Genomic DNA, 57,671 nt, shown 5'->3' with positions numbered 1-57,671 from the left:
CCATACACACATTCATTGAGTTATCTTTGTAGTTCTGTACCGTCATATAAACTGAAGTATCGTTTGGATCACTCAATAAATACTGTGTTGCCGCACTGATATCAATTTGTTGGACTTCTTTACCTGTTTGCTTGGTATTGACTAAATTGTTTTTAGCCGCGTTTTTAGCTTCATCACTGAGCTTATGGTAGCGCGCTTCCATTGCTTTTATAGATGCACGCGCATGGCCTGGACCTTCAATTTCAGGGATGATCTGAATATGGCGATCTTTAGCAAACTTTAACAGTTCAACAAATTCGCTTCGAGTAAGATAGCCGTTACCTGAGCCAGATTTAAATGGCCCAGTACCAAGCTGCGTTAATAAACATTCGCGCTCTTGTAAATCAAAACAGCGATAGCCACCAATATCTGTTAATTCAGGTAAGCCAGGGATCTCTAATCGCCAGCCTTCGTCTTCTGAAAAGTGCCAGTGTAGCTTATTCATTTTATAGCGAGCCATTTGTTCAACAAGTTTGAACATTGCCTCTTTACCGTGGTAGTTACGGCCATTATCGTAGTGCATACCACGCCAGCCATATCGAGGGCTATCTTCAAGCTCTAACTGTGGCACTTCAATAGCGCCTTTGCTGTTGGCAGGGATTAAATTAAGTAAACTTTGCATGGCGTAGAATACACCTGCATTATCACTGCCGACGATATCAATACGGTCGTCGTCAATTTCGAGGGTATAGCTTTCGCTTTTACCATCCGCAAGATTTGGGTTTACAGTAAGGCTGATCAGCTTTTCTTTATTCGCTTTAATATGATCAGGCTGTGCTTTAAGTGTTAAACCATAGTCATCTTGCAGGTCTTGCATGAAAACCATAACTTCACTTTTTAACTGCCCTTGAAAACGAATTTGCCAGCTGTTATCAAGCTTGGCCACACCACGATTAAATTCAATGTTTTGCGGTTTTGGAATAATACGCTTAAGCGCATCTTCTTTTGATACTTTAATAATCGCGGCCTGATTACGCTCATAACGTACTTGTGGTGTGATCAATACAGTGCGATCTTTAGGGTCGTTGTAACGACGCAGCTGATTTTCGCGCTCAAACGGAGCAACAAATTGACTCATATCTTCGCTATCGGTGTTGGCAAAAATAGCGGGGTTATTGTCACCTGAAACAAAAAATGCACGAGGCATAAAGTCGGTATAAGCGACTATCCACACTTGGGCATCAAACTCGATATCTAAGCTTTTACCTGCGGCTAAACCTTTAAAGTCTTTGGTTGGTACAATACGGTGTAAGTCACCATTTACGTGTTCAATGTTTAAACCAACAACATGCTCGGTATTAATTTTACGAACAGAGTGAATATAAAGCTGCCAATCACTTTCACCAGCAGGAAGTGCAACATCTGATTGGTTATTTAGGGTAATTTTGCCTAAAAACCCTGAATCTTTATTTTGAAAGTTGTCGACAACCGCAAATGTTAGTGTGGTTTGTTTTGCAAAATTATTGACCTCACTTTGTGATAATTGCGCTTGCGCCAGAAGCGGCATAGCAGCGATTAAACCTGCCAAAGCGTGCTTTTTAAAATCCATTACTCTCTCCTCGTTTATACCCTAAGACTACGCATTTCCCCCCGCATAATCTCTTATTATTATTTATTTACTCCTCCCCATCATATAAAAACTAAAATGACAGCGCTATCATTAATTGAAATAAAAGCTATCAGCTAAAAACTAAAAACCGTACTTGTGTTTAGTCAAGTACGGTTTTTAGTTATATCTAAAATTGACGGCTTAAAGCTTCTGGCTTTATATTTTCATACACACATATTTTTCTTCTAGGTATTCGTCTAGTCCTTGGTGGCCGCCTTCTCGCCCGAGGCCTGATTGTTTTACACCGCCAAAAGGAGCAACGGGGTTTGAGAGCAGCCCTTCATTAATACCTACCATGCCGTACTCTAATGCTTCACTCACGCGGTAGATTTGTTTTATATCTTGGCTATAAAAATAAGCAGCAAGGCCGTATGGTACGTCGTTAGCCAGAGCGAGAACTTCGGCTTCTTCATCAAAAGCAATAATGCTAACTACTGGACCAAATACTTCTTGATGGTAAATGTCCATTTCAGGGGTAACCCCAGTTAAAATAACGGGTGCTTGAAAGTTACCACCTAATTCTTTGACATCATTTATTTGAGTTGCGCCTTTTTGTTTAGCATCGTTGAGCAGCTCTTGAACTTTTTGTTTGGCTTTAGCATAAATCAACGGGCCAATATCGCTATCGTCTTCAAAACCATTAGCAACTTTTAACAAACCTACTTTTTCATTTAACTTTTTAACGACTTCACCTAACACGCTGCGCTGCACAAAAATGCGGTTTGCAGCCACACAGGTTTGCCCTGCGTTTCTAAATTTAGCGCCCATTAAACCGGTAACGGCTTCATCTAAATCAGCATTATCAAAAATAATAAACGGCGCATTACCACCAAGCTCCATCGATGTACGCTTAATTGTGGAAGCGCATTGCGATAGTAATTGCTTACCTACACCGGTTGAACCGGTAAACGTGAACTTACGAACAAGCTCAGATTCTGTTAACAATTCACCAACCATTTTCGCGTTCTCAGATACCAATACATTAAATGCCCCTTTTTCAAAACCTGCCTGATCAGCTAAATAAGCCAGTGCAAGCGCACAAAGCGGGGTATGTTCTGATGGTTTTAATACAAAACTACAGCCTGCGGCATAAGCTGGGGCTACTTTACGAGTCACCATGGCTATAGGGAAGTTCCAAGGTGTAATACCGGCCACAACTCCAATTGGTTGCTTAAAGCTAGTTAAGCGGTGTTGATTGTCTGTTGGTGGGATCACATCGCCATAACTACGTTTAGCTTGCTCGGCAAACCATTTAATAAAGCCAGCACCATATTCTACTTCACCGAGAGATTCTTTGGTGGCTTACCCTGCTCTTTGGTCATCAACTCGGCAAGGGTTTGTTTGTGCTCTATAACTAGCTCGTACCAACGCATTAATACTTCACTACGCGATGTAGCATTAGTCGCTTTTAATTTTACAAATGCGCCTTTTGCAGCAGCAATGGCGTTCTTAACACCTTGCTCGTCAATATCACTGACTTCTACGATACTTTTTTTCGGTAGCAGGATCATCTACGCTAAATCGCGAATCGGTTTTATAAAACTCACCGTTTATAAACGAGTCTGAAAAAATAAGATCACTCAAAATACACCTCCGAAATAGGGTTGAACCTGTAGCAGCGGATTTATTCCGCGTCAGTAGCAGCGGATTTACTCCGCGTCAGTAGCAGCAGATTTACTCCGCGTTCAACATAAAAACGCGATAAAAAAAACGCGACGTAAAGTCGCTGCTACGAACAAAAACACCGCGTTCACATTGAGCGCGGTGTTTTCTTTAAAGCTTATAGCTCTTATCTTACAGCTACACTTTAAATCAATGCTCTTCATTAACGATATTGAGATTGTACTTAGGTATTTCAACCACAAGATCTTCATCTTTAATGATTGCTTGGCAGCCAAGGCGTGACTCAGACTCTAAGCCCCACGCTTTATCTAGCATGTCATCTTCTAGTTCGTCACTTTCATCAAGTGAATCAAAACCTTCGCGAATTACTAAGTGGCAAGTAGTACAGGCACATGATTTTTCACAGGCGTGTGGAATACTAATACCGTTTTTTAAAGCAACATCTAAAACTGTTTCACCTGTTGGTGCTTCGATTGCGGCGCCGTCAGGACATAATTCCGGATGGGGAAGAAAAATAATTTGTGGCATTCTAACCTCTTTAAACGTTGTCTACTGACTGCCCTTGCAGTGCTTTTTTTAATCGATGCATCCATTCTACGCTCAGCGAATACGCTACTGGCGTTATCTACTTTTTCAATGGCTGCTTTTATATCACTTGGCTCAACGGCTGACTCTCTAACTGCTGCAAGCGCTGTAATTTCTGCTTTTAGGTTACTCAGTTCAGCTTCATCAAGCAATTGACTATCTGTAGCCAGAGATGCTTCAAGCGCTTCAATTACACGTAACGCTTCTACTTGCTGCTCTTTGAGCATACGCGCTTGCATATCGTCTTTCGCGTTTGTCATTGACTCTTTAAGCATGTTTGCAACTTGGTCGTCTGATAAACCAAATGACGGTTTTACCTGAATATCAGCTTGTACACCAGTCGACTTTTCCATGGCTGACACACTCAATAAGCCATCGGCATCAACTTTAAAGGTGACGCGAATATGCGCAGCACCAGCGGCCATAGCTGGAATACCTTTTAAGCTAAATTTAGCTAATGAACGGCAGTCATCAACAAGCTCGCGCTCGCCTTGCAGTACATGCAATGACATAGCTGTTTGGCCATCTTTAAAAGTGGTAAATTCTTGTGCCCGTGCAACAGGGATTGTGGTGTTACGCGGAATGATTTTCTCAACCAAACCACCCATGGTCTCAAGACCGAGCGACAACGGTAGTACATCGAGTAATAGCATGTCTGAGTCAGGCTTATTGCCTACCAGCACGTCGGCTTGCAATGCTGCACCTAAGGCAACAACGCGATCAGGGTCAATCGATGTTAATGGCTCTTTATTAAAGAACTCAGCTACTTGATTACGTACAATCGGCATCCGGGTCGAGCCGCCTACCATCACCACTTGCAATACTTCGTCATTTTCAATGCCAGCATCTTTTACTGCACGACGACATGAACGCAGTGTTTTTTTCACTAGCGTCATTGCCAGCTCTTCAAATTTTTCGCGGGTGACTTCAACCATGTATTTTTCATCGTCAAATTCAAGGCCAACGTTCACTTTTGCATATTGGCTCAATGCCTCTTTACACGCTTTGGCTTTATTGATGAATAAACGAAGTACCGAAGGCGATAAGTTCATTACGCCGGTTTCACGCTTAAAGTGATCCACTAATAATGAGTCAAAGTCATCGCCACCTAGGCTTGAATCACCACCAGTTGCTAATACTTCAAATACACCTTGGTTTAAACGCAGGATAGAGATATCAAACGTGCCACCACCCAAGTCATAAACAGCAATAATGCCCTCTTGACCCGAGTCTAAACCGTAAGCAACAGCCGCTGCCGTTGGCTCGTTTAATAGGCGCAGTACATTGATACCGGCAAGCTCTGCTGCATCTTTCGTGCTTTGGCGTTGTGCGTCATCAAAATAAGCAGGTACTGTGATCACGGCACCTAAAATATCTTGTCCTGCAAAGCTTTCTTCTGCACGTTGTTTAAGTGCTTTCAAAATATCGCTTGAAGCAGTGATAGGACTGATATTGCCCGCAGCTGTGCTGATTGCTAAGGCACCATCATGCTGACAAAAGTCATAAGGCAATTGGCCGTAGCTTTGCTGTATTTCTGTTTGAGTTTTACCTAAAAAGCGTTTTACAGAGATAAGCGTATTTGCAGGGTCTTGAGTTGCCGCTTGCACTGCTTGCTCGCCCACAGTAACGCTATCAGCTTGATAACGAACTACTGACGGTAACATAGCTGCACCACTAACATCGGTTAATGTGCGTGCTTCGCCGCTTTGAACAGTTGCTACTAATGAGTTGGTTGTGCCAAGGTCGATACCTATGGCTAACTTATGTTCATGTGGTGCCGCGCTCTGCCCCGGCTCAGCAATTTGCAATAATGCCATAATGCTCTTTTAACTCGCTTTGACTTACTATTATGAGTAAGTTAAAAAATTAATCGTCGAATAAACTATCTTCAATACGTTCTAGTTCATCACGTAATTTATAAACAAACTTAAGCTTACGAATGTTATCTGCCGCTAGCTGCCATTGCTGTTCATCTTTACTTGCTAGTTGCTCTGCAAGCTGTGCGCTGTATTGGCTATCGAGTTGTTTTATTTGCTGTTCAAACTGCGCAATCGCTGCATCGGGGTCTTGGCTAGAGCTTAACTCTTCAAGCTCTTCGCGTAGTTCCATTTGCTGCATTAAGAATAGCGGATCTTGCAAGGTTTGCTGTTCAGCACGAATATCAACACCGAGCTCACTTAGCATATATTCGGCACGTTTTACCGGGTGCTTAAGTGTTTGTAGTGCATCGTTAATTTCAGCAGCATTCTGCACTGCTAATAATTTGTCGCGGCTGCTGCTATTTGCGTGGCGATCAGGGTGAACGGCCCGCTGTAGCTCTAGGTAGTTTTTATTGACTGTTGCCAAATCAATTTGGTAATCAACGGGTATTGCAAACAACTCAAAATAGCGCATTATCAAACCATATAAATTTCAGATAGAACAAAGCCCTACAGGTGCAGGGCTTAAGAATACAATTGCAATGAGCGATTAAACTGTGAAGCTTTCGCCACAACCACACTCATCAGCTTGATTCGGGTTAATGAACTTAAACCCTTCATTCAAACCTTCTTTAGTGTAATCAAGCTCTGTACCATCAATGTATACTAAGCTTTTAGCATCAACGATTACTTTTACCCCTTGGGATTCAAATACTTCGTCACCTTCAGATAAATCGTCGACAAACTCAAGAACATAAGCAAGACCTGAACAGCCCGTCGTTTTAATGCCAACGCGCAGGCCTAGGCCTTTACCGCGATTTGCTAAAAATGATTCTACACGGTTTGCAGCCGCGTCTGTCAATGTCACTGCCATGGTTATCTCTTACTTCGCTTGTTTACTTTTGTAATCAGCAATTGCTGCTTGGATTGCGTCTTCCGCTAAAATCGAACAGTGAATTTTCACTGGCGGTAACTCAAGCTCTGCACTGATATCAGTATTTTTGATCGTTGCAGCTTCATCTAATGTTTTGCCTTTCACCCACTCTGTTACAAGTGATGAAGACGCAATAGCACTACCACAACCATATGTTTTAAATTTAGCATCTTCGATAACACCGGTATCAGACACTTTAATTTGCAGCTTCATTACGTCACCACATGCTGGTGCGCCAACCATACCGGTTGCTACTGATGGATCGTTTTTGTCTAAAACACCTACGTTACGTGGGTTTTCAACATGATCAATTACTTTATCACTATACGCCATAATACTATCCTCACTACCTGCTAGTGGGTGTGCCCATCAATTAATGATGTGCCCACTCAACTGAATCTAAATCAACACCTTCTTGATGCATTTCCCATAAAGGAGACATCTCACGTAAACGACCGATAGAGTTTTTCATTAAATTGACGGTATAATCAATCTCTTCTTCGGTGGTAAAGCGGCCAATGCTGAAACGAATTGAGCTATGTGCTAATTCGTCATTGCGGCCAAGCGCACGTAATACATAAGAAGGCTCTAAGCTTGCTGATGTACAGGCAGAACCTGATGATACAGCAATATCTTTAACAGCCATTAATAACGATTCACCTTCAACAAAGTTGAAGCTGATGTTAACAATTCCTGGTACTGATTGGTCTTGTGCGCCATTGAAGTACACTTCGTCCATATCAGCCATAATGCCATCAATTAAACGCTTACGTAGCGCACTGATGTGAGCATGATCTTTTTCAAAATCTTGTTTTGCAATTCTAAATGCAGCACCCATACCAACAAGCTGGTGAGTTGCAAGCGTACCAGAACGCATACCACGTTCATGGCCGCCACCGTGCATTTGCGCTTCAAGGCGAGCACGTGGTTTACGACGTACGTAAAGTGCGCCAATACCTTTAGGGCCATATACTTTGTGTGCAGAGAACGACATAAAATCAACTTTAAGCTGCTGGATGTCGATTAATACTTTGCCTGCGCTTTGCGCTGCATCAACATGGAACATGATTTTACGTTCGCGACACATTTCGCCAATAGTCGCGATGTCTTGAATCACACCTAGCTCGTTATTCACGTGCATGATGCTAACTAATACGGTGTCTTCACGCATTGTTTGTTCAAGCTTTTTAAGGTCGAGTAGGCCGTTTTCTTCAACGTCCATATAAGTTACTTCAAAACCTTGACGCTCAAGCTCACGACAAGTATCGATAACAGCTTTGTGCTCAGTTTTAGCGGTAATTACATGCTTACCTTTCTTTTTGTAAAACTGTGCCGCACCTTTAATTGCAAGGTTGTTTGATTCTGTTGCACCCGAGGTGAAAACGATTTCACGTGGGTCTGCATTAATTAGATCAGCAATATCAGTACGTGCCTGATCAATCGCTTCTTCAGCTTGCCAACCAAAACGGTGTGAACGTGATGCAGGGTTACCAAAATTGCCGTCCATTGTTAGGCATTGCATCATTTCTTTTGCAACACGCTCGTCAACTGGCGTGGTTGCTGCGTAATCTAAATAAATCGGTAACTTCATTTCTATCTCCGCTGGCGCCAACTTATAGTTGACAGCTTACTTGAATATTTTCCAATTGCTTAATTGCATTATTAACGCTGTTATCTTGGCGAGAAGCGACTTCTTTGACGTCGGATTTCTCAACCAATTCAGCAAGGGTAATACCATTTAAAAAGTCTTCAATCCGCGTGCTTAAGTCTGACCATAATGTGTGGGTCAAACAACGCATGCCACTTTGACATCCGCCTGTTGCGCCGTGACAGCGCGTTGCATCGACTGATTCATCAACGGCGCTTATTACATCACCGACTGAAATTGTGCTTGATTCGCGACCAAGTAAATAACCCCCACCTGGACCACGCACTGAGCTTACTAAACCATTTTTACGTAAACGGGCAAATAATTGCTCAAGGTATGACAAAGAAATTTCTTGTCGTTCTGAAATATCGGCAAGGGGTACGGCACCTACATTTGCATGTAGTGCAACATCGAGCATAGCTGTAACGGCATATCTGCCTTTTGATGTTAACTTCATGGAGCCCCCGCACAAAAGAGTGCAAATTTTAATTACCAGAGTAAAATAGTCAAGTATTATTATGAAGACTAGGTTCTAGGTTCTAGGTTCTAGGTTCTACAAAACGGTATTGAGTCATTTACCTTACAGTCAATGATGTTCTAGTTTTATCCTAGCACCTCTGTCTTCCTAATTTCACTTCAATACCCGACCTTTTTGGTCAAGTATTGTGTTCATTGTAATTACCTGAGTAATTTAGTCAAGTATTAGTCAGTAAAAGTGCTTATAACTTTCGCTTATTTTATAGACTTGTTTATTGACGTTAGAATACCGCGTAAAATATTCATTTCAGCGTCTTCTGGGCGTGCTCGGTTAAATAAACGACGCAACTTGGTCATAACGAGACCTGGGTGCTGTTTAATAATAAAGCCAGTGTTATGCAGTGTTTCTTCTAGGTGATCGTAGAACAACTCTGTTTGCTTTGAGCTTGGGTATACCGCTTCGTCTTGCTCTACTTCTTTAGGTTGTTGATTTAAAAACGCCATACGCGTTTCATAACATAGCGTTTGTACTGCCATCGCTAAGTTTAACGAGCTGTACTCTGGATTAGCAGGAATACATACATGGTAATTACAAAGCTGTAACTCTTCGTTAGTTAGACCGCTATTTTCACGGCCAAACACTAACGCAACAGGACCATTTACGGCTTCATCAACAAGCTTTTCACCACATTCACGCGGTTCAACCATAGGCCAAGACAAAGTACGTGAACGAGCACTTGTACCAATAGTTAGTGCACAATCGGCAATGGCATCTGCAACGGTATCAACAATCACCGCATTACCTAGTACATCAGTCGCACCCGCTGCCAAGGCACTGGCATGACTATCAACTTCACATGCTGGATCAACCAAGTAAAGCTTTGATAAGCCCATGGTTTTCATTGCACGTGCTGCAGAACCAATATTACCTGCATGCGAGGTGTTTACTAAAACAATACGGATGTCATCTAAGATCATTGCGATGTTACTTAACTCATACAAAAAATTGGCAGGAATTGTAGCACAGCTATCAGCTCTAAGCAGCATAGAATAAAGGTTATAAGAACTACATGTTAGTTGCGAAGTTTTATAACTTAAAATTTGGCATAAAGATTGTAGCCACTAAAAGAAAAGAAGCTATAGCCCGCCACTTTTAGTGTTTTTATTGTAATAGCTACAGGGCATTGTTCATTTTTACATATATGGAGCTACCGTGTCTAAATCTGCAATTTTATATCGTATGGTTACCGAAGAGCATATTTGCCCATTTGGCCTAAAATCAAAAGATCTGCTTGAAAGGAACGGCTTCAAAGTTGATGACCGCCACCTCAGCAACCGCGAAGAAACGGATGCATTCAAACAAAAACATCAGGTAAAAACCACCCCACAAACCTTTATTAATGGTAATCGTATTGGTGGTTACGATGAATTACGTGATTATTTTGATTTATCAAAAGCGGGCCAGCAAGGTACAACCTATACCCCTGTAGCTGCAATATTTACTGTTACTCTACTGCTAAGCTGCGCGTTTAGCTTAGCAGCAGAAGTGCCTATGCTATCGATGAGTAATTTGATGCTTTTTGTTGCACTTTCGATGGCTATATTAGCTATTCAAAAGCTACAAGATTTATATAGTTTCTCAAATTCATTTATCACTTACGATTTGTTGGCCATGAGAGTTGTATCTTACGCCTACGTTTACCCATTTATTGAGGCTTACGTCGCAGTCGGTATGATTGCTCAACTCCCTGTTTATACGGTAGCCCCTTTTTCTTTATTAATTGGTGGTGTTGGGGCTTTATCAGTTATTAAAGCGGTCTATATAGACAAACGTGAACTCAAGTGTGCATGCGTTGGCGGCGATAGTAATGTGCCATTGGGGTTTATTTCGCTCACTGAAAATTTATTTATGATCGCAGCTGGTATATGGATGCTGGCAAGCTAAAAATAGGCGAGGTGAAGACCTCGCATTTATTAATAACAGATTAAGCTGTTCCACCCACGGTAAGATTATCAATTTTAAGGCTTGGCTGACCAACGCCAACAGGTACACTTTGACCATCTTTACCACATACACCTACGCCTTTGTCCAGTGCAAGGTCGTTACCTACCATAGAGATTTGTTGCATAACTTCTGGGCCGTTACCAATCAATGTTGCGCCTTTAATTGGTTGAGTAATTTTACCATTTTCGATTAAATACGCTTCTGATGCGCTAAATACGAACTTGCCTGATGTGATATCAACTTGGCCGCCACCAAAGTTGGGCGCAAAAATACCTTTTTTAACAGTGCTAATAATATCTGCTTGGCTATGCTCACCACCTAACATATAAGTATTAGTCATACGTGGCATTGGTAAGTGCGCGTACGATTCACGGCGTGCATTACCTGTTGGGTTGACCCCCATCAAACGGGCATTCATTTTATCTTGCATATAGCCTTTTAGAATACCGTTTTCGATAAGCACATTGTAAGCCGCTGGAGTGCCCTCATCATCAACATTCAGTGAACCGCGGCGATCGGCAATAGTGCCATCATCAACTACTGTACATAGCTCTGAAGCCACTTTTTTCGCCTACTTTACCGCTAAATGCTGAAGCGCCTTTGCGATTAAAATCACCTTCTAGACCATGCCCTACCGCTTCGTGTAGCAGTACACCCGGCCAGCCTGCACCTAATACAACTTCCATTGTCCCAGCTGGCGCATCGATGGCTTCAAGATTGACTCTTGCTTGACGCACGGCTTCTTCTGCGAATCCCATCCAACGTGGTTTGCCATTATCTAATTCTTTAAAGTAACCGTAATCTAAGCGCGCACCGCCACCGGCACCGCCCCGTTCACGACGGCCATTTTTTTCAAGTAACACTGAACAGTTTAAGCGAATTAATGGGCGAATATCTGTTGCAAATGTGCCATCGCTTGCAGCGATTAATACTTCTTCATACACCGCCGACATTGAACTGATCACTTGCTCAGCATCAGGTGCTAATTCACGAATATAGTTTTCCAGCTCACGTAATAAGCTTACCTTATCGTTATCACTCATGCTTTGAATTGGTTGATGCGGTGCGTACTGTTGTTTTGCTGAAGTATCACTAAACACTTGAACAGCTTTATTTTCGCCAGCGTCAGCAATGCTACGTGCGGCTGTGGCTGCTTTATTAAGTGCCTCAAGATTAATGGCATCTGAGTATGAAAAGCCTGTTTTCTCACCACTCACGGCACGAACCCCCACGCCGCGCTCAACATTGTATGATCCTTCTTTTACCAAGCCGTCTTCTAAAACCCATGATTCATGGTGACTTGATTGAAAATACAGATCTGCGTAATCAACTTGATGTTGATGGATAAAGCTAAGCGTCTTTTCGGGTTCTTCTCGATTTAGCTGGCTGTCGTGTAATAAATGCTGTTCAACCGTGTTCATAATAAATGCTCTCTAAATCGTTGGTGAGATTGCACAGGCATATCTCGTCTAATGGCGTTTAATGCAAGGAGATCTGGCTGACAGCCAATAAACCCTGTGCCATTTTTAAGCTTACTCAGGACTTTGCCCCAAGGAGAAATAATTAAACTGTGGCCGTAAGTTGTACGCCCATTTTCATGCTGCCCAGCTTGTGCCGCAGCAATAACATAACTTTGGGTTTCTATTGCCCTTGCTGTTAACAAAGGCTGCCAATGCGCTTTTCCAGTTACAGTGGTAAACGCACTGGGTACCAAAATAATTTCTGCGCCGCGGCGCTGTAGCGCATTAAACAAGCCGCTAAAGCGTAAATCATAACACACTGTGAGACCTATTTTACCAAATGGCGAATCAACTACCACCACATCATTACCCGCTTGGGTAAAGTTTGACTCTCTATATGCCCCTGTTCCATCAGCAACATCTACATCAAATAAATGCATTTTATTATATTGCGCAACCACGTCTCCGTGATTATTGAATAACAAGGAAGCTGCTAAATATTTATCATCGCTAGTCGTTATTGGCATTGTGCCAGCTGCCAGCCAAATATCATATTTGCGGCACAATCTAGCCAATTTAGCTTGGTACTCAGCACTTTGCTGAGCAATAACTAAAGCGTCTTTGCCATGTTTTGCAAAAATTAAAAAACTTTCAGGTAAACAGACTAACAGCGGTCGAGTACCTGGCAGCTGACTTAATTGCTGCTCAAGCTGTTGTAAGTTTTTCTCAGGGTTAATTCCTGAGCACATTTGTACCGCGATAATAGTACCTGATGGCTGTGAATCATTCATTGTGTTGCTGTGGCCGCTGCATCTTTGAGGTTTAATTCTTTATGTTGTGGTGGCGTTTGTGGCTGGTTTTGTGCAGCTTGAGGAATAGTTACTTCTCGACTCTTACGATCAACCTCTTGTACCACAGGGTCGCTCATGCTGCCGGTCACTTTAAAGTTAATCTCTGAAATAACACGAGCTGAGTGAATTACTTTATCTATTGCTAACGCCGCCAATCCAGTGACGGGATTAACCATCCACGCAACGATCACCGGAATACTCGATGTAACTTGTGGCGCTACGGCTAGATCGTAGTTAATTTCCATGGTGTTTAAATTGGTGTGACCTTTAATAGTGAGATCTGCAGGCACCCCATCCATTTTAGTATCTTGGGTGTAGGCGATCCCTTTATCCAACTGCATAGAGCCTTGAAAGTTATTGTAGAAAAACCCTTTAGAGAATACATCTCGAAAATCAAGTTTCAGCTTACGAATTAAAGAGTCTAAACTTAATAATGAGAACACTCTGGCGCCGCCATCGCTAATTTCAGCTAAGTGACCATCCCCTAAGTCCCACGCTAAATTACCAGCAAGGCTAGGTATATCAAACTGGTACGGAGCTGCCTGCCAAGCTAAGTCAAAATTTATTTCGGCTGTGGAATCTTTAACTGTGGTGGTAATATCAAACTCATCAAATAGTTCGCCAATATCATCGCTATGCATATTGCCGTTTAGCTGCGTTAGACCATTTTTCCATTGCCCTTTGGCGCGAAGAATATGCTCGCCTTTATCTACTACTATTTCAGAAATCGATAACTTTTGCCCATCCCCGTAAAGCGATGCACTGACTTTATCGAGCTGATAGCTGGCTATTTTACAATCATCGCATTCAAATTCGATTGCAGGTAAGGTGTTCAACCAAGTTAAGTCTTCAACAGTTTTCAGAGCCTTCACTTCACTTTCATCACCGGGCTGTTCAGGCTTAAAGTTAACGCGTAAATAGTCACTATTAATTTGAATCGGTCGGCTTGATTGTGCCAATGGAATTGTGATTTGAGAGCGTAACTCTTTTGCATTTAACCGTAAGTCCAATTCATTTTGTGAAGGTGCTAAACGCATTTCGAAGTCATTAAAAACAATGTCATCAATTGAGAGCTGATTAATTTGCCCAACCACTTCTTTCAATGGTGGTAAAATCCCTTCGCTCTGCGATTCAACTTGGCTAATTGTGATAATTTGCTCAATGAGCCCAAGCCAAGGTAATAAAGGAGTCTCGTCAAGGTCAATGGTAACTGAAAAATCTTCTCGATTTAATCCTAAATCTTGCTCGCCTAAAATTAAGTGAGCATTCGTCATTTTGCTATTTTCGTTTGCCAAAATGCCGTTAAAATAAAGTTGTTCGTTCATACTCGCGGTAATCAAGTTAGATATATCATCACCTTGAATTTGCGCGATAAGTGGCCATGGTTGCTGCGCTAATTTACCAAAAGGGATGGGGAGCTCACTTGTTATACCAATCAGCTGTGAACTAACATTAGCACGGTAGTTAAAACCATCGGGTAAAAAATTCAATGCAAGCTTAATAGCCACTTCGGTGTCACCGTACAGATAGTCTTTTAACAAGCCTTGACCATGAGAAATTAAAGTATCAGCATTTAGCTGAGCTTTAATATCAATATCGCTACGGTATGTTTGACCAATACTTTTACCATCAAAGTCAAACGCGATGGGCATTCCTAACCACTGGGCTTTTGCATCTTTTAATTCGATGTGATCATCACTAAAATATAGCTGCCCGGTTACGTTTTCCAACTGTAACCCCGGTTGAGCGATGAAAACCGGCATCTGATTAAGAGAAACCACTCCTTTTGCATTCACATCTAATTCGGTAAGATTCACAATTAATTCGATATCTGCTTTTGCGTTACCCTGACCTTGAATAACGGTAAATACATTCGCCAGAGGCTCAGCAAGCGGCGTAGCTTGAAAAAATGGCAGTAACTTTTGCGCTGCAACCCGTTTTTTAATATTCACCCTCAGCACATCAGCATTCATTAAATCTGCAATACTTACATGCACAGCATCACCTACAGCTAAGTTAACTAAGTTACCTTGCTGTGTGTAAATATCCATGCGTTCGTTTTCAAAATGCAGCTTTGCACTTCCCTGCATAACCGCCGGCCAATCTGGAGCAAATTGATAATTAGCATTGTCAACTTGGGCAAGCACTTCAAACTGCCCTGAATTATCCGAAAATGGAAACCCTGTCACGGGGCCAGAAAACAAAACTTGTGCCTGTGTGAGCTCCCCACCTTTAATGGCACCTGTTAAGTAGTCAACCAAGTTTTCACTCATTACAGGTAATGGAAAGTAATGACTAGCAATACTAACGTCAGGGGCAAACGCTTCAGCATATAGATCAAGTCGTGGGGAATCGCCTAAGCTTACTTTCATTTCAGCGGCTAGAGTCACTTCATCGTTATCTAACCACAGATTGTCGCTGCTGATCTGCCAACCTTGTGAGGTATTTGCTAAATCAATATCTAAATTTAGTTGATTATATTGAATCGTCTGAGCAAACGTATCCGCTGTTAGCAGCTGATTATTTTCACCAAATAGACTTACTCGTCCACTTTTCTGATTTATAATTCCTTCAACTCGTAGTGCTTGTGCACCTGGTATGCCTTGCTTTGCCAGCCAACCAACATTCTGCGCAAAAAACCACAACTGCCAGTCTGTATTTGCAGTATATTGCACATAAGCTTGCTCAACCTGGCCATTCGGTTGGCGAGAGGTCAATGGTTCTAGCTCTGCAAAACTACTCAACTGTGCGAGCTGATTAACTAAGTCAAAGTCAAGCTGGCTTAACCAAAGTTGTTTTTTTTGTGTATCTAATTGAGCTTCAAATTGAAAGTCAGGCCAACGGTGTTGTTCATTGCTGATAGCCAGCCCCGTGCTTTTTAAACGCCAGCCCTGTTGCCATGGGTATAAATGAAAACCACCTTCACTTAAGCTTATTTGATGAGATTGCTGTTTTTCGCCTTGTAGCCAGTTTATATAACTTGGCAGCCACTTAACTTTAACATCAGTGATCAAGCCTTTTTCAATACTCAACCATGACTCTAAATTAAGATCTGTTTTTAATTCATGCTTTTCTTTATTACTGTATTGCGCTAACCATTTTGATACATCTACATCACTGGCTTGCACGTAAATATCACCAGCAGTTGATTCTAATGTTGCACCAGTCAAAGCAAGGCGCGCATCGAATGTGCCAACAGAAATGCCCGGCAAAGCTAAAGTTCCGCTACCACGGTGCTGCTCAGGAGAGTTTTGCCAGATTATATTTTCAAGAATTAAGCGGCGCTCTTTACCGTCTCCAAGTAAAAAGTTAAGACTACTGTTTTCAACAGCAAAGTGCCCTGTCTCACCTAAAAACAGCCCTTCGATCAGCTCCTTTTGCTCAAAAGATACTTCACCATCAGCTGAATTTAGCATGCTGGGTAAATCTACATCAGCATGAAAACCATTAATCACGAAGTAGTTAGATTTTAATTGCCGAGTTTTGATACTCTCCCACAAGTTCAGCTCTAAACTCGCTTTAGCAATCGTCAGCGCGATGGGTGAGGTGGTATTATCTTCAAAAGAAATTTCTTCCATCACAATGGCTGGGCCTTTGCCTTGCCAACTTGCAGAGATAGCACCAATGGAGAGGTTTACGGCAAATTTATCATGTAAGTAACCTTCGAGATCACCTTTATAATCGTTAGCGTAAGGGAGTGTATATTTTAAAACAGATACAATAACGGCCAATAGCACTAAAGTTATAGCACACACCTGCCATAACTTTCTTAAGCAAAAAAAACAGACCGTTTTTGCTTTCATTACATCATAACCACATCAAATTGCTCTTGGCTGTATAGACTTTCAGTTTGAATACTTACTTGTTTACCAATAAATAATTCAAGCTCGGCTAAGTTATGATACTCATCGTTGATCAATGCTTCACTTACTGCTGGGGCAGCGTACACCATAAATTTATCCGCAGCGTAAGCACGGTTTACTCGTACAATTTCTCTAAGGATTTCGTAGCAGACGGTTTCGACTGTTTTTTGCGAGCCGCGCCCAGAAACATGCAGGACACACATCACACAGTATGTGCTCTAAACTTTCACGAGTTCGCTTACGGGTCATTTCAACTAAGCCCAGTGCAGATAAGCCATTAATGTTTGACTTAGCCCGATCCTTCCCTAGAGCTGATTCAAGTGAATGTAACACTCGGCGCTTATGATCTTCACTAATCATATCGATAAAATCGATAATAATAATGCCACCCAAGTTACGCAGTCTAAGCTGCCTAGCAATGGCTGATGTCGCCTCGACATTGGTGTTAAAAATGGTTTCTTCTAAATTACGGTGTCCAACAAACGCGCCAGTATTTACATCAACCGTGGTCATGGCTTCAGTTTGGTCAATGATCAGGTATCCACCCGATTTAAGTTCAACCTTACGGTGTAACGCTTTTTGAATTTCATTCTCAACATCAAACAAGTCAAAAATAGGCCGCTCACCAGGGTAATACTCTAGCGCCCCAGCCAGAATGGGCACAAACTCCTCGGTAAACTCTTTTAGCTCATGGTAAGTTAATTTTGAGTCAACACGGATACGCTCCATGTCTTCACCTACGTAATCACGTAGGGTACGAAATGCCAGAGTTAGATCTTCGTGTAGAATACTTTCTTTGCTGGTTTTTTACGCTTGCTAACGATCTTTTCCCATAGCTTTTTTAAGAATGCGGCGTCGTGTCGCAATTCGGCTTCGCTGGCACCTTCTGCGGCGGTACGTACAATAAAGCTACCATCGTCATCTGAGTAGTCGGCAACGATGTTTTTCAATCGGGTACGTTCTTCCTCTGTCTCGATTCGTTGGCTTACGCCCACATGCGTTGCATCAGGCATAAACACTAAATAGCGAGACGGAATCGTAATATCTGTGGTTAAACGCGCGCCTTTAGTACCTAAGGGATCTTTAACCACTTGCACCATAATATATTGACCTTGGCGCACTAATTCACGAATGTCTTGTACTTTTTTGATTGGCTGCTCATCGACACCCTCAACAATTGAGGCGCTATTAACGATATCTGATGCATGTAAAAAGGCGGCTTTGTCTAAACCAATATCCACAAAAGCAGCTTGCATGCCTGGCAGTACACGGCTTATTTTACCTAGATATATATTTCCTACGATACCTAGGTTGCCAATTCGCTCAAGTTGTATTTCTTGTAATACACCGTTTTCAATTAAGGCAACACGGCTTTCACTCGGGGTGACGTTAATTAGTAATTCTATACTCATGTTACCTACTTAAAATTCACTTAATAATTTTTCACACTCATATAAAGGTAAGCCGACAACCGCAAAATAGCTACCTGAAATATGTGTTACAAATCGCCCACCTGAGCCTTGAATACCATAACCACCCGCTTTATCTTGCGGCTCCCCACTTTGCCAATAAGTATCAAGCTCTGTATCGGTGAGTGTTTTGAAGGTGACATCGGTTGTCACAACCTGACTTATTACTTTATTTGGACTAGCAAATGCAATAGCTGTCAGTACTTGGTGAGTTCGCCCTGATAAGCGCTTTAATGTTGCTATGAAATCAGCTTTATCTATTGGTTTGCCAAGTGCTTGGTCATCAATAACAACCACTGTATCGCTCCCTAGTACAGGACGATCGTGATAGCCCATTGCAACCCCACTTTGCGCTTTAAGCCGCGCTAAACGCTCAACGTAAACAAGCGGTGTTTCATTTTCGAACTGGGTTTCATCAGCATCAACACTAAATTGCGAAAACTCGATACCAAGCTGAGTTAAAAGCTCTTTGCGTCGTGGCGAAGCTGACGCTAAATAAATGGCGTTTTGCATTATCTGATCCTGAAATGACGACGATATTTACGTAGTAATAAAAATACCCAAGGCCAGCTAAGCGTACCTGTAACAACAGGCCATAAATACTGAGGGTTAAAGTAAACATCCATTAAAAAGTGGTTTAACCAAAATTGCATTAAATGATAAAAGGTTAAAAATAACCCCACTAAAATTGCTTGCTGCCACAGTGAGAAATTACGTATTTTTTGAAAGTTACTTGCAGTAATAAAAATACAAATCGAAAAAGTCAGTGAGTTTACGCCAAGCGGTGAGCCCGAGGCTAAGTCGATAATCAACCCTACCACCCAGGCAGTGCCAATATTAAGCCGGTGTGGTACTGCTAATGACCAATACATTAAAACCAATAAAACCCAATCAGGGCGAAACGGTTCGAATGAAAATGGCAGTGGCATTAATGCCATGATCAAAGCGAAAAATATGCTCAAAGCAATCAATAAGCTATAGCGACTATTCATCTGATATACTTTCCTGTTTATTCCGCCACAAGATGACTAATAAACGAATACGGTCTAATAAAGCAATAGGCTCAGCATACACTTGTGCAAATGGGCGCCCTTCATCACGATTAATTTCCGTGACCACAGCAACAGGATAGCCTTCAGGAAATGTCCCTCCTAAGCCGGACGTAACAAGAATATCGCCGTAGCGTACATCTAAACTATGAGGCACATGAGAAAGCTTTACTAAATTGATTTTACCAACCCCTTCAACCACAGTGCGCACGTCATTACGTAAAATACGTACGGGAGTTGCGTGAGTGGTGTCGGTCATCAACAATACTCGTGAAGTAGTAGAGCCTACTTTAGTCAATTGCCCAACTACGCCCATTTCATCGATGACAGCTTGTCCTTCGCTGAGGCCATCAATGGCACCACGATTGATCACCACTTGGTGGCTATAAGGATTTGAATGGACAGACAATACTTGCGCAATAATTTTGCGGTTAGGCTGCTTAGCAGATGAGCCTAATAATGCACGCAGTTTTTGGTTTTCTTTATCTAGGAACTGATATTGCTGTAGTTGCTCACTTTGCATTAATTGCTTTTGCTTTAATGCTTCATTTTCACGAAGCAATTGTTCTCGAGTATGTAGGCTTTTAGCGCCCAGACTAAACACTTCGTAAGGGAGGTTTGCAAGGTAGATTAACGGGCTAACAAGGGTATTTAAACTGGTACGGACTGTGGTGCCACCTTGAGTATACCTATCCCCAACAATCAATACGATACTCAAAAGCACTGCGACAAAGAGTCGCAGTTGCAAAGAAATGGCACGTCCAAACATTAACTTCATTAGTCGTAACTAAATACGTCACCACCGTGCATATCAATCATTTCAAGCGCTTTACCGCCGCCACGTGCAACACAGGTTAATGGATCATCAGCAACCACAACCGGAATGCCGGTTTCTTCCATTAGTAAGCGATCTAAATCTTTTAATAATGCACCGCCACCTGTTAGCACCATACCTTTAGCAGAGATGTCTGAGGCAAGCTCTGGAGGTGACTGCTCTAGCGCAACCATTACCGCACTCACAATGCCCATTAATGGCTCTTGCAACGCTTCTAATATTTCATGAGAATTCAGTGTAAATGAACGCGGTACACCTTCAGCAAGGTTACGGCCACGTACTTCTATTTCAATTGGTTCATCAGTTTTAAATGCAGAGCCAATTTGATGTTTGATATTCTCAGCTGTGGCTTCACCAATTAAGCTACCAAAATTACGGCGCACATAGTTAATAATGGCTTCATCAAATTTATCACCACCAATGCGTACTGACGAAGAGTACACAACACCGTTAAGTGAGATAATTGCCACTTCAGTTGTACCACCACCAATATCAACAACCATAGAGCCTGTTGCTTCAGATACAGGTAACCCCGCACCAATAGCAGCGGCCATAGGCTCTTCAATTAAATAAACCTCTCGCGCACCGGCACCCATGGCTGATTCACGAATAGCACGCTTTTCAACTTGTGTTGCACCACATGGAACACAAATTAGTACACGCGGGCTCGGACGCATAAAGTTATTGTTATGTACTTGTTTGATAAAGTGTTGAAGCATTTTTTCGGTAACGTAAAAATCAGCAATTACACCATCTTTCATTGGTCTGATTGCTTTAATATTACCTGGCGTACGACCTAGCATTTGCTTAGCTTCGGTGCCTACAGAGGCGACACTTTTAGGGCCACCAGCACGCTCTTGACGAATTGCGACTACTGATGGTTCATTAAGGACTATGCCTTCATCTTTGACATAAATTAGGGTGTTGGCTGTACCCAAGTCGATCGATAGATCGTTTGAAAAAATACCACGGAGTTTCTTAAACATGAGGCTGGATGACCTTTGAAAAACGTTCTTATGTTAGCTGCTTGTCACTTTATCACGCTGAGCTAGATCAGCAATGTAAAGCACAACTACCTATGTAAATTAGCTAAAAAAGGAAGCTAAGCTTCCTTTTAAATATTTATCGTTCGCGTACTAAACGAAAACCGATGTAGTTTGCACGGAAATCAGGTGCTAAAATCAAACGCGTTGATGCGCGAGCTAAGCTAGGAGCAAAGTTCCATGCACCACCTCGAACAGTAACATCTGACTTGTCAGCCGATTTATGAGTCCATTCCCATACATTTCCTACCGTGTCGTAAAGACCAAACGCATTGGGTGCAAATGTACCTGTTGGAGCAGCGCTTTGATTTGACCATTCGCTTCCACACCAACCACAATTCGCTAAATTTTTACCTATTTCGTTACCCCAAGGATATTCAGTTTTAGTGCCGGCACGCGCAGCGTACTCCCACTCAACTTCACTGGGTAAACGATAACGTTGGCCTGTTTGACCTGACAACCAATCTGCATATGCTTTGGCGTCATTATAAGTTAAACAAACTGCAGGAAAATCATTTTCTTGCTCAAACCCCGGATTACGCCAGTTTAAATTAGCTTCCCATACTGGCTCACCATTTAAATAATAAGCACAACCACGATTTTTCTCGGCTTCAGTTTGATAACCAGTATTTGTCACAAATTGTTGATACGCGCCAACAGTGACCTCTTTACTTTGCATTGCAAACGAGTTGGCAATGGTTTTTTCAACTACAGGTCGCTCGGTTCGCAAGACCATTACCGTTAATATCACCCATTTCAAATGTACCAGCTGGAATAACAACAACAGCAGCACCAGATGCGTTACCAACTGACTTTATACTTTGCTCTCGGGTGTTTGTCGGTGCAGCAATCGACTCAGGCTTTTTACCAACTTGGCGTTGATAGTCTGCGCCTTTCGTAAGTCAATTCGCACTCGGTAAGGTTGATAACCTTGTTTACGCACTTCAATATCATGAATGCCGCTTGGTAAGGTTGTCGCTAAGCGAGTTGCTCCAAAGCTCACACCATCAATAAATACCTCATCGTCGTAAACGTTTGAGCGCAGTGTTAACTCGACCATTTTGTTTTTAGTGTTATCAACAACTAATGGATTCACCATTGTCGTTGATTTGACAGAATAGTCGTGTACTGGTTGTTCGCTCATGCGCGAGACAGAGACTGTGCTATTATCCCTGCTATCGCTGAATGTTAACTGACTATCAGAGAAGGTAGTACCGTAACTGGCTTGATAAGGAGTGCTCAGCGGTGTGCCATACTCAGAGCAATAACGATTATCAACACTTAATAAATTACAAAGACGACTACTATTTACATCGCCACGCATTGTCACACTAAGGTTGACGTTATAGTTACCTTGGCCACTGAACGCACTGTTCACGACATGGCTACTTAAAATTTGCACTTGAGCACCAGCCATATTACGCTTTGGCTCAACTAAACGCTCTTCTGTTAAGTTAGCAAAAATTTGGTCTACAAAACGCTTGGTCGCCTTTTGTAAGCCCATTTGCTGGCCTCGTTGCTCACACGCAGCAAGCGTTTCTGTCCGCTTACAATTAATTGTATGGTTTACTTCAAGCGTGCCTTCACGGGTAAATTCATTACGCAAACGTTCGACACGAGCGGTCGTTAACTGCTCTTTTAAGCTTTCCAAGGTATTTAACTGAGTGTGTTTAGCAACACGAATTTGCTCAATGTCTTTTCGATGAGATGCAATTGCCGCTAACTGCATCGCGATATCATCTTTATTTTGTTTGTGATCCACAACAGCTTGTTGATACCGTGCTTGTGCAGTACTGATATCAATAGTGGGGTCGTCAATTAAACGACGATACATTTCGTTCATCGCATCAAGAGCTTGGTTTTTTTCTTTGTCTAGCTCTGTCGAACGTGTACGTAATAAATCAAGTTGGCTTTGTAACTGACTTTCTTCTTTTAAATGTTTTTCAAGTATTTGTGTAGAGTTATCGTATTCAGCTTGTTTAATACTGATCTCAGATTCAATCCCAGAAACGGTTGCAGTATCTTGTGCAAATGCACTTGATGCAAACAAACTTGCTGAAATTAACAGAGATAAAGGAGCAATTCGCATATATTCCATTCCCAAAAAGCGGCAATTATTTGGTCATTATTTATTTTTTTAATAATTAAACTCTTATGCTATGTACTTGCAACACAAAACACAAGCTTTGTTCAAAAATTATCTGAGTTTACAACTATTAGCGCACTTCGCGCCAGTAAATTACACGATCATTCCCTCTAAAACGACCAAATTGTAAAATTCCCTGAGGATTTAGTTGGCTGCCATCCCCTTGCCAATCCCATTCAAGCCAATTTTCTGTATCGTACTCAAGAGTAAAAATACCTGAGCCTTTAGACTCAGCATAAATACCATTGCTCGCAGGGTAAGTTCCTTGTTCAAGCTGACCACTTATGTCATTACCATATATATAACTGAGCTCAGGCGTGGCAGGAGATACTTGTGTTATTTGTGGATGCTCAAACACAGTGCAATTATTATTAGTATCAAGTACAAACTCACTGCCATTAAAATACTGCGCTTGCATAGGCACCAGTAAATTGTCTAAATCAGATCCCGTATTATCACCCAGCACTAAGCGGCCAAAGCGAAAACTAATAGGCGTATCGTTAAGCACAACACTATTACAGCTATTACTTAGCGCACAGTCAGTTGCTAAAGTGGGGTTATCATCCGCGCCGAGTAATACAGCTCCTTCAATTCCTGTCACTGTTGCCATCAAATTTACACTTTCAAATGGGCCATCGGGATCATTAAAGCCGCGCCGCGCTAATATAGTATCGCTGTCGCTTATAGTAAAAAGTCCTGCTAAGGCTGCAGTACTGCCCCACTGGCTAGTCTCTAAGTTTTGCAATCTAGGGGTTAAACTACTACCCGATATATAATTATCCACTTCACTGTTTTCTGCATTGATGCTTACCGCTGAATTAACAAACCCGCCTATATAGTTTTTCATCACTTGATTATTTTGATTAAGCGCCTGAACAGTAAACCCTACAGAAAATGGCTCATCCATATAGGTACCATTGCTGCCATAACGGGTGCACTGTGCACCGGCTTGAATATTTTGTACTGCATATTGCGAGGGCGCAAAGCGACCAACACGAGTAATCGCACCGCGTACATCGCCAGCCCCAAAATAATCGGCATCTTTGAGCCCTGCAGTTAAATCGATAATACCGACTTGATCGTAGCTATAACTCGATATCGATTCACTTAAGCTACCCGTATCTGCAAACGCAACTAAGTTTTCTTCTTGTAACGTTCCCTGCACTCCTGCCGTTGGCAAGTAAACGCTCGGTTGTACATCAGGTTGCTCACCTATGAAGTGCTTAGCGATTGGATTACTTGAAATTGCACTGTAATCGTTTGGGTAGCCATCATTATTGGTGTCTTGGTTATCAAGCCACTGCACGGCGTTCATTTTTAAGGAGAATGACTCCCCTGTGAGTTTAAATAAACTGCCGCTGGCATCATTAGCTTGGGCACTGGTATCAGCAAAGCTCATTGCTAAGCCAAATGGCTTAACCACAAACTCATTTGAGCTACCCGTTAAATTCACCGATAAGTTAGTTAATGGGTCTAACACTAAATTTAATTTTGCATTTAAACTCAGTTTGCCAGCATCCGGATAGTTAATAACAATAGGTGCTTTTGAGTCACTATCAAACTTTAAAGACACTGTTTGATAACTTTGCCCAATACTATGGGTTGTGCTGTTATTTGTTAAAGCAAGGTTATCGGTGCACGTAGAGCTTGCACTGCAGCTGTAGGCTAAATCTATAGCGACGTCCCCACCAGCAGGGAAAGCCGCTTCACATACGCCCGTTGTGGTATTGGTTTTCACGGCTTGGATTGCTAGTTGTGATGCATTGAAACCGGTGTTCGATGGTTTGCCTGATAATTGGCTTAAAATTGATGTGTTATTATTCGTCTCATTGCTAAAAATAAATCCAGCGTCTGAAAAAGTAACCTTACAACTACCTAAGCCAACATTTGTATCACCAATATAACATCGTAGTGGTGCTGATGGGTCTGCAACGTTATAGCCAAATTGCACTTGCCCTGTAGTACGCTTCGCGAACTGTAAATCTGCAATGCCAGTAAAAGTAATCACCTCACCTGTCACCCAGCTTTGCTGGCCTGTAATACTTGGCGATAAATCTAAAGTGGAAACTTCATCATAAATTATATCGCACGCATCATTAGCACAAGCAGTTAACGTAAGCGCTTTAGCTTCGCAGGTAAGACCATTATTATCGCTCATTGATAATCGGTAATGATCTAATAAAACTGGCGTATTAATACCACAAAAGCCAGGAATGTTATTTGGCACCGCAGTACCAGTAAGCGATGAGCTTTCTTCGGCAATTATTTCAGTCCCCGAAGTGATCATGCCTGTATAGTCGACCTCTTGCGCTATGCGAACTTCTCCCGTTGCTACTAAAAAAGCTGAAAAATCGACTGCTGCGCCTATTGACACTGCACCATCAACATAAATCGCTAAATAGGCACCGTTTTCGACTGTAATTTTAGTATTTGCCACCGTTAGAAATGACGTCGACAATAACGAACTTGAGTTTTGTAAAAAAATTCGTGTGGGCGCGGTTACCCTATATTCAGCTGCTATCATGGTCAGTTGTAACTCATCAAAAAAGTAGTCACCTCCTAGCGTTGTAGGAATTGCGCTGCCCGATGAGCCATCATTAGCGACTGTAGGAACTTGAGTAGCTTGCCCTGCGGTTAGTGCATCTTCACCTTTAGCAACACAAGGCTGAGAGTTGCATGAAGGTTCATTGGTGATTGCAGTAGACAGGTAATTGCGGGTAGTGAGAATATTTGCATTGTTATCCGTAACCGTTACCCCCTGCAGCAACTGAATTTGGCCATTATTATAGGTTGCAATCGCACCCGGGAATAACGTATCACAACTTAGAATATCGCCATTTGACACAAACGTACTGGTCATGGCTAAGATAGAGGCTTCTTCGTCTGGATGGCTACGTTCATTGTCTCCATCACGGTCTTCATCAACCACAATACCTAATCTTGTCCGGGTTAAGTTACAACTACGTAGCCAACCACCATCATCACCCACTCGACTATTTTTACTTGCCACAACTAAAGGGGCTGAATCAAAGTCGTTGTTAAAATAAAAGTAATTACAGCCATTACTCCAGCCATCCACGTTATAGCCGGTAAAAAAGCTCTCCCACAACACTTCAACTTGATTATCGTCTACAAAGGTGCGGTTGCTGCCCGGCTCCACAACTAAGTAAGCCACTTTTTCACTATTTATTAAGCCACTGCTTGTTTCAGACGCCTCTAAGGCAATGTTAACGCCAGTTGTGGTTAACGAGTTGGTTTCTACGGCAATGGTTAAGAAAGGTCGCAATGCATCTGTAGGAGGATTAGTCTCCAAGCTATTAATGGTTTGTAAAGAGTGAAAAAAATTCGGTCGCACTGCAAAGGGCTGAGTAAAGTTTATTGCCTGATAACTTTTAGGTAAAACGTAGTTAGAATTTGGGCCATATTGAATTTCTAATTGAATATCTGTGCTTCCGACCTCCATTACCGTGCCATCTGGAAACTCATGAACACCGTATTCGACCGCTAAATAATGTGCGCCCATTGTAATATGTTCACCGTCCTCCCCTGTAGGCTCCAGTGGCAAGGCTTCAAACCCAGTTGTTGTGACATTACGAATTCGTACAATCGCAGGGTTTCCCCTTGATTAGTCGACAACATAAATACCGCGGGAGGTGTTTCGTATTCTTGTTGAAAGTTTATTTTGGTCCAAATCGGTGAGACATAAGTGTCTTGTAACTCAATAAAACGCCCTTCAATTTTAGGCACTACAGCAATGCTGGTAGCACTAAAAAGTAATATGATTATAAAGGTGAATAACTTATATATCATGGTAAGGTCTTCGCTTCGACAGAAAGTGTACGCTGAGTTTGCCAGTAATCTTTGCGACATGCTTCGCCTATTGCACAACTACTTGGCGAGCATGTGGCACGACTTTGTAAATAAAAAATAGTTACCGAGCCTGCGCTATTACTGGTATCGGGTACATTTAAGTATTGCTGACATGTTATTGTTACTGCACAGTTTTCTAAATACTGAGTTTGAAAAACAGGGGTTGTAGTTACTGCTGCGCAGTTTAATACAGGGCTATTAAGTGGAAATATTTCAGTTAGCCCGCTTTCTAAACCACTTTGCGCAGCTAAATAAGCGCGGGCTCCATAATACTCGATCACATTTTGCTGCGAAGATGCCGATAAGATCCTGACCAACGCCAAGCCAAGTACTAGCAGTACAACGATGATCACCAAAGTGATAATCAGTAGGTTCCCACCTTGATAAGCTTTATTTATAATCGTTCTTTTTACCCGTGGGTTAAGGTACATTAGGTATATGCACCTCATGATTAAACATCATGGCTTCGTTATCATTAAACGCCATGACCGCGTGAATATTCAGTACGGCATTACGAGTTAATGCAATATCCCCAATTCTAAAAAATGCATTATTCGCTAAGTTGTTTCCTATATGGAGCGCTAATAGATCACGTTTGACGCCTGTTATAGCTTGTAACTCAACTGCATCCAGCTGGGAGGTATTGAAGCCATAATCTTGATAACGGTATAACTGTGTTCCTTCTACACAAAAGCTAACGGGCAGTGCCAGTAAGTAAATTCGTTTTGCTGGTGACTCTTGTGCAAATGCTTGATCAAATTGCCATTGATCTAACTCACTGCTTGCTGATGATACAAAATTAGTTAATTGCAGACGTTTGTTATTACTTACGTCGTAGACTTCTGCTGGATCTAATGGATAAATGCTGGCCCAGTCGCCAACACTTGGTTGAGTTAAGCCGTTTAATTCAAAATCAACTGCCGTAACAATAAAGGGAGCGGAGTTAGGTAAGTAACCTGTGTAATGGGTAGCTGATTGAAAAGGCGTAAATTCAAGGCACTGACTCAGACTACAGCTGTTTTCGCAGTTTAAACGTAAAGAGTTTGGCATCGCATGGCGTAGCTCTTTTGCTAAACGCGTCAACATAAAACGTGCTTGTGCAACAGCTTCTTGGCGTTCCACACCCTGACTGTAAATAGTAAATCCTGAGTTAATAAAAGCAAAAGAAGTAACAGCCAGTATCCCCAATATAACCATAACAAGCAGAAGCTCTATTAAGGTAAATGCTGATTGTTTTAGGTACTTACTCATCAATAATTACCCTTATATGCACTAAAACCGTATTCTTCGCCATTGGGACTGCTTATAATTACCGTGACACGCTTTGCTAGTACACCATCGTTTGCTGTTGCGCTATTAAAGTCACTGTCATACGTAACTGTAACGACCACATTAAAGCCTTGATATTGGGTAAGCACTTGATCCAAACTATTTGTTATAGGCTGATCACTCAATGCAATATAATCGTCAACATCATCATAAGTGGTGCGTGTTTCGCCCTCTTCTGAGCCTAAGTTCTCTGAGCTTGTACAATCTTCAGCATCTAATGAACTTTCAGAGCAACGCCTAAATGGCGGTGCACGCTCGCTGTGCTCATCAAATGACTTGGCCAAAATTTCATTCATTAATGATTGCCCTAACTCATTTGCCCGCAACTGTAAGATAGGGTCTGCGCTTTGCCGTGCTTGAGGTGCAATTAACCCTGTAATAATCGTCAGTGCAATGGCAAAAATGACAATGCTGATAATCAATTCAATTAAGGTAAATCCATGATTATGGGCACGCATAAATAAGCCCTTCGCCACTGATACACACACCGGCAAGCGATATATCAATGCGACAAGTGCCATCACAACTTTGATCGCTTCGACCTAAAGGATCAAAATTGATCTGCGTAAATTGGGCCCCTTGATCGTCCAATGCAGTAAAAACAAAATCACTGCGCTGCGTTTTAATAGCTACTACTGAATCTTCCGGGTTATTTACATCAGCACCACCTGTGCAGGTATCCGGTGTCGGTCCTGCAATTAAGGTCGCGGTTATGTACAATTTATGACAACTCGTAAGCCCAGTATCTTGCATTGCTCGTAACTGAGCTGTTCTTAGCACTGCTAATACCCGATCGCGATATGCATAAGCGTCTTCCGTTGAACTCCCTAGAAACTTGGGCCCTGCCGTTACCGACAGGATACCCAAAATAACTAAGGTGATAATCAATTCAACCAAAGTAAAGCCACGCAATCGTTGCTTACACGTATATTTCATTGTGCGTGAATTAACAGTCATCCAATTCGATATTAACTACTGGTGGATTATCTTTACTCGTTGCTGGTGTGTACTCAACACGGCAATTATCGGTTACAACATAACTATTAGGGAAGATAGTAACTATTGTGGTTTCACTATCACCATCGACCAGATTGAAATCAGCACCATTTACATTTGAAGCAACAGCAGTCACATCTGCAAAATCAATATCTAAGAATTTCTCAAATGCTTCAATGGTACCAACAGGGTAGCCATAATGAAGTGCTACGCCTTCCACTTCTGGGGTTACATTGGCGTCGTCATATGCATAATTTTGCACGTTTGCGATTATCGCTTTACCATTGACTATATTCATCCCACTGCGAATAGAGCCTTGAACGCCCTCAAGTGTTGATGCATTAGCATCTCCCTGCAGATTCAAAAAGCGAGGAGCTGCAACAACGGCCAAAATACCTAAAATGACGATTACGATTATCAGTTCTACTAAAGTAAAACCTGCTTGTTTATTCACTATGTTACTGTTCATTGATTGCGTTTTCATAAGTAAGCCTCTTTGTTATTACTTAAGATTTAAAAATCTGTACTTTGCCTGTTACAGGAAAATACGAAAATCCACTGGTGCCAACGTGTGGTTCACCATCTATTGGAATATTTTTCGCATCTAAAGAATGAGTTAAATAGTAAATACATTGCAGCTTATCTGCGTTATACCTCACTAAAAACATTGAATCTTTAACTACTGACGCGTCACTACTTAGGGTATTGCTTGGCGCGTCTTGTAAAACTACATTCAGCACCTGTTGGCATTTGGTACTACTCATCGCTAATGCCTGCGTGTTCTCTTGCTCTGTATCATCACTTGTTGGCGTGCCTAAACTGCCATCAACACCAACAACTACACCTCCATAATTTATATGCGTAACAAACTGCGAAGCCTCACTGCCAGATGGCCTCGCGTCTAGTTCCCATTGTCCTCGAATTAAACCTACAGCACTGGCAAAACCACCAGCAAAGGCATCAATATTTGAACGGTGAGCTCGCTCCTTAATATCTAAAAACTGCGGTACTGCAATACTCATTACAATAGCCAGTAAAATAACCACAAGCACCAGTTCCAAAAGCGAAAAACCAGCCATATGGCGCACTCTACCCAGCATTACTAACCACCTTTAATTGCTGACATCATGTTCCACATTGGCATAAAAATACCCAATGCCAAAATAAGCACCATAACAGCCACTATCACGGTTAAAATAGGCTCTATCTTGGCGGTTAAACTGCGTAAATCGTAATCAACTTCTCGCTCATAATAATCGGCAGCTTCTTGCAAAAGTTCATCTACTCGGCCCGTTTCTTCACCCACCGCAACCATTTGTAGCACTAACTGGGAAAAAAGCTTGCTACTTCTCGAAGCTCTTAACAGACTGTCACCTTTTTCAATATCTTGACGAATATTTAAAATTGCTCGCTCCATATAACTGTTATCAACCGCTTTTGCAGTCAACGATAGCCCTGTAGTCATAGGTACACCCGAGCGCAATACCATAGCTAAACTTTGGCTGTACCTTGCAAGTAATGAGCGATGAATAATGTTTCCCACTATAGGAATTTTTAATTTGTAGTGGTCCCAATTATATAAACCAACTTCTGTTGTTAGGTATCGGCGCCAAGCGATCACACTGCTAACCAGTATTAGTAATAAAAGCCACCAGTAATTAACGAAGAAGTAACTTGTTGCCACCAAAATTTGGGTCATTAATGGTAGTTCTGCATCAAATTTAGCGAACATGGTGGCAAACACCGGGATCACAAATATATTTAAAATCACCATGGCAACTAATAACGCAGCAATCACAAAAGTGGGGTAGCGCATTGCGGCTTTTATGCGTTTGCGCGTTTCTTGTTCTTTCTCAAAATAACTAGCGAGTTGGTGAAAAGCATCTTCTAATCGCCCTGAGCCTTCGCCCACCAAAACCATTGCGATAGTTAATCTGCTAAATACTTTATTGTGCATGGTCATGGCACTGGAAAGATCCCGACCTTGCTCTAGTTGTTTGATTATGTCTGTTAAAACTAGCTTAAACTCTTTATTCTGTGTGGTATCAGCTAACCCCACCATGGCACGAATAATCGGTATACCCGCTTTGAGCAACGAATACATTTGCCGAGAAAACATAATCATGTCTGCAAGGTCTATTTTTTCTTTAAATAACTGGCCTAGCGGTAGGTTAATATCGCTTTCTCTATCAATTTGGGTAATCGATATCGGCGTAAATTGGCGTTTTAACAAGCTATCGGCAACACCGGCTTGACTAGCAGCTTCAAGTTGCCCCTTAATTAAAATGCCTTTTTGGTCTTTAGCTTGATAGTTATAAAGGTGCATCATCACCTCCTACCATTTCAGGAATATATTCAGCCACTTTAAATACTTCATCTAAAGTGGTGAGCCCTTGCTTGGCATACTCTAAAGCCATTGTGGATAACGGTGCAAAGTAAGGATTGTTTTTAGCCGCACTAGCAAAACCTTGAGTGTCATTTTGACGAAGACACTCCATCATGGCTTCATCCATTTCGAGTAACTCAAAAACACCGACCCGACCTTTGTAACCAGAGTGATTACACGCGGTACACCCCTTACCATAAAAAAATTCGGTTTTGTCTACATTAACATTTAAATACTTTAACCAGCTTGCCTCTTGAGCATCGGGTGTATATGTATGCTTGCAATTTTGACATACCCGCCTAACTAAACGCTGAGCAATAATGGCTCTTAGTGAGCTGGCAACTAAATAGGCTGGCGCTCCCATATCAATTAACCGCATTGCACTGGTTATTGCGTCATTAGTATGCAGAGTTGAAAGCACTAAATGCCCTGTTAATGCGCCCCGTAAACCTATATCAACCGTTTCTTTATCACGCATTTCCCCCACCATTAGAATGTCAGGATCTTGGCGTAGTGCGGTTCTTAAAATACTGGCAAAACTAAGCCCTATTTTATTTTTAATCTGTACTTGGTTTATCCGGCCAATGCGATACTCCACCGGATCTTCTACTGTAATAATTTTATTTTCTGGCTGGTTTAGCTCACTCAACGCACCATATAAAGTGGTTGTTTTACCTGAGCCTGTTGGCCCGGTTACCAAAATCATGCCATGAGGGCGCTTTAAGATTGAGCGAAACCGTTTTAGCAACGCTGCAGGCATACCGGTTTCATCTAATGATAGTAACCCGGCAGATTGATCAAGCAGCCGCATAACAACCGATTCGCCATATTGAACCGGCATAGTAGACAAACGAACATCAATACTATGAGTGTGCACTTTAATATTAAAACGGCCATCTTGTGGTAAACGCTTTTCTGAAATATCTAAGCCAGACATCAATTTAAGTCGTAAAACTAATGCTGATGCTATTTTAACTTGATTGAGAACATGCTCTTGTAATACCCCATCAACACGCTGACGAATTCGTAACATGCCTTCATCTGGTTCAATATGTATATCTGACGCTCTGACCTGAACCGCATCTTCAAAAATCGATTGTAATAATTTTACTACGGTCGCATCAGAGGATTCATCACCTAACGAATTTAAGTCAAATTCTTCTACATCTTCATACTCTTCATGCAGCTGCTCAGCAAAGCTGGTTATTTCTTCAGTTCTTCTATAAACATTATCGAAAGCCGCCATGATCTGGCTTTCTTGCACCACGGCTAAATCAATTCGCTTAGGTGCTAAAATTGGCGCGAGTTGATCAAGTCCTCTTAAATCGGCTGGATCACTCATGCCCACAAGTACTGAGTCGCCGTTATCTTCTATGACCAACGCTCTATAACGGCGTGCCATTACCTCAGAAAGCAACTTGGATACTTCTGGCGAGATCTTACGTTGCGAAATATCTAAAAAGGGAACTTTTAACTGCTGAGCTAAAAACCTTAGCAATTGTGGCTCACTAATAAATTCCAGGGCAATTAGCGTCGCACCGAGCTTACGGCCAGTTGCAGCCTGCACGTTTAGCGCTTCACTTAATTGCGCTTCAGTGATCATATGCTCTTCAACTAATAAATCACCTAACCTTAGACGTAGACTGGGCCTCATGACACACCTCCTAAGGCCTGTAATCGTTGCTCTGCATGCTTAAGCACAGCTGGGTTTAAGTTACCCACTTCGATAGCAGCTAAGTAATAGCGTTTCGCCGAGAGGTAATCTCCTTGCGCATCTTTGGAGGTTGCCATGGCTAGCCACCATTTGCCTTGCTGAGGTTGTAGTTGTGTTAGTTGCTCAAAGCAAACTAATGCACGTATATGATCCCCTAATTGCTGTGAAGCAGTGCCTTTAAGCGCCCAATATTGCGAATCTCCCTGGCTATCAAAGTCATCGCTTAATAGTTGTTGTACAACTGAATATTGCTTACGAGTAATATAAATTTTACTAAGTAGGACACGCCACTCGAGTACCTGCGAGTCAAACGCAATGCCGTGCTCTAAAATACTTTGCGCGGATAAAATATCTTGCTGTTGAAAATAAGTCGCTGCGAGTAGACTTCTTGCTGCTATATTCCCTTTATCTCGATTAAGAATCTGGCTTAAATCATCTATGCCTTCCTGATATAAACCAAATTCAAGGGCTTGCTTAGCTTGACGCAGTAACTGGGCTATTTGCTGTTGCTCGGTACGTTGCTGAGTCACTTTTTTAACCTGAAAACTACTTTCTTTATTGGCGGTAGGTACTTTACTTGACTCAATAGCGACAGCTGCAACCATAGGTTTTTCAGTTACAACCGGCTCTTTGGTGTCTGTTTTTACCGCCGCGACTTCTTCAATAATGGGTTCGACTTTAGCAACTGGTTTAATTACATCAGAGTTACTCACCACAGGAGCATTGATTAACACTGGCGTGTTATTTTGCTCGGTCTCTTTTGAGCTTTGAGCTTTGGTAACTACATCCATTCGTTCTGACAATTGAGCGGCAGCATCATCACTTGCTGTAGGTAAATAAATATAACTCAATACAACCACTAACAAGGCAATGGCGATTATTAGTAGCTTTTTAATAAAGCCATGTGAGTCATAGACAGGTTCAACTACAACAGTACCTTGCTCATTTAACGAAGTTGTTGGCTGTCGCTGTTCAATATTTTTAAGCATAGAATTAATGACGCTCATAGCCATTGCCTCCAAGCCCAAATCATCATTATGGCAAGCGCCGATACACTCACCACAGCAACATTCCAACCATTGATATAATTATTCACGGTGCAATCTTCGGTGTCTTTTACCGCCAGCTTTATGTGTCGGCTACTTACTTCTGTGAGCCCCTCACCGTAAGCTTGCAGCAAGGTTTTATGACATAAGATATTCACTAACCGAGGAATACCACGACTTGCTTGTGCTATTTTTAAGCCTAGTTGCTTGGTAAATAGCGGCGCACCTTTAAAGCCCGCAATTTGTAACCGATGATTAATATAATAAATGACTTCACCTGTGGTCATTGGTCTTAGCTGGTAAGAGAAGCTAATACGCTGACGTAATTGGCGAACCCGTGTATGCGCTAGTTTTTCGTCTAATTCAGGCTGACCAAATAGCACCACTTGAATCAGCTTTTCGCTTTCAGTTTCAATATTGGTAAATAGGCGAAGCGCTTCAAGAGCATCCCAACTTAGGCTTTGCGCTTCATCTATCAGTAAAACAACTTTTTTGCCTTCTTTTTGTAGTGCTAATAAATGATGATTTATCAGCTGGCTAAGCGCTTGCTGATCTAACTGTTTATCAACGTCCATACCAAGCTCTACAGCAAGCGCCCAGCGTAGCTCATCGGGGCTTAAATATGAGTTGGGTAAATAGGCAACTGTGTAATCGTGCTCTATTTGATTAAGTAATTTACGGCACAATAAAGTTTTACCTGTGCCGACCTCTCCAGTTACCTTAATAAATCCCTCTCCCATTTCAAGTGCTGTAATAAGTACTTGCATGGCTTCATTGTGCGGCGCAAGGGCACAAAAAAACTCGGTGTTAGGGGTTAAGGTGAAAGGCATTTCACTTAAATTAAAGAAGCTCAAATACATAGCTAGTTCTCATACCAAGTATTAAGTAATTGGCGGCTGCGTGTTTGTTGTTTTTTCCAGGTATCTGGCATTACAACTGTTGGCTTTAGCAATATAACGAGCTCTTTCTTTTCTTGGCGTTTACTAATACTTTTAAATAAATTACCGAATAAGGGAATATCACCTAATACTGGCGTTTTAGACTCTTCATCGGTGGTTATCGTTTGCATCAAGCCACCAATCACAACTATTTCACCGCTTTGCGCACGAATTACTGTGTCTGATTCCCTTATGTTGCTTTGTGCTAACGGTAAAATAAACTCATCATTATTTAGGGTAATTACTTTTTGCTGCTCTTCAGTTTGAGTGACTGAGGGGTGAACATGTAAGATCACCGAACCGTATTTATCTATTTGTGGGGTTACATCGAGCGCAATCCCTGAAAAGAAAGGGGTTAGGTCAATTTCAGGGGTTGTTGTGGTCGCATTCCCTGTCACTGTGGTACTTGAAACATTAGTAACAAAGTACTCATCTTGACCTACTTTAATGACCGCTTTTTGGTTGTTAGTTGCAGTGACTCGAGGGTTTGAGAGCATCTGTACATCGCCCTGGGTTTCTAATAAGCTAATCACTCCAGTAAAGTCTGCATTATTAATAACTAAGTTTGATACACCACCTAAAGCGGCTGTAATGCTATTACTTATTTGCCCAGCAGCAGTGGTCGCAAACGACAGGCTTGTACTGCCTATTGAGCCCGCTATTTCGTTCCAATTAACACCTTGCTGATATTCATCCTTAAGCGTGACTTCGACTATTTTTGCCTCTAAAATCACTTGTCGCTGTAAATTTTCTTGGGTTTGACGTAAAAAGTCCTTTAGCTGCATTATTTCACTCGGTAATGCGTTTACCGTTACTAAGCTTGCTTGTGGGCTGGCAATAACATAGCGCCCATCACCGGTGCCAATCAGAGATTTTAAAGCCAGCTCTAGATCTTTCCAAAAGTCATTGCTGTTCGTGGTTTGAATCCGCGAACCGTTAAGTTCAATATTTTGATTATTACCAAACTCACTCTCTTGCTGATTACTGTTACTGTAGTTATTTGAAGCACTGCTTTGACTTGAGTTATTATCAGCCATTTGACTCACACCACCTGCAACAACACTCACCGTAGATTGGCCACTGCGCTTCATCATCAAATAATTAACCGGTATCGTTTCTGTACGCATCTTGGCAGGTAATACTTGAACTACGCGGCCTTCATATACAATATCAAGTGGGTACATCCGCTTGATAACACTGATCACCTCATCAAAAGTGACATTTTTTAACGTAAGGCTGATTGTGCCCGCGACCTCTGGATGAATAGCCACACTGTAGGGCGTATCATCTGTTAGGCCGGTAAAAAAAGCACGCACTTCAACTTCATTTGCAGCCACTTCAAAACGCTTAACTGCCAGCTCTGTATTAAAACTATGCTCGCTATCAAATGACGACAATAAACTTTGCGTCACTTCATCTGGCACCATCAGCGGGGCGACTGTAGTTTGCGGCTCAGGCTGGGCGGTGAGCTCTTGCTCTATATGTGGCTTTATTTCTTTACCCGGAGCAAAGCTATGACAACCAGCAAGGTAGATGGGTAACAGCAATAAAATAGCCAGCTGACTAGGTAATTTAATTTTTAATTTTATAATCATATAAATCTAATTTTATTTGCTTGTTGTCATTCGCTAACACAACTTGCTTAGAGCTTATGGTTAGCACTTTATAATTATTTATCTGATCGCCTACGGTATAAATTTGTCCTGAAATAATCGCTTTATAGCGGCCTGACCTTTTAATTATTGATTGCAACTTAAGGCTACTTTGCTGATTTTTAACTACGCTAGTAGCGAGCAAGTTTTGTGGCCTAGTTGGATCGACCAACTGCTCTGCAGCTACGCCTGTTGAGCAAACAAATAACCCAAACACACTAAAGAGCAATAAATTTTTCATTCGCGCTCACCGTTGCTATTTGTATGATTAATTGTGCCCGAGGATAATCTTCAACTTGATAGTCAAAGCGCTGGATTAAAAGCTTTTCTTTACTTTGTTTTAGCGATGCCAAGTATTGTTGCAAGTTAAAATACTGCCCCTGTAATGTGAGCACCATTTGATGCTCAAAAAACAGTATCTTCGCTTCGTTTTCACCTACTTTAGAAACATCGATAGCTTTAGGCTCTAGCACTTTAAAACTAACAACCTTAACCTCGGAACTTTCCTTTAATAGCTGCCGCAACATGCTTGGAACCCGCTCAGCGCTGACAAAGCCTTTGCTAAATTGGCTCAACTTTTCATCAGTAATAGCCAACTCGCTCTTTGCTTGTACTATTTGTAGGCGTAATTCTTTAGTGTAGTCATTACTTAGGGCTTGCTTTAACATCGCTAATTGTATTTTATTTTGAGCTATTTTCTGCTCGGCTTGGGTATTAGCTTTATGTTGTTTATTTGCTTGAATTTGCACCGGCTCTACAATAAATAGGTAACCTAAATATAAAATAATAAATAACCCTGCAAATAAAATAGCTAGCTTTTCTCTTATTTGCAGTACAGCAAAACGAGCTTGATACTTCACCCATACCGGCCAACTACGAGAGGACTTTTCAGTTTTCATGGCTGATCTTCCTTAGCAGCAACCTCTGTAGCTACATTAAATTCACTTAAGCCGTCTTTATCTTCAAATTCTAGAACCGAGAATTCCTTACCTGCAAAGTACCTTGATTGCTTTAAACTACTCAGCCAAATAGGTAACTTAGCTGATTGACTTGCCTGCCCTTTTAAAGTCATTGTTTGCTCAGAAAATGTTATCTGGGTTAACCAAATACTCGCCACATGGTAACGCGCTAAATCAAGCATCACTTGGCTATAATCCATGCTCGATAAAGTTTGTGCATCATCCAAGTAGCCAAACACTTGTTGTTTATGAGCAATTTCTTGTTCAATCTTTTTTAACTGCTTAACAAACTGATCTTTATTTTGTTTTTCATCTAATTTAGCTTTTACAACTTGTAACTGGTTACTAATCTCATTTAATGTTGATTCACTTTGTTGCGCCTTTAGTTGGTTAAAGTAAGCTGATAATGCAAACCCACCCCAGCTTATGGCAATAACAAATAGCGCTATGCCCCACAGAGCTAATACACCCTGTAATGGCAATAAGTCACGACGAGGACGTAATGATTTTTGATAGAAATTGATTCTATTCTTCATTGCGCGGCTCTTTACTTTCAGCCATAGATATAGCTGCAGCTAAGGCATAGAAAAACTGACTATCTAAGCCCTCTGATAAGGCAAGGTTAGGTTGAAAATCAACAACCTTAACTTGTAATAGCTCTGCAAGTTCCGCTCTAAGTGTTAAAGAAGATAAATCGTCGCACTGCAGCTGAATACTGCGAATAGGTGGTTGCTTTAGCTGACTTTCAAAAAAATCCATCGAACGCTGTATCTCTAACCCTAAAGCATCTATAAAAGCAGTGTTTTGATCTTTTTCAGTAATGCCTATAAAGCCATTTAGCCGTCTCGCCAACACCAGCTTACCGTCACAAATGATTAATATTCTTGGCTCATGTTCAATATGCTGTACCACCAGCATATGCGCATCTTTATCTTTACCAAATAAAGTGAGTAATACCATTTCTTCTGAAGTCATTGAGCGTAAAACTGCATTAGTAGATGCAAAGCTGTTTATGAAAGGCTGAATCTGTGTTTTATCGGTAATAAACACATTCATTTTATTCGCTTGCATTGGTAAAGAAATCGGGTAATCAATAAAATCTGCGATGATATTCTCTGGTGCAACATTGACAAGATCTTTAGTTGTCCATGGTAAAGACTGCACAATTTCGTCATCTGTCAGATTAGGTTTTTCCATTTGTACAATTTGATAATAGTGGTGAGGTATCACTAAATTAATCGCGCAACAAAGCGTACTAACTTCGTTTGTACAAGTCGCAATTGCTTTTGTATAATCCCTTGACTCTGCCACAGCAACACTATGAGTTTTATCGATTTGCCAGTGCCCCTGCATGCGTTTTAAGCTTACGGCATTCACTGTTTTTGCATAGGTAGCTATTCCTATTACGCAATTCGGTTCTAACCCTTGTTGCAACCAAGGAAACAATGAAAAAATCTTTTTTTTCATATAGCTACTTATGTTAACTATTGATTTTTTAAGTATCGTATATTTTTACTAGCCCGCAAGTTTTCACTTTAGAAAAAAGGTACTCTTATGCATAATCTGCTCACTATTGATGAAAATAGTCCGTTGCAACAGATAGATAGCTTGGAGTTAAAAAAAAGAAATATTTCATTATGCATAAAGCGCGATGATCTGCTACACCCGCTCATTAATGGCAATAAATGGCGTAAACTAAAGTACAATTTAATTGAGATGCAAGCTCAAAATAAGCACGAGCTAGTAACATTTGGCGGCGCCTTTTCAAATCATATACATGCCTGCGCAGCAGCCGGAAAACATTTTAACTTTAGAACCCATGGCATCATTCGCGGGCCTGAGCTTGATTTACACAACCCCACCATTGAGTTTGCCAAGCAGTGTAATATGCAACTTTATCCGGTAACTCGTATTGAGTACCGAGAACGCCATAGTGATGAGTATTTAGCACGGTTGCAGCAACGCTTTCCAAACGCCTATCTATTACCAGAAGGCGGAACAAACCAAGCAGCTTTACAAGGCTGTAAAGAACTAGCCCAGTCATTGCCTGAGTCTGATTATATTATTTGTCCAACAGGCAGTGGTGGTACATTAGCAGGACTAATTGAAGGAGCTAAGCCACATACTCAAGTAATTGGTATCGCGGTATTAAAACAGGCTGATTACCTTATAAACGAAATTAAAGCCCTGAGTTTACGCGCTAATACACAAAGTAACTGGCAGTTATTATGTGATTATCACGGGGGGGTTATGGTAAGTTCTCCGCAGAGCTTTGGCATTTTTGTCAAACAATGCAAATTCAACATCAATTACCATTAGAGCCTATCTATTCTGGTAAAATGATGTTCGCATTATGGCAATTAATCAACGCTGATTATTTTCCTGCAGGAAGTAAAATTACGGCAATTCACACCGGTGGGCTACAAGGGCTAGATGGATTGCATTATCGGCAACTTATTTAGATTAAGATGTTACCTGAGTAAACTCTTGCAGTGGCTCAGTAAAATAAAACCCTTGAGCAGCAGTAATTCCTAGCATTTGTAACGTTTTAAGTTCTTGCTGGGTTTCAACGCCTACTCCATATACAGGTAGATTTAGCTTACTGCTCTTCATTACAATTTGACGTACAATTTTTTGTTGCTTCAAGCTCTTGTCAATGCCATGAATTACCTCATAACCAAGCTTTATTCCTTTTACTAGCTTAAACTCAGCTAGAAAAGTTAACTTATCAATATTCATCACGTTATCAACTACAATTGCTCCATTAATTGATTTTATCTGACTAATCGCCAAAGATAATTTATGTTGCTGCGTGTAAAAGTCATCTGCTGATATTTCAAACTGCAGTTTATCCGCCCTATTAAATGCCCCTACTTTACCTTTAAACCATTGCCAAAAGTTTACACTATACCAATTAAAAGCATGCAAATTGATACTCACAATTAAAGAGCTCGGTTCGCTTTTTAGCAAAGCGATTACATGTTCAATAACGGCAATATCCAACTGCATAACTTCGTTGTTGGTTTTTAGATATGGAATAAATTGCTTTGCCGATAACAAGCCTAGCGATTTATGACGAATGCGAATTAGCGCTTCATGTTGTAGCATCTCACCAGTATCAAGCTCAAATAACGGCTGAAAAAATAGCATAAATCTTTTCTTGGTGATGTACTCAGGTAACACCTCATCACTGTTTTTTAATACCTCAGCATAAGTATGGTTAAAAGGCACCCGATGCACATGCTGCCAAGGGCTTTGCTTGGCTTGCTCAAGGGCCGATTTGGTTAACTGATAAACAATTGCTTGATCAGCACCAGTACGGTAATTACAAACGCCTATCTTAATATCTTTGCGAGATAAATCACCACGGTAAACTAACGACGCCTGATAAATAGTTTGATGGAGCTTTTGCGTATATTGGTCTATCTCTGATAACGATATGCCCTGCAAAGTAATTGCCACCCCTCCCGAGCCAAGTAACTTCACCGACGCCTTTGGTAACTCAATAAACCCTTTCGTTAAAACTAGCTTAAAGTGGCTTTCTAAATCAATACTTTCAGGGAAAGGATAGGACCAATAAAATAGAGCAAAAAAACTTTGTTTATTTTGATGTAAACAATACAACTTGGTCATTGCATCTTCTTTAATATCTTTATGTGTCACAGCCATATTATTTAATGGCATTTTGGGCTCTGATTGTGAGTTATGAATAATTAAAGGCGAATAAGTATCATGTTGCTCAACGGTTTTAAAAGCATTTTTTTCGTAGCGCTTCACTAACAAAATCCACCAACGGTACCCCCACACGGCGGCACCTATAACAACAAGGTTTAATAAGATAAATAAATAGCTTTCAACCACCCAGGAAGGCCAGTGATAGAGCTTAAGACTGGTTGATTTATAATTAAATACTTCACTTTCTTTATTCATTAAAGCTGAAAAATGAGTAGGGGCTTCATCTGGCTCTAACATAAAACCACGCGCACTTGCCAAAGCAGAAATAATATCTCTATCAATAATTAGATCTAACTTGAGACTATAAATTTGTTTAGCAAGCTCAGTGCCTGTAACGTGAACTTTTTGATGCAGCACCTCACCTAGCAAAAGGTTAAAGATACCAAGCAGCAATAGACAAACACCAACATAAACACTCAGCATATGCATACGCATATTCTTTGATTTAATTGCCATAGCTCGCACAGGGTTAGTTAGAATAGGTAAAGTGTTGTTCAAGATCCCTATAAACACAAGGCTTGGCGCTGACTTAAAATGTTACCGATAACGATAATCAATAAAACTATCGTATTTTTAATTACCTAAGCCACTATGAGATTTTATTTTTTCTTTGCCTAATTTGTGAAAAAAATACGACTCACTATTGCGGCTTAATAAGATTGCCGCTTTCATCTAAAATTATTTCACCATCTTCTTTTTGAAATGGCCCTGACGGCCACATATCTAATAGTGTTAATACGGTTTCACTCGGGCGTGCCAGCTTAACCCCCTTGGCCGTACAAACAATAGGTCTATTGACTAAAACAGGATACTCTAGCATCGCCTCAAGAATGTGCTCATCAGATACATTTTCATTTAATAACCCCAACTCTTTCGCTGGTGATTTAGTCACTCTAAGCGCTGTTTTCGGGGTTAAACCTGCCGCAGCAAATAAGGCAAGGAGTTGTGGTTTAGTCCAGCCTGACTTTAAATACTCAATCACAACAGGATCATACCCTGCCGCTTTTATTAACTGTAAAACATTGCGTGAAGTTCCACAGTCCGGATTATGATGAATAACCACCATGCTCAACTCCTGCTCAATTTAAATGATTAAATAGAACGTTGATTTACACGTTCACTCACTTGCTCTGCTGATTCAACTCGTTCCGAATACCTATCAACAAAGTAGTCTTGTTGATCGCGTAATAGCAAAGTAAATTTAATTAGCTCTTCCATCACATCCACAATGCGATTATAAAAAGCTGACGGTTTCATACGGCCACCTTCGTCAAACTCTAAGTACGCTTTTGCTACAGATGACTGGTTAGGAATAGTCACCATACGCATCCAACGGCCTAGAACCCGTAATTGATTCACCACATTAAAAGACTGAGAGCCACCACAAACTTGCATCACAGCCAAGGTTTTACCTTGTGTAGGCCTCACGCCCCCCTAAATTCAGTGGCACCCAATCAATTTGGTTTTTAAATACACTGGTCATGGCGCCATGTCGTTCTGGCGAGCACCACACTTGCCCTTCAGACCATAACATTAGATCACGTAACTCTTGTACTTTCGGATGTGACTCATCTTCACTGTCAGTTTGCGGTAAACCTTGTGGGTCAAAAATTTTCACTTCAGCGCCAAAATGCGTTAATAATCGTGCGCTTTCTTCAATAACCAACTTACTGTATGAGCGCTCTCTTAAGGAGCCGTATAACAATAGAATTTTTGGCTTATGTGCAGAAAAATTCAATTTAAAATCACCACTTGTTGGTACATGGCATTGGCTTTGCTCTAGATTGGGTAATGCAATTTTTGCTGTCATTAGCGCTAACCTTTCAACCTTAAATACATATGAAAAAACGAATATGCATAATTTTACATGCAAGAACTTTGAAGTCAAATTCTATTTGTATTCTTGTTACGAGTTGAGGGTAATTAGCGGAGTTATTACTAGATAAAATGTGGGCTGAGTTAGTTTAAACAATGCAATATTGTTTCACGCAGTGTTTGTGCTTTGATGGGCTTAGCTACATGTGCGTTCATCCCAATAGATAAGTAATTGGCAATGTCATCTTGCATAACATTGGCTGTTAAAGCGATGATTGGAATATTTGCGATCACTTTATCACTATCATTACGGATAATTTTACTCGCTTCTACCCCATCCATTTCAGGCATATGAATATCCATCAAAATAAGGTCGAACAGCGATAATTTTAACGCTGCAATACATTCAACGCCATTTTCAACTAAATGAACCTGCGCCCCACTTGTTTGCAATATGTCGGTGACGATAATTCTATTAATAGCATTATCTTCCACTACTAATATTTTTATACCCTGGAGCGACTTTTCTGTTACCCGCTGTACTGAATGACTAGCAGATAAAGATGAGACTCGACTACGAATAGCTTGATATAAAACACTGCTCAATACTGGTTTATATAAAACGGTTTTAATATTTATTCTTTCTGCGATATCGTCTATTGACCCGTGTTTGTTCGCGGTAAGTACAATTAGCTTATTACAAAGCAACGGGTTGATATTATAAATTCGCGAAAAGAATGTTTCGCTACTTATTGCGGTCATTTCAGATTCAACCACTATCACCTTAAACTTATTTTGCTTAATAAGATCAAATGCATCCGAAACAACATGGCATGAAGTGCAGCGTAATCCCATCGCACTGAGCTGAGTTTTTATTAATTTAAGATCAGCTTCATTTTCGTCAATAATTAATATATCAAACGGCTCCAAGAGGGCTAGTTGCTGGCTGTCATCAATCAATGCCTGCTCATTTACTTTAACCTTCATGGTTGCGATAAATTCACTGCCTACACCTTTGCTGCTTGAAACAGATATATCGCCTGCCATTGATTGACATAACCGTTTACTGATCGCTAAACCTAACCCCGTGCCACCATATTTACGTGTAGTGGAACTGTCTGCTTGCGTAAATGATTGAAATAACTTGGGTAGGTTTTGCTCATCGATGCCAATACCTGAATCTTGAACTGTAAAATGCAAAGTAATCGTTTTTCTATCGAGTGGATCCACTACTGACTCGATTAACAGCCGAACGCCACCTTGAGCGGTAAATTTAATTGCATTAGAACACAAGTTTATCAACACTTGATTTATACGCACTACATCACCGACTAAATTAAGCTGTAAGCCTTTTGCAACTTCAATATTAAATGAAATACCTTTGCTATGCGCCCGATTTTCAAAGGTTGTATTTATATAACTAACAATGCTATTGACTGAAAATGGCCGCTGTTCGAGTTTGATATTTCCTGACTCAATTTTTGAAAAATCCAAAATATCATTGATCACGACGAGGAGTTGATCTGAGGAATACTTAATTTTTTCCAGATAATGCATATATTCTTCAGGTAAACCTTTAGCTAATAAAATATTAGTTAAGCCGATCACACCGTTCATTGGTGTTCTGATCTCATGGCTCATATTAGCTAAAAATTCAGACTTAGAATTAACCAGTTGTTCCGCCTGCTCTTTAGCCTGAAGCAACTCTTGAGTACGCTGTGTTACACGAAACTCTAACTGCTGCTTTTCCTCATCAAGCGCTTGTACAAGTTGAATGCGACGACGGTTCAACAATAATACAAAGGCTAATAGTGCACTTAAAACAAAGATGATAATGGCCGTGCTATAAATTAGCATTTTGTTCTGTTCAAAATAGGTCGGCTCATAATAAGCAATCACTGACTGTGCGGGCAAACTTTGACTAGCAATATTATATTTTTTAAGCTGTCGCCAGTCATAAGCATAAACACTTAAATCTTCATCACTAATCGTATTTAATGCATTGTTTTTACCATAAGACACTATCGATTCAGCAACACGTTCACCTATTTTTTCTCCTGATAAAACATAGCCCCCCTACCACACCTGAACCTAATAAAACCTGCCAATAACTAAAAATAGGCGCCGTACTTTGTTGTACTAACAACTTCACTAACTGGTAAGGGCTCAGTGATTTATTTTTAAAATCTCTAAAAACAGGGGTAAACAATATAATAGAATCTGCCGGTGCAGTTTTTACTTTAGCCATTAGTTCTACGACAGAAAGATCAAACCACTGCTCCACATCTAAATGGCGAAAATCATGATTGAGAACTGAAAAAATGCCTTGATAAAAATTCACCCCCATTTCACTTTTTGTATCTAAAATAACAATCAACTTTTTTGGCTTCATTAAATTAACAGCGCTTGCGGTTGCTTGTTTATAATCTAATTTAGTTTGTAATACGGCATCCCGACTATTTTCAGGAGGCGTAAACTGTACGCCGGGCTCTACATAAACCCTAGGGACATTGATAAAAAAATCACTTAATTGAGCAAGCAGTGCGGCAGCTGAAGGTGATTGAGTGACAATAATATCTATCTGTTTATTCTTATATTTTGTCTTGAGATAGTCGCTCATTAACTGCTTTTGTCTTACTTCATCAAAACGTCCAACATCAAGATTTTCTACAAACAGCTCATAATCGAAGGTACGCTTTGATAACGCTTTATTTAACCCCGACTCAACACTTTTATGCCAAGGCATATTTTGATTTGTCGAATTTATAAATAAAACATTGGTAACTTTTGCTCCAGGTTGGGCATCTAAAGTAAAACTCATCAATTGAAAAACAAAAAGTAAAAATAGGCTATACGCTTTCATGTTTCTCATGATTCATAATTAATGCAGTTTTATAAGACTAAGTGCTAATCAGTTGTAAATCAAATGATGTGAGCTAAAGGGAACTCAATAAGTATAAAAAAAACCAGCTTTACCGCTGGGTCTTTTATAATCTACATTATTTTTTTAATAAAAATGAAAAAGCCGCTTAATAGCGGCTTTCTAGAGAATTTTTCAACATTCTTATTTTTGTCTTGAATTAAAACGGTTTCCTTTACCTTATTGAATAATAAAAAGTGTAAAGTTTTCTTTTAAGCCAACTCTGACAAGACTTAAACTAGAACTTAAAAGTCTCTATTCAAATATATGTAACGTTTTATGTAAACTTTTAAGGCAATACCATAGCAAACAGCAGAAATTGCTCCGATGTAATAACAAGGGTTACGAAAAGGCTATCACTGAGTTTGCTAAACGTTTCTCGTTGCTTAGTGATGTGGTATAAAAGCGTTGTTCAATACCGTAAAGTAAAAGCTTTAACTCTTCATCTGTCTGAATTTTAAATTGCTTATTAACTGCGTCAAAGGTTAACTTTGTATCGCAGTAACTGTGCACGTAAGTCAGCATCTGGTCTTTATCGGCAGCAGCCATATTATTCAAGGTATCCATTGCCAGTGCAATACGCTTTCTGTTTGGTTTAGATACTTTATCTTGGTTTAAACCACCTGCTAGCTCAAGAAAATCTTCATTTAGAAATTCTTGAACCTCTTCATTTGTAGCTTCTTTATAGAGCTCGTCAATGCCTTTAAATATGCTGGATATTGTAGCAAGGTTTTTAAAAACTAAAGTGTTGCTGTTTTTAAAGTAAACCGCATCAGGTAGTGTGTTGATCACTAAACGGCTATCACTTTCTTCAATTTCTGCGGCCTCGCCAAATCCAATCATTTTTCGCTTTAGAAATAGCGATGGTGTGATTTTTGAAAATAAAAGTCATCACCTTGCAGCGAGAATAGATAACCAATTTTTGCAAATTGTGCTTTGACTAAATCGTCATAATCTTTTGAGTCAAAATCAGTTTGTAATAGGTCAATACAAAACGTTTGTTGATTAAAGTTTTCAACTTTAAACCATGCATCTTCATCTAAGTTATGGTCTGGGCTGTATTCAACACAATAAGCGATATCAATATCAACCGTTTCAAATAACGTGTGATCTGAAGCCAGTTTAAAATAAGGCTTTTTTCTAGGTCCTTTTACTTTAGCAAACACGTGATCCATGTTTAACCTCTTTCTATAAATGTGTAATTGTTAATTCTGTACGCTTTTTCAATGTCTATTTCATCAGGTTTTTTATACTTATTACGGCTAATAAGAAAAATTGCTGTACCATTCGTGGTTTTGATGTTGTAAAACTCAAAGCCAAACAATAGGAAAAGCGGGTTGAAATAAAGCGCCTGAGATAAAAAAGTGAAAATGAACAATACGCCATAGACGAAACCAAGCGTCTCCCAGTTGCTAATACTTAGAGCAACAAAGAAGTAGCCCAAATAACTTGGTAAGAAGCTGTTGTTAGCGTGCTCAATACTCCCAACCTCTCCTTTTTTGAAAGCATCGCTTCCAAGTAATTTACTTAATAGAATGCTTACTCCAGTTAATAATATTGGAATAGCCAAATAAATCAGGTAAGAAACGAAATTCGGCCACGTCTCTAAGAATGTACAGGCAGGAAATAACTTAGAGAGTGTCATTCCTTTTGCACCAAATATATTAGCAACAACAATGATGTTGCATTAAAGCTCAGTAGTAGCCGAAATAATAGATTCATTTTAAACCTTTGTATCACCTTTGATTAGCTGGACTTCCCAAATTTCACTAGACAGTTTTTAACTCAGAATAGTACGCTTCCTCAAACTCACAATGTATAATTTTCTCAGCATCAAACACTACAGAAAAGTTTGGGTAGTGTGTGACCATCATATTTACCCTATTACACTAAATATCTGATTTTCTCTCGTAAAGTTGAGAAAGCTCTGAAACGATAGCTCTTAATTCCTCAATTCGACTTGAGTTGGCTTTGAGTGGTCTTGTGTCGTTATCTAGAGTCACATATTTACGTAATTTTATTAATTTTCCTGAAGGGTATTCAATGCCACCTGAGTCTGATATTTCTTTAGATTTTGTTGTTAATTCCTTAATCTTTCTTTGAAATCCTAAAACTTTAACTTGATCATTATCATCTTCAGCACTTGTCCAATAAGCAATCGCGGCTGATTCAATATCAAACAGCAAGTCCTTAAACTCTTTTACATATGTATTGTGACGATCAATAGCTCGTTGAGATTTCGTATTGTCTTTATTACGCTTGTACAAAAGCATAGCGATGCACCACCCGAAACATAACATCCCCCATGTAATGTATTGAGCGGTTGGTAAAGGTAGTTGATTAACAATAACATCTTTCGCTACATTTTGAATTTCAGCTGACTTTACCTCTTTACTTTCTTCTGAGCCAAGGTGAAAATCATTAGATGAAAGTGTTAAATTTTTTTCCTGTTCTTTTGACGAATGGTTCTTATTATTGTTTTCCATACTAATCCTTTAGTTAGGCTCTCCATTTTTCTCAGATATTGCATCATCAATATATTCATTAATTTCATCAATAAGATCTGGCTCTTCTTCTGAAATTAAATTAATCGCTTTGACAGTTTCTTCAGAAATGTTTGCTCTAATTAAACCACCGAAGGATTCTTCTAGAAATGATGAGCCGTAGCCTATAGTACCATCAAGGTTAATAGTGAGTTTAGGATCATGTTTTAACTCTTTAATAATCCACTTTCTGAATTCCTCTCCAGAACCTGTTCCCAGCTTTTTATACCTTGGGCCGGGACATGGAAACCTGTCTTTAACATTTATAGTTTTCATATTATTTCGCCCTCATTAAGAGGTATGCTCCACTCAATAATTGTTCCATTTATAGATGTATTATAGTCATTTATAGTACTCTCAACAGCCTGATTTTGGCCCCTACACTTAAATCTACCACCATTGGAAAATATAGATAAATACCCTTTACCTGTAGATCTAATAACAGACATAACATCTTCCAAGCCCTTTCCTCTGTGTTTTTGCTTTGTCGAAGAATTTTGCAGTGCTGTTGCAGCTTTAATGTAGGCAGAGTCCTTTAAATGGTTAAAGTCTACATTAAACATACCTAACACTTTTCGCAAATTAGAAGGCGATTGGGTATGTGGAAGTGTCGCGGGTATTCCTACCCCTTTATCACATAAAACAACAACTAGTTTACCTTCTCTTACACCAGCAAAAGTCCACCACTTGTTACATGGGCCAGCTACGGGGTAGGCATGTTCTACCGAGTTTGCCATAGCTTCAATAAACCCTCGATATAGTTTCTTCGAATTACTAGTTTGAATCTCTTTAGAAATAGCATCAAGCATTGGTCTAGCTTTACTTGGGTCTGCGCATTCACCTGATGTATGACGCCAAAAATTAACATCATCAAAAGATTCTACAGAACCAACACTTTTTTTGAGAAGACTATAAAAACCAACTTGATTTAATATACTTTTAACCTTTTTTGACTTTGGATGAGAGAAACTAATAGGAGAGCTACCTTTTACAGAGCTTGACGCAATCAGAACTTCGACTTGAGCTAATAATGATAACATCGCTGCTGCTGATATTTTTTCGGTATTATCAAAATTTATAAAAACTCTTCTCTTAGCCCTAAGAATACAGTCGGCAATATTATTTAAAAAAAGATTGGTTATCCTGTAGTTTTTTGCATTGTAATAATCAATCTTTTCAGGGGCGAATAAATTAACTTTTTTATTAGCATGAATAATCGATTTAGCTATACTGCTTTTGCACTTTAACCGCCGCTTAAAGTCAACAGACAGAGCTTTTATCTCTTGAACCTCCCAGTTTTCATGACGGGCATTGTGCATTTCCCGCTTTAAGCGGCTCACTAAGTTTCTACGGGTCCTTTTTAAGTAAATACCTCTGGGTACTTCATTTCCAATACGCATTTATTTCCCTAATTTCACTCATACAAATACTTCTGAAACCCAATAAAGGTTTCTCTAATTGTGCTTATATCTAAATACACAACCCTGTCACTCTTATTGATAATCAGTAGGTGTTGCATAAGCGTGTATTTTATAATCAGACAGTCCATAAGACCCAACTAGAGCTTCACAGTATGCCTCTACAAATATGTCAATACTCTGCCCCGGAACTTCCGCTTCTCTGCGATGTTCTCCACTTGCAGTGCCAGAAAGTTTAACGAAAAATTTCTTATTTTTTTGATCATAAACAAAGTCATTTATTTCTAATTCGTCTACTTCGTCAAAAAACGTATCCGTTTCAGCCATACCAGCAGTTACACCTTCTTCCTGTAATAATTCGTGACTGTTAATGTTTACCTCTTCACCTATCCTATGAGCAAGCGTTTCATCTAAAATAAGCTCATAAGGTAACTTCTCAAATATCAATTCCAAATGGCCTAGCAGCCATTCACTATCTACGTCTTCTAATTCTTCTTCATCTATGATTTCTTGTAATACCACTGATAATGCATCAGACGATATTAATACATATTTGAGTTGTTCCAAGCGGTCATTCTGAAATTTCTTATCTTTTAAAAGGTATTCAAAGCTCTCGTAGCCAAATAGGGCAGCAATACATTTTGCAACACCTTCCAATGACATAACTTTACCATCCAGCTTTATGCTTTCGGACAGTAGAGCCAAGAATAAATAAGCTGAGGGAAATTGATGGGAAGCTAACATTGCGTTCTGTTTTGCCGCACTAATAGCATACTCTCTCTTTTCAGATTCTTTTTGAGCCTGACGCTTTTCAAGCTCAATGTTTGCAGCGGTTTCTTTTGCTTTTGCTTCCTGCAGCCTACTCTTAGCGGCCTCAGCCTCAGCAAGTTTTATTTCAGCTTCACTTTTTTCGATCGCTAAATCGTTTTTTACTTCCTCAGCTAAAAATTCGTTCTCAGGGTTTGCCCTCAAACGAGCTTTATTAAGCTCCCTTTGTTTATTCACCTTATTAATATCTGCTTCGATAGCATATTTGTGTCGCTTCGTATTTATACTATTTAATTTTTCATCTACGAAATGAGCAACCTTTGGTGAGACAAAGATATAAGTAACAGTTAGTAATAGAGGTAGTAAAAGAATATCAAAATTGGTCCACAGTATTGACGGTGAATTAAATACAGCCATTTTTTTAGAGAATAAGTAGACTCGTTCTTCCAGTTTTCCGCTACCCCAAAACAGGATAGATATCCGATCCCAATTGCAAAGACACCAAGATACGATAAATGCACCAACAATAGGATCATTTATTTTTGTCTGAGCATTTCCTCTTATCGAAGTCCATAAATCATCCAAGACTTTCATTATCTTCCTTTTTAATCTTTTACATCTACTTTACGAATTATACCTTAAATAGTTTATTCGACTGTGATAATGAGACGACTTGGAATTCAGGCTTGTCTAGCTCTTTAGGGAGCTTATCTCTCAATATTGGTACTACAAATTGACAGTTAGCATTTATAACTTGATTAGCCAGTCCCTTTATTTGATTATCATCTACAACCTCCATTTGGTCATGCAATATAAAATGGAGAGTAGGTTGTTCAATTTCATCTGCAAATTTAACATACGCTATATCAAATGCTGCAATCTCACCTTTCTTTTTCCCAGTGCCGGTTTGACCATTTAATGAATCAATGTAAAGTTTATAAAACTTTTGCTCGGTGTTGGACTTCTGCTCAAATACGGCACTCATTGCGAATTTTTCACCGTAAAGCTCATTCGATATTTCTGAAAAATATTTGTTAAAAATGGCAACTCGTTCTTGAATCAAATCATCTAATTCAAAAATCGATTTATCTATTAATGACAATTTAAGATCAATTCTTTCAATCGAGCTTTTTGCAGCTATCAACTTGGAATGCTTCTCTTCAAATCTTCCTTTTTGCTCATACTTTTCATTCAGCTTAGCAATTATTTCTTGAAGTTCCTCTAGGATTTCCGCCTTGTTTAGCTTTTCAACCAATGACTTTTCTTTACTGAGATTTAATTGGATCTCTGATGTTATTTGTGAAAGCTGTGAATTAAGATTTGGCAATTCATCAGTTATAAACTGAATTTTTTCTTGTACCATCGCATTGTGGAATTTGACAGTGTCAACATAGCTTTTTTGTAAAGTAGGCAGCAAATTTTTGGCTTGTTCGTACAACTCAAACAAATCATCAAACTGCTCATTGGCTAAACTAGCCTTTAATTCGTCCTTACTCTCAATAACAAGTTCTTTTCTTAACTCAATTTGACTCTGAGACGAGTAAAGCGAATTTAACTTACTTCTTACTTTATTCAACTCCTCCAGATCAGATTCATAATCATGATTGATATTGAAGTCATCTTTTTGTTTTTCTAACCCTTCAATATCTCGCTCAATAATTTTCAAAAACTGCGTTAATTTAGATTCATTAGTTTCTTCTGATAGTCGCGAATATAAACTAGCTTCAAGTTTTCTTTCATCTAATAATGCACGCTTTTTTTCTGCATCAGGGTACTCAATTCCTAACCAAAATAAATAAAGGGCTTCATACTCCTCTAGCTTTCCAAAGCCACCTAATACGCGAACTGTATTTTCTAAGCGTTCAGCTTCATCTCGAATAAATTTCGCTTTCAACTGTTTAAAAGTTGGTTTTTCTCCTTGAAAGCCAAAAACCAATTTTTTTAATTCGTTATCTAAATCTTTTGACTTTACGGTTTCTTCATTTATTTCGAGTATTTTTTCCGCTCTAGATAAAAAGTTTCTACGTATTTCTAATTGTCTCGAAAAAGGATCATCTAAGTCATCTACAAGTTTTAGAGTCACTATTACCTTATTGCTTATTAAAAAGCTTTTTACTTCGGCATTGTTGTTATTTTTAAACTCTTTACTTTGATATATACCTTTATCACTTCCACCTAAGCAATAATTAATAAGGCGAAGAACTGTTGTCTTACCAATATTATTTCCAGTATCCTTAACATTCCCAGTTGATGATTTTGTATCATCAACAATAAAGTTCATTCCTTTATGGAAAGTAATTTCTCGAATAATTTGGTCTTCACTTTCTATTATTAAAGACTTTAAGAACATTTATGGATAACTCCTTGCTCTGACCTAATTAAGTCCAATATAAATAACCAATCAAGAGCCAAAATAAAAAGCTTTATAGAGATTTTTTCCTGCTCTTTTATCTCTTTATACATATCAATAAAGTCCATTGTTCCACCTCCATTTTTTAGCGCCTTAAGAACTTGTGCGCCCAAATAGTAAATTTGGCTATGAGGGTGATTATCCTTGCTTATTATCAACTTGAGGCTCCTCCAAAATCTTACACCTCATAAATCCATCTACCACTATAATCGAAATAGCAAACTCTATTTCTTCATAACTAGCGTCAATAGGGTTATTTGAGCTATCTTCTACAATCTCATGTAACCTTCTTCTAACAGAGTCAATTAACTTGTCAGCGTTCCGTTTTACCGCATCTAAAGATTGGTCGTGTCCCAAAAGTCTGCCTTTAGCTTCTAGGTAAAAGTGTTTTACAGCTCTGAGAATAGAATTCTTTTTCGTGCTGCCTGCTCTTTCTATTTCGGAATATAGTGAGTTTATTTTGCCTTGATAAATCTTATAATTCTCCATAAGAGGTCTATTCGAAACCACACAATTATATTTCAGCTTACTTTCTATGGAAAAAGCATTGTCTACGGGTTCATCTTTAACTTCATCAATATCAGTTGAAGAAATCTTATTAATTACATCAGTAAGTAACGAGGGACGTTTGGATAGTGGCTTTTCGTTTGAAACCCTCGCGGCCATATCATCTTCATGGCTTTTCTTCATGTCCTTTAGAATATCAACAGTGTACACTGCCTCATCATCAGTCTCCCCGTGATGGGGTGGACACAATAGTATTAAATTTTCATAATCTGCTCTTTCGAAATCCGTCATATCTGGATTCCAACGCTCTCCACCTTCATTTGCGGCTTCAATGTGGCATATATTTGAATGTTTCGCAGAGTGTTCATCACTCATTTCCGCTTCACACCCCGGAAAAGAGCATTTGTTTCTTGCTAAACCAAATAAACGTTTTAGTGTTTTGTCCGTGTAAGCTCTAGGCCCAGCCATTTAAATTTTCCATAATTATTAATAACTTATTGATAATGCTTTGTTTAGTGTGGGTCGGCTCACATCAAAGTACTTCGCAACTTCAGCTTTGGTCATCTCAGGGTCAAGCAACATGGCGTGTGCTTTTTTAATATCATCAGGTGTTAGCTTTTGTTTTCTGCCACCCTTACGACCTCTTGCTCTTGCCGCTACTAAACCAGCTTTTGTTCTCTCTGAAATTAATCGTCTTTCAAATTGAGCAATAGAGCCAATCATGTGAAACGCTAATTCGCCAACAGCGGTTGTGGTATCAATGTTTTCATTGAGACTAATAAACTGCACTTGCTCAGACTTGAAACCATCAAGTAGTTCGATTAAGTCCTTCAGGCTTCGCCCCAGTCTATCAAGGCGTTGAACTATAACAACATCATTAGCTCTTAGCGTATCAATCATACGTTCAAGCTCCGGGCGTTGTTTTGATTTTCCACTGCATTTTTCTTGAAAAATTCGCTCACAATCTGCCGCCTTCAAAGCATCTAACTGAGCGCTTTCAGATTGTTCGTCAGTGCTTACTCGTGCATAGCCGATTTTCATCGAAATCCTAAAATAAAGGTAGGTTTACTTTACGTAGATTACTTTACGGATTGTTTTACACTAATACAAGCTAATTGTTGTATTAGATTTGTATTTTTAAGAGTGTAAATTAAACGGTCGTTTTATTTACACCCCCTTTGCTTAGTTGTTTAGTTTTTCAGGTAATGGCTGATTGAGTTGAGCCAACTTCATACCGTGGATGTGTGCGTTGTACTGCCAGACCAAAAACTGCTCTAACAATCTATCATTTTCTTTATTAAGGCGTTGATTTTCTCTTTCCAGCTTTTCTATTTTTGCAGCAGCTACAGCCAGTGAACTTGGCAGCAGCCTCTTCTTTCTTGGTTTCTTACCTGATGCATACTCCTTTACGCTTTTATATGCCTCTTTAATTCGTGAATATTTTTGCAAGGTTTGTCTTGTATGATTGAGCCCTAGTGACTTATGGAGTTCTCTGCATAATTTGTCCCAAGTTAACCTTATGGTTGGATCCCACTCATCTAGGTGCTCAACAATATTCTTAATATCATCATCTGTAAGGTGCTTAGCCATGCTTATAGATCATCCAATATGAAGTCATTAAACTTAAGATCGTCAATAGGGTCATCCTCTTGCCCACCTATTTTTAATGATGATTTTTCAGATAACATTTCTTCAACGCTTATGAGTTCTACGGCAGCGACTTCTGCTTTGCCAGCAAGCAGTCTTTTAAAGTTTTCGATCTTCGGAAGGCGCTTTTTACCATTCGCATCTAGAGCTCTATCTAGATGAGAAATGTCCTCAACATCAGCCAATTTGATTCTGTCTCCATCCTTCACATTCGGGTCTTTTAGCCACTTTATTAGTTCTTTGCATCTCGTAACTGTGACAAGCCTTCTTTCATACCATTGCAGTGCACCATTTACATTTTCATCGACAGCTTTTTTATCACCTGCAAGCAGAACCCTTTCTCGTTTTAGCTTTTCTTCGAGCCTTGCTAATTTCTCCGCGTTACCTTTAAGGCATATATGTTCATTACAGTTGATACAATCTCTGTGTTTTAAACATGGTTGATCAATGTAAGAATGTTTACATTCTCCGAACTCAGTAACATGAATAGCTAGACTCGTTAGGGTGTTATACTCTTGCATAGACCGACTATCACCTTTAGCAATTTGAATTTTGAACAATGCTTTTAATTCATCTGACTTGACAATATCTTGAGATGACTGCTCTTCTAACCAATCGTGATTATACTCTTCTTCTGTTGTGTGGTCGTAATACCTGTTATGTTTTGGATCTGCTCTACCTGCCCATTTAGAGCGAAGTGTATCGCTCATGCCATTGACAGAAGCAATTGTATCTAACAAATGTCGAGGCTGATGCGACCTCAACTCGATGCCTTTCATACCATGTCTTACAAAAACAGACTGAGTTCCTGTCGATAGCTCCCCTGTAACCCGGTTTTTTTTCTTTGTTGGTTTTAAATCCTCGTTAAGCGTTGTGATATCAGGAATCCACAATTCTGTATAAATGGTGGCTCTTGCTTTATCATATTGATTTGCAAAAGCAGCGTAGAGAGATTCTGACCATTTCAGCTTAACTTTGCCTTTCCCTTTTTTAAAAGGGATGTACGGCCAGCCAGAAGGTAAATTGTCACGAACAATTTTATTCAAATCATTTAACGTCACGACATAATCTTTTCGTTCAATATCTTTTCTTCTTAATAATTGATTACCTGAGGTTTGCGACTGTTTTTTATCAAGATGAGAGATATCTAATCCCAATGCTGCTATAGCTTGCTCTTTGCTTAATAACTCATTTTCACCTACCTTGGGGCACAAAGGGTGCCTTGGAAAACAGTCAGACTCTTCAAGTAGTTTGGCAAAGGTTCTAGCGCCTTCAGAAAGTTCTTGTAGCCTTGAAACCGCTGTTTTCACAACTTGATTCATAACACTCGGAATCCATTTGTTTTCATAGCCATACCCTTTCCCCGAAAACCAACGGATGCCTATTTGCTCTTCATCTTCTACTTCATCTTTTGTTTCATTACTGAGCAATAACTCAGAACCGTCGGCTTGAGGCAGAGTTGG

General features: G+C 40.1%; 48 protein-coding genes and 7 pseudogenes (2 of these 55 running past the window's edge). 2 read left to right on the top strand and 53 right to left on the bottom strand.

From position 1 onward, the window contains the following. The 10 genes and pseudogenes from ACU8V8_RS00810 to trmJ form a co-directional block, all read right to left on the bottom strand. Positions 1 to 1,588, bottom strand: the 5' portion of a protein-coding gene (locus ACU8V8_RS00810; protein WP_446888504.1) for a family 20 glycosylhydrolase. The gene continues 1,061 nt to the left of window position 1, outside the view; the window shows 1,588 of its 2,649 coding nt (coding positions 1–1,588); it begins with the start codon at positions 1,586 to 1,588; its stop codon lies beyond the left edge, outside the window. Between the two features lie 216 nt (positions 1,589 to 1,804). Further along, positions 1,805 to 3,232 (bottom strand): annotated as a pseudogene (locus tag ACU8V8_RS00805) (NAD-dependent succinate-semialdehyde dehydrogenase). Positions 3,233 to 3,460: 228 nt separating this feature from the next. Beyond that, complete coding sequence (gene fdx, locus ACU8V8_RS00800; protein ID WP_087533302.1) at positions 3,461 to 3,799, bottom strand: ISC system 2Fe-2S type ferredoxin; 339 nt, start codon at positions 3,797 to 3,799, stop codon at positions 3,461 to 3,463. A 10-nt stretch (positions 3,800 to 3,809) separates the two neighbouring features. Beyond that, positions 3,810 to 5,673 (bottom strand): annotated as a pseudogene (hscA, locus tag ACU8V8_RS00795) (Fe-S protein assembly chaperone HscA). Positions 5,674 to 5,722: 49 nt separating this feature from the next. Then, positions 5,723 to 6,250, bottom strand: a complete 528-nt coding sequence (gene hscB / locus ACU8V8_RS00790) for a co-chaperone HscB (protein ID WP_446888503.1) — start codon at positions 6,248 to 6,250, stop codon at positions 5,723 to 5,725. A 75-nt stretch (positions 6,251 to 6,325) separates the two neighbouring features. After that, positions 6,326 to 6,649, bottom strand: coding sequence for an iron-sulfur cluster assembly protein IscA (gene iscA / locus ACU8V8_RS00785; RefSeq protein WP_058560437.1), 324 nt, complete (start codon positions 6,647 to 6,649; stop codon positions 6,326 to 6,328). 9 nt (positions 6,650 to 6,658) lie between these two features. Continuing rightward, positions 6,659 to 7,042: a Fe-S cluster assembly scaffold IscU gene (gene iscU / locus ACU8V8_RS00780; protein WP_087533305.1), complete on the bottom strand. Its 384-nt coding sequence runs from the start codon at positions 7,040 to 7,042 to the stop codon at positions 6,659 to 6,661. Positions 7,043 to 7,082: 40 nt separating this feature from the next. Further along, positions 7,083 to 8,300: an IscS subfamily cysteine desulfurase gene (locus ACU8V8_RS00775; protein WP_087533306.1), complete on the bottom strand. Its 1,218-nt coding sequence runs from the start codon at positions 8,298 to 8,300 to the stop codon at positions 7,083 to 7,085. A 22-nt stretch (positions 8,301 to 8,322) separates the two neighbouring features. Continuing rightward, positions 8,323 to 8,814, bottom strand: a complete 492-nt coding sequence (gene iscR / locus ACU8V8_RS00770) for a Fe-S cluster assembly transcriptional regulator IscR (protein ID WP_446888502.1) — start codon at positions 8,812 to 8,814, stop codon at positions 8,323 to 8,325. A 275-nt stretch (positions 8,815 to 9,089) separates the two neighbouring features. Beyond that, on the bottom strand, positions 9,090 to 9,812 hold the full coding sequence (gene trmJ, locus ACU8V8_RS00765) for a tRNA (cytosine(32)/uridine(32)-2'-O)-methyltransferase TrmJ (RefSeq protein WP_446888501.1): 723 nt from the start codon (positions 9,810 to 9,812) through the stop codon (positions 9,090 to 9,092). Between the two features lie 235 nt (positions 9,813 to 10,047). Here trmJ and ACU8V8_RS00760 point away from each other — a divergent pair, with 235 nt between their 5' ends. Beyond that, positions 10,048 to 10,779: a MauE/DoxX family redox-associated membrane protein gene (locus ACU8V8_RS00760; protein ID WP_446888500.1), complete on the top strand. Its 732-nt coding sequence runs from the start codon at positions 10,048 to 10,050 to the stop codon at positions 10,777 to 10,779. Between the two features lie 40 nt (positions 10,780 to 10,819). Here the strand turns inward: ACU8V8_RS00760 and tldD are convergent. The 25 genes and pseudogenes from tldD to ACU8V8_RS00635 form a co-directional block, all read right to left on the bottom strand. Continuing rightward, positions 10,820 to 12,260, bottom strand: a pseudogene (gene tldD / locus ACU8V8_RS00755) (metalloprotease TldD). Beyond that, complete coding sequence (locus tag ACU8V8_RS00750; RefSeq protein ID WP_446888499.1) at positions 12,257 to 13,090, bottom strand: carbon-nitrogen hydrolase family protein; 834 nt, start codon at positions 13,088 to 13,090, stop codon at positions 12,257 to 12,259. Before ACU8V8_RS00750 ends, tldD begins: the two are co-directional and overlap by 4 nt. Continuing rightward, positions 13,087 to 16,953: a YhdP family protein gene (locus ACU8V8_RS00745; RefSeq protein ID WP_446888498.1), complete on the bottom strand. Its 3,867-nt coding sequence runs from the start codon at positions 16,951 to 16,953 to the stop codon at positions 13,087 to 13,089. Before ACU8V8_RS00745 ends, ACU8V8_RS00750 begins: the two co-directional genes overlap by 4 nt. Next, a pseudogene (gene rng / locus ACU8V8_RS00740) lies at positions 16,953 to 18,425 on the bottom strand (ribonuclease G). Before rng ends, ACU8V8_RS00745 begins: the two are co-directional and overlap by 1 nt. Before the next feature lie 9 nt (positions 18,426 to 18,434). Next, positions 18,435 to 18,995, bottom strand: coding sequence for a Maf family protein (locus ACU8V8_RS00735; RefSeq protein ID WP_446888497.1), 561 nt, complete (start codon positions 18,993 to 18,995; stop codon positions 18,435 to 18,437). After that, entirely contained in the window at positions 18,995 to 19,474 is a 480-nt protein-coding gene (gene mreD, locus ACU8V8_RS00730) for a rod shape-determining protein MreD (protein WP_446888496.1), read from the bottom strand. The genes ACU8V8_RS00735 and mreD overlap by 1 nt, the downstream gene beginning before the upstream one ends. After that, positions 19,467 to 20,309, bottom strand: a complete 843-nt coding sequence (gene mreC, locus ACU8V8_RS00725) for a rod shape-determining protein MreC (protein WP_176372557.1) — start codon at positions 20,307 to 20,309, stop codon at positions 19,467 to 19,469. The genes mreD and mreC overlap by 8 nt, the downstream gene beginning before the upstream one ends. Next, entirely contained in the window at positions 20,309 to 21,352 is a 1,044-nt protein-coding gene (locus tag ACU8V8_RS00720) for a rod shape-determining protein (RefSeq protein WP_016709506.1), read from the bottom strand. Before ACU8V8_RS00720 ends, mreC begins: the two co-directional genes overlap by 1 nt. A 136-nt stretch (positions 21,353 to 21,488) precedes the next feature. After that, positions 21,489 to 23,498 (bottom strand): annotated as a pseudogene (locus tag ACU8V8_RS00715) (SUMF1/EgtB/PvdO family nonheme iron enzyme). A gap of 127 nt (positions 23,499 to 23,625) precedes the next feature. Continuing rightward, entirely contained in the window at positions 23,626 to 27,120 is a 3,495-nt protein-coding gene (locus ACU8V8_RS00710; protein ID WP_446888495.1) for a DUF6701 domain-containing protein, read from the bottom strand. Positions 27,121 to 27,361: 241 nt separating this feature from the next. Continuing rightward, positions 27,362 to 27,856 carry an agglutinin biogenesis protein MshP gene (locus tag ACU8V8_RS00705; RefSeq protein WP_446888494.1) on the bottom strand — a complete coding sequence of 165 codons (495 nt, stop codon included), beginning with the start codon at positions 27,854 to 27,856 and terminating at the stop codon, positions 27,362 to 27,364. After that, on the bottom strand, positions 27,846 to 28,676 hold the full coding sequence (locus ACU8V8_RS00700) for a PulJ/GspJ family protein (RefSeq protein WP_446888493.1): 831 nt from the start codon (positions 28,674 to 28,676) through the stop codon (positions 27,846 to 27,848). Before ACU8V8_RS00700 ends, ACU8V8_RS00705 begins: the two co-directional genes overlap by 11 nt. After that, positions 28,676 to 29,212 carry a type IV pilus modification PilV family protein gene (locus ACU8V8_RS00695; protein ID WP_446888492.1) on the bottom strand — a complete coding sequence of 179 codons (537 nt, stop codon included), beginning with the start codon at positions 29,210 to 29,212 and terminating at the stop codon, positions 28,676 to 28,678. Before ACU8V8_RS00695 ends, ACU8V8_RS00700 begins: the two co-directional genes overlap by 1 nt. Continuing rightward, positions 29,199 to 29,711: a type II secretion system protein gene (locus ACU8V8_RS00690; RefSeq protein WP_446888491.1), complete on the bottom strand. Its 513-nt coding sequence runs from the start codon at positions 29,709 to 29,711 to the stop codon at positions 29,199 to 29,201. The genes ACU8V8_RS00695 and ACU8V8_RS00690 overlap by 14 nt, the downstream gene beginning before the upstream one ends. Further along, positions 29,701 to 30,234 (bottom strand): prepilin-type N-terminal cleavage/methylation domain-containing protein, encoded by a 534-nt coding sequence (locus tag ACU8V8_RS00685; RefSeq protein WP_446888490.1) that lies wholly within the window; start codon positions 30,232 to 30,234, stop codon positions 29,701 to 29,703. Before ACU8V8_RS00685 ends, ACU8V8_RS00690 begins: the two co-directional genes overlap by 11 nt. A gap of 22 nt (positions 30,235 to 30,256) precedes the next feature. After that, complete coding sequence (locus ACU8V8_RS00680; RefSeq protein ID WP_446888489.1) at positions 30,257 to 30,850, bottom strand: prepilin-type N-terminal cleavage/methylation domain-containing protein; 594 nt, start codon at positions 30,848 to 30,850, stop codon at positions 30,257 to 30,259. A 2-nt stretch (positions 30,851 to 30,852) separates the two neighbouring features. After that, on the bottom strand, positions 30,853 to 32,076 hold the full coding sequence (locus ACU8V8_RS00675; protein ID WP_446889559.1) for a type II secretion system F family protein: 1,224 nt from the start codon (positions 32,074 to 32,076) through the stop codon (positions 30,853 to 30,855). Continuing rightward, positions 32,063 to 33,790 carry a GspE/PulE family protein gene (locus tag ACU8V8_RS00670; protein WP_446888488.1) on the bottom strand — a complete coding sequence of 576 codons (1,728 nt, stop codon included), beginning with the start codon at positions 33,788 to 33,790 and terminating at the stop codon, positions 32,063 to 32,065. Before ACU8V8_RS00670 ends, ACU8V8_RS00675 begins: the two co-directional genes overlap by 14 nt. Further along, positions 33,787 to 34,857 carry a tetratricopeptide repeat protein gene (locus ACU8V8_RS00665; RefSeq protein WP_446888487.1) on the bottom strand — a complete coding sequence of 357 codons (1,071 nt, stop codon included), beginning with the start codon at positions 34,855 to 34,857 and terminating at the stop codon, positions 33,787 to 33,789. Before ACU8V8_RS00665 ends, ACU8V8_RS00670 begins: the two co-directional genes overlap by 4 nt. Further along, positions 34,854 to 35,756 (bottom strand): ExeA family protein, encoded by a 903-nt coding sequence (locus ACU8V8_RS00660; RefSeq protein WP_087533325.1) that lies wholly within the window; start codon positions 35,754 to 35,756, stop codon positions 34,854 to 34,856. Before ACU8V8_RS00660 ends, ACU8V8_RS00665 begins: the two co-directional genes overlap by 4 nt. 2 nt (positions 35,757 to 35,758) lie before the next feature. After that, positions 35,759 to 37,429 carry a pilus (MSHA type) biogenesis protein MshL gene (gene mshL, locus ACU8V8_RS00655; protein ID WP_446888486.1) on the bottom strand — a complete coding sequence of 557 codons (1,671 nt, stop codon included), beginning with the start codon at positions 37,427 to 37,429 and terminating at the stop codon, positions 35,759 to 35,761. Further along, positions 37,407 to 37,727, bottom strand: a complete 321-nt coding sequence (locus ACU8V8_RS00650; RefSeq protein ID WP_446888485.1) for an agglutinin biogenesis protein MshK — start codon at positions 37,725 to 37,727, stop codon at positions 37,407 to 37,409. The genes mshL and ACU8V8_RS00650 overlap by 23 nt, the downstream gene beginning before the upstream one ends. After that, positions 37,705 to 38,385, bottom strand: coding sequence for an agglutinin biogenesis protein MshJ (locus ACU8V8_RS00645; protein WP_446888484.1), 681 nt, complete (start codon positions 38,383 to 38,385; stop codon positions 37,705 to 37,707). Before ACU8V8_RS00645 ends, ACU8V8_RS00650 begins: the two co-directional genes overlap by 23 nt. Further along, positions 38,382 to 38,981, bottom strand: coding sequence for a PilN domain-containing protein (locus ACU8V8_RS00640; protein ID WP_446888483.1), 600 nt, complete (start codon positions 38,979 to 38,981; stop codon positions 38,382 to 38,384). The genes ACU8V8_RS00645 and ACU8V8_RS00640 overlap by 4 nt, the downstream gene beginning before the upstream one ends. Next, positions 38,971 to 39,912, bottom strand: a complete 942-nt coding sequence (locus ACU8V8_RS00635; protein WP_446888482.1) for an MSHA biogenesis protein MshI — start codon at positions 39,910 to 39,912, stop codon at positions 38,971 to 38,973. The genes ACU8V8_RS00640 and ACU8V8_RS00635 overlap by 11 nt, the downstream gene beginning before the upstream one ends. Positions 39,913 to 39,999: 87 nt before the next feature. Here ACU8V8_RS00635 and ACU8V8_RS00630 point away from each other — a divergent pair. After that, positions 40,000 to 40,907 (top strand): annotated as a pseudogene (locus ACU8V8_RS00630) (1-aminocyclopropane-1-carboxylate deaminase/D-cysteine desulfhydrase). Between the two features lies 1 nt (position 40,908). Here the strand turns inward: ACU8V8_RS00630 and ACU8V8_RS00625 are convergent. From ACU8V8_RS00625 to ACU8V8_RS00540, 18 genes and pseudogenes are all read right to left on the bottom strand, one after another. Next, positions 40,909 to 42,678, bottom strand: coding sequence for an EAL domain-containing protein (locus tag ACU8V8_RS00625; RefSeq protein ID WP_446888481.1), 1,770 nt, complete (start codon positions 42,676 to 42,678; stop codon positions 40,909 to 40,911). A gap of 142 nt (positions 42,679 to 42,820) precedes the next feature. Next, on the bottom strand, positions 42,821 to 43,246 hold the full coding sequence (gene arsC, locus ACU8V8_RS00620) for an arsenate reductase (glutaredoxin) (protein ID WP_446888480.1): 426 nt from the start codon (positions 43,244 to 43,246) through the stop codon (positions 42,821 to 42,823). A gap of 26 nt (positions 43,247 to 43,272) precedes the next feature. Then, positions 43,273 to 43,990, bottom strand: a pseudogene (gene arsH / locus ACU8V8_RS00615) (arsenical resistance protein ArsH). 149 nt (positions 43,991 to 44,139) lie between these two features. Beyond that, on the bottom strand, positions 44,140 to 46,017 hold the full coding sequence (locus ACU8V8_RS00610) for a response regulator (RefSeq protein ID WP_446888479.1): 1,878 nt from the start codon (positions 46,015 to 46,017) through the stop codon (positions 44,140 to 44,142). Between the two features lie 19 nt (positions 46,018 to 46,036). Further along, positions 46,037 to 46,858 (bottom strand): diguanylate cyclase, encoded by an 822-nt coding sequence (locus ACU8V8_RS00605; RefSeq protein WP_446888478.1) that lies wholly within the window; start codon positions 46,856 to 46,858, stop codon positions 46,037 to 46,039. A gap of 399 nt (positions 46,859 to 47,257) precedes the next feature. Further along, positions 47,258 to 47,758: a hypothetical protein gene (locus tag ACU8V8_RS00600; protein ID WP_446888477.1), complete on the bottom strand. Its 501-nt coding sequence runs from the start codon at positions 47,756 to 47,758 to the stop codon at positions 47,258 to 47,260. 8 nt (positions 47,759 to 47,766) lie between these two features. After that, the gene (locus tag ACU8V8_RS00595; protein ID WP_446888476.1) at positions 47,767 to 48,090 is read right to left on the bottom strand and encodes a hypothetical protein; all 324 of its coding nucleotides are present in this window, start codon (positions 48,088 to 48,090) and stop codon (positions 47,767 to 47,769) included. A gap of 2 nt (positions 48,091 to 48,092) precedes the next feature. Next, on the bottom strand, positions 48,093 to 48,560 hold the full coding sequence (locus ACU8V8_RS00590; RefSeq protein ID WP_446888475.1) for a hypothetical protein: 468 nt from the start codon (positions 48,558 to 48,560) through the stop codon (positions 48,093 to 48,095). A gap of 244 nt (positions 48,561 to 48,804) precedes the next feature. Next, positions 48,805 to 49,401: a hypothetical protein gene (locus ACU8V8_RS00585; RefSeq protein ID WP_446888474.1), complete on the bottom strand. Its 597-nt coding sequence runs from the start codon at positions 49,399 to 49,401 to the stop codon at positions 48,805 to 48,807. A gap of 9 nt (positions 49,402 to 49,410) precedes the next feature. Further along, the gene (locus tag ACU8V8_RS00580; RefSeq protein ID WP_446888473.1) at positions 49,411 to 49,734 is read right to left on the bottom strand and encodes an STAS-like domain-containing protein; all 324 of its coding nucleotides are present in this window, start codon (positions 49,732 to 49,734) and stop codon (positions 49,411 to 49,413) included. Continuing rightward, entirely contained in the window at positions 49,731 to 50,777 is a 1,047-nt protein-coding gene (locus ACU8V8_RS00575) for a hypothetical protein (protein WP_446888472.1), read from the bottom strand. Before ACU8V8_RS00575 ends, ACU8V8_RS00580 begins: the two co-directional genes overlap by 4 nt. Before the next feature lie 174 nt (positions 50,778 to 50,951). After that, entirely contained in the window at positions 50,952 to 52,238 is a 1,287-nt protein-coding gene (locus ACU8V8_RS00570; RefSeq protein WP_446888471.1) for a hypothetical protein, read from the bottom strand. Between the two features lie 37 nt (positions 52,239 to 52,275). Beyond that, a complete protein-coding gene (locus ACU8V8_RS00565) occupies positions 52,276 to 53,994 on the bottom strand; it encodes a DUF2326 domain-containing protein (RefSeq protein ID WP_446888470.1) in 1,719 nt (572 codons plus the stop codon). Further along, complete coding sequence (locus ACU8V8_RS00560; protein WP_446888469.1) at positions 53,985 to 54,212, bottom strand: ABC-three component system middle component 6; 228 nt, start codon at positions 54,210 to 54,212, stop codon at positions 53,985 to 53,987. The genes ACU8V8_RS00565 and ACU8V8_RS00560 overlap by 10 nt, the downstream gene beginning before the upstream one ends. Next, complete coding sequence (locus ACU8V8_RS00555) at positions 54,193 to 55,029, bottom strand: ABC-three component system protein (protein ID WP_446888468.1); 837 nt, start codon at positions 55,027 to 55,029, stop codon at positions 54,193 to 54,195. The genes ACU8V8_RS00560 and ACU8V8_RS00555 overlap by 20 nt, the downstream gene beginning before the upstream one ends. A gap of 18 nt (positions 55,030 to 55,047) precedes the next feature. After that, positions 55,048 to 55,602 carry a recombinase family protein gene (locus ACU8V8_RS00550; RefSeq protein WP_446888467.1) on the bottom strand — a complete coding sequence of 185 codons (555 nt, stop codon included), beginning with the start codon at positions 55,600 to 55,602 and terminating at the stop codon, positions 55,048 to 55,050. A gap of 141 nt (positions 55,603 to 55,743) precedes the next feature. Next, positions 55,744 to 56,151: a hypothetical protein gene (locus ACU8V8_RS00545; RefSeq protein WP_446888466.1), complete on the bottom strand. Its 408-nt coding sequence runs from the start codon at positions 56,149 to 56,151 to the stop codon at positions 55,744 to 55,746. Between the two features lie 2 nt (positions 56,152 to 56,153). Beyond that, a protein-coding gene (locus tag ACU8V8_RS00540; RefSeq protein ID WP_446888465.1) for an integrase crosses the window boundary here: on the bottom strand, positions 56,154 to 57,671 show its 3' portion. It continues 768 nt past the right edge of the window; only the last 1,518 of its 2,286 coding nucleotides appear in the window; its start codon lies off the right edge, out of view; its stop codon occupies positions 56,154 to 56,156.

The sequence above is a fragment of the Pseudoalteromonas sp. SaAl2 genome (assembly GCF_052947895.1).
Note: the sequence above shows the minus strand (reverse complement) of the source record. Positions and strands in the feature narration are given on the sequence as shown.

What these genes read in the sequence shown, in the direction of transcription:
- fdx (WP_087533302.1), bottom strand. Translation starts at nt 3,799, where the DNA reads ATGCCACAAATTATTTTTCTTCCCCATCCGGAATTATGTCCTGACGGC.
- hscB (WP_446888503.1), bottom strand. Translation starts at nt 6,250, where the DNA reads ATGCGCTATTTTGAGTTGTTTGCAATACCCGTTGATTACCAAATTGAT.
- iscA (WP_058560437.1), bottom strand. Translation starts at nt 6,649, where the DNA reads ATGGCAGTGACATTGACAGACGCGGCTGCAAACCGTGTAGAATCATTT.
- iscU (WP_087533305.1), bottom strand. Translation starts at nt 7,042, where the DNA reads ATGGCGTATAGTGATAAAGTAATTGATCATGTTGAAAACCCACGTAAC.
- ACU8V8_RS00775 (WP_087533306.1), bottom strand. Translation starts at nt 8,300, where the DNA reads ATGAAGTTACCGATTTATTTAGATTACGCAGCAACCACGCCAGTTGAC.
- iscR (WP_446888502.1), bottom strand. Translation starts at nt 8,814, where the DNA reads ATGAAGTTAACATCAAAAGGCAGATATGCCGTTACAGCTATGCTCGAT.
- trmJ (WP_446888501.1), bottom strand. Translation starts at nt 9,812, where the DNA reads ATGATCTTAGATGACATCCGTATTGTTTTAGTAAACACCTCGCATGCA.
- ACU8V8_RS00750 (WP_446888499.1), bottom strand. Translation starts at nt 13,090, where the DNA reads ATGAATGATTCACAGCCATCAGGTACTATTATCGCGGTACAAATGTGC.
- ACU8V8_RS00745 (WP_446888498.1), bottom strand. Translation starts at nt 16,953, where the DNA reads ATGAAAGCAAAAACGGTCTGTTTTTTTTGCTTAAGAAAGTTATGGCAG.
- ACU8V8_RS00735 (WP_446888497.1), bottom strand. Translation starts at nt 18,995, where the DNA reads ATGCAAAACGCCATTTATTTAGCGTCAGCTTCGCCACGACGCAAAGAG.
- mreD (WP_446888496.1), bottom strand. Translation starts at nt 19,474, where the DNA reads ATGAATAGTCGCTATAGCTTATTGATTGCTTTGAGCATATTTTTCGCT.
- mreC (WP_176372557.1), bottom strand. Translation starts at nt 20,309, where the DNA reads ATGAAGTTAATGTTTGGACGTGCCATTTCTTTGCAACTGCGACTCTTT.
- ACU8V8_RS00720 (WP_016709506.1), bottom strand. Translation starts at nt 21,352, where the DNA reads ATGTTTAAGAAACTCCGTGGTATTTTTTCAAACGATCTATCGATCGAC.
- ACU8V8_RS00705 (WP_446888494.1), bottom strand. Translation starts at nt 27,856, where the DNA reads ATGTACCTTAACCCACGGGTAAAAAGAACGATTATAAATAAAGCTTAT.
- ACU8V8_RS00700 (WP_446888493.1), bottom strand. Translation starts at nt 28,676, where the DNA reads ATGAGTAAGTACCTAAAACAATCAGCATTTACCTTAATAGAGCTTCTG.
- ACU8V8_RS00695 (WP_446888492.1), bottom strand. Translation starts at nt 29,212, where the DNA reads ATGCGTGCCCATAATCATGGATTTACCTTAATTGAATTGATTATCAGC.
- ACU8V8_RS00690 (WP_446888491.1), bottom strand. Translation starts at nt 29,711, where the DNA reads ATGACTGTTAATTCACGCACAATGAAATATACGTGTAAGCAACGATTG.
- ACU8V8_RS00685 (WP_446888490.1), bottom strand. Translation starts at nt 30,234, where the DNA reads ATGAAAACGCAATCAATGAACAGTAACATAGTGAATAAACAAGCAGGT.
- ACU8V8_RS00680 (WP_446888489.1), bottom strand. Translation starts at nt 30,850, where the DNA reads ATGCTGGGTAGAGTGCGCCATATGGCTGGTTTTTCGCTTTTGGAACTG.
- ACU8V8_RS00675 (WP_446889559.1), bottom strand. Translation starts at nt 32,076, where the DNA reads ATGCACCTTTATAACTATCAAGCTAAAGACCAAAAAGGCATTTTAATT.
- ACU8V8_RS00670 (WP_446888488.1), bottom strand. Translation starts at nt 33,790, where the DNA reads ATGAGGCCCAGTCTACGTCTAAGGTTAGGTGATTTATTAGTTGAAGAG.
- ACU8V8_RS00665 (WP_446888487.1), bottom strand. Translation starts at nt 34,857, where the DNA reads ATGAGCGTCATTAATTCTATGCTTAAAAATATTGAACAGCGACAGCCA.
- ACU8V8_RS00660 (WP_087533325.1), bottom strand. Translation starts at nt 35,756, where the DNA reads ATGTATTTGAGCTTCTTTAATTTAAGTGAAATGCCTTTCACCTTAACC.
- mshL (WP_446888486.1), bottom strand. Translation starts at nt 37,429, where the DNA reads ATGATTATAAAATTAAAAATTAAATTACCTAGTCAGCTGGCTATTTTA.
- ACU8V8_RS00650 (WP_446888485.1), bottom strand. Translation starts at nt 37,727, where the DNA reads ATGAAAAATTTATTGCTCTTTAGTGTGTTTGGGTTATTTGTTTGCTCA.
- ACU8V8_RS00645 (WP_446888484.1), bottom strand. Translation starts at nt 38,385, where the DNA reads ATGAAAACTGAAAAGTCCTCTCGTAGTTGGCCGGTATGGGTGAAGTAT.
- ACU8V8_RS00640 (WP_446888483.1), bottom strand. Translation starts at nt 38,981, where the DNA reads ATGAAGAATAGAATCAATTTCTATCAAAAATCATTACGTCCTCGTCGT.
- ACU8V8_RS00635 (WP_446888482.1), bottom strand. Translation starts at nt 39,912, where the DNA reads ATGAAAAAAAAGATTTTTTCATTGTTTCCTTGGTTGCAACAAGGGTTA.
- arsC (WP_446888480.1), bottom strand. Translation starts at nt 43,246, where the DNA reads ATGGTGGTTATTCATCATAATCCGGACTGTGGAACTTCACGCAATGTT.
- ACU8V8_RS00605 (WP_446888478.1), bottom strand. Translation starts at nt 46,858, where the DNA reads ATGAAAGCGTATAGCCTATTTTTACTTTTTGTTTTTCAATTGATGAGT.
- ACU8V8_RS00600 (WP_446888477.1), bottom strand. Translation starts at nt 47,758, where the DNA reads ATGATTGGATTTGGCGAGGCCGCAGAAATTGAAGAAAGTGATAGCCGT.
- ACU8V8_RS00595 (WP_446888476.1), bottom strand. Translation starts at nt 48,090, where the DNA reads ATGGATCACGTGTTTGCTAAAGTAAAAGGACCTAGAAAAAAGCCTTAT.
- ACU8V8_RS00590 (WP_446888475.1), bottom strand. Translation starts at nt 48,560, where the DNA reads ATGACACTCTCTAAGTTATTTCCTGCCTGTACATTCTTAGAGACGTGG.
- ACU8V8_RS00585 (WP_446888474.1), bottom strand. Translation starts at nt 49,401, where the DNA reads ATGGAAAACAATAATAAGAACCATTCGTCAAAAGAACAGGAAAAAAAT.
- ACU8V8_RS00580 (WP_446888473.1), bottom strand. Translation starts at nt 49,734, where the DNA reads ATGAAAACTATAAATGTTAAAGACAGGTTTCCATGTCCCGGCCCAAGG.
- ACU8V8_RS00575 (WP_446888472.1), bottom strand. Translation starts at nt 50,777, where the DNA reads ATGCACAATGCCCGTCATGAAAACTGGGAGGTTCAAGAGATAAAAGCT.
- ACU8V8_RS00570 (WP_446888471.1), bottom strand. Translation starts at nt 52,238, where the DNA reads ATGAAAGTCTTGGATGATTTATGGACTTCGATAAGAGGAAATGCTCAG.
- ACU8V8_RS00565 (WP_446888470.1), bottom strand. Translation starts at nt 53,994, where the DNA reads ATGTTCTTAAAGTCTTTAATAATAGAAAGTGAAGACCAAATTATTCGA.
- ACU8V8_RS00555 (WP_446888468.1), bottom strand. Translation starts at nt 55,029, where the DNA reads ATGGCTGGGCCTAGAGCTTACACGGACAAAACACTAAAACGTTTATTT.
- ACU8V8_RS00550 (WP_446888467.1), bottom strand. Translation starts at nt 55,602, where the DNA reads ATGAAAATCGGCTATGCACGAGTAAGCACTGACGAACAATCTGAAAGC.
- ACU8V8_RS00545 (WP_446888466.1), bottom strand. Translation starts at nt 56,151, where the DNA reads ATGGCTAAGCACCTTACAGATGATGATATTAAGAATATTGTTGAGCAC.